Origin of the sequence: Paenibacillus terrae (assembly GCF_000943545.1) — a bacterium.
Lineage (GTDB): Bacteria > Bacillota > Bacilli > Paenibacillales > Paenibacillaceae > Paenibacillus > Paenibacillus terrae_A.
Genome location: NZ_JTHP01000008.1, coordinates 57,672 through 115,342 on the forward strand (window position 1 = coordinate 57,672; position 57,671 = coordinate 115,342).

At 43.9% G+C, this 57,671-nt stretch carries 44 protein-coding genes and 1 pseudogene (2 of these 45 cut by a window edge); 16 read left to right on the plus strand and 29 right to left on the minus strand.

Features of this window, described 5'->3' with window-relative positions:
* Positions 1–900 carry the 3' portion of an MFS transporter gene (locus tag QD47_RS06455; RefSeq protein ID WP_044645346.1) on the plus strand. It extends 621 nt beyond the left edge of the window, so 900 of the gene's 1,521 nt are visible here — the last part of the coding sequence; the start codon falls outside the window, past its left edge; it ends in the stop codon at positions 898–900.
* A gap of 229 nt (positions 901–1,129) precedes the next feature.
* Positions 1,130–1,576 carry a hypothetical protein gene (locus QD47_RS06460; RefSeq protein WP_044645347.1) on the plus strand — a complete coding sequence of 149 codons (447 nt, stop codon included), beginning with the start codon at positions 1,130–1,132 and terminating at the stop codon, positions 1,574–1,576.
* Between the two features lie 103 nt (positions 1,577–1,679).
* On the opposite strand, the gene QD47_RS06465 is transcribed toward QD47_RS06460, so the two are convergent.
* Positions 1,680–2,171 carry a phenolic acid decarboxylase gene (locus QD47_RS06465; protein WP_014279672.1) on the minus strand — a complete coding sequence of 164 codons (492 nt, stop codon included), beginning with the start codon at positions 2,169–2,171 and terminating at the stop codon, positions 1,680–1,682.
* A 166-nt stretch (positions 2,172–2,337) separates the two neighbouring features.
* On the opposite strand from QD47_RS06465, the gene QD47_RS06470 reads away from it, so the two are divergent.
* A complete protein-coding gene (locus QD47_RS06470) occupies positions 2,338–2,886 on the plus strand; it encodes a PadR family transcriptional regulator (protein WP_044645348.1) in 549 nt (182 codons plus the stop codon).
* A 95-nt stretch (positions 2,887–2,981) separates the two neighbouring features.
* Here QD47_RS06470 and QD47_RS06475 read toward each other — a convergent pair whose 3' ends face one another.
* Genes QD47_RS06475 through QD47_RS06485 form a run of 3 tightly spaced genes read right to left on the minus strand, consistent with a single transcriptional unit; the run spans position 2,982 to position 7,009 of the window.
* Positions 2,982–4,184 (minus strand): Ger(x)C family spore germination protein, encoded by a 1,203-nt coding sequence (locus tag QD47_RS06475; RefSeq protein WP_235332200.1) that lies wholly within the window; start codon positions 4,182–4,184, stop codon positions 2,982–2,984.
* Positions 4,181–5,269: a GerAB/ArcD/ProY family transporter gene (locus tag QD47_RS06480; protein WP_044645349.1), complete on the minus strand. Its 1,089-nt coding sequence runs from the start codon at positions 5,267–5,269 to the stop codon at positions 4,181–4,183. The genes QD47_RS06475 and QD47_RS06480 overlap by 4 nt, the downstream gene beginning before the upstream one ends.
* 30 nt (positions 5,270–5,299) lie before the next feature.
* Complete coding sequence (locus QD47_RS06485) at positions 5,300–7,009, minus strand: spore germination protein (RefSeq protein ID WP_044645350.1); 1,710 nt, start codon at positions 7,007–7,009, stop codon at positions 5,300–5,302.
* Between the two features lie 313 nt (positions 7,010–7,322).
* Here QD47_RS06485 and QD47_RS06490 point away from each other — a divergent pair, with 313 nt between their 5' ends.
* The 5 genes from QD47_RS06490 to QD47_RS06505 all read left to right on the plus strand — a co-directional run bounded on the left by QD47_RS06490 (position 7,323) and on the right by QD47_RS06505 (position 13,915).
* Positions 7,323–7,664: a phage tail protein gene (locus tag QD47_RS06490; RefSeq protein ID WP_044645351.1), complete on the plus strand. Its 342-nt coding sequence runs from the start codon at positions 7,323–7,325 to the stop codon at positions 7,662–7,664.
* Positions 7,665–7,711: 47 nt separating this feature from the next.
* Positions 7,712–11,623 (plus strand): immunoglobulin-like domain-containing protein, encoded by a 3,912-nt coding sequence (locus tag QD47_RS06495; RefSeq protein ID WP_044645352.1) that lies wholly within the window; start codon positions 7,712–7,714, stop codon positions 11,621–11,623.
* Between the two features lie 201 nt (positions 11,624–11,824).
* Positions 11,825–11,929, plus strand: coding sequence for a hypothetical protein (locus tag QD47_RS34055; RefSeq protein ID WP_412177960.1), 105 nt, complete (start codon positions 11,825–11,827; stop codon positions 11,927–11,929).
* 22 nt (positions 11,930–11,951) lie between these two features.
* Positions 11,952–12,476: a LysR family transcriptional regulator substrate-binding protein gene (locus QD47_RS06500; RefSeq protein ID WP_052646722.1), complete on the plus strand. Its 525-nt coding sequence runs from the start codon at positions 11,952–11,954 to the stop codon at positions 12,474–12,476.
* Positions 12,477–12,625: 149 nt separating this feature from the next.
* Positions 12,626–13,915 (plus strand): exosporium glycoprotein BclB-related protein, encoded by a 1,290-nt coding sequence (locus tag QD47_RS06505; protein WP_044645353.1) that lies wholly within the window; start codon positions 12,626–12,628, stop codon positions 13,913–13,915.
* 57 nt (positions 13,916–13,972) lie between these two features.
* Here the strand turns inward: QD47_RS06505 and nirD are convergent, their stop codons facing one another.
* Both nirD and nirB read right to left on the minus strand, forming a co-directional pair.
* On the minus strand, positions 13,973–14,293 hold the full coding sequence (nirD, locus tag QD47_RS06510) for a nitrite reductase small subunit NirD (RefSeq protein WP_044645354.1): 321 nt from the start codon (positions 14,291–14,293) through the stop codon (positions 13,973–13,975).
* 42 nt (positions 14,294–14,335) lie between these two features.
* Entirely contained in the window at positions 14,336–16,765 is a 2,430-nt protein-coding gene (nirB, locus tag QD47_RS06515; protein ID WP_044645355.1) for a nitrite reductase large subunit NirB, read from the minus strand.
* A gap of 329 nt (positions 16,766–17,094) precedes the next feature.
* On the opposite strand from nirB, the gene QD47_RS06520 reads away from it, so the two are divergent.
* Positions 17,095–17,664, plus strand: a complete 570-nt coding sequence (locus QD47_RS06520; RefSeq protein ID WP_044645356.1) for a TetR/AcrR family transcriptional regulator — start codon at positions 17,095–17,097, stop codon at positions 17,662–17,664.
* Between the two features lie 48 nt (positions 17,665–17,712).
* Positions 17,713–18,063, plus strand: a complete 351-nt coding sequence (locus tag QD47_RS06525; protein WP_044645357.1) for an Asp23/Gls24 family envelope stress response protein — start codon at positions 17,713–17,715, stop codon at positions 18,061–18,063.
* A gap of 162 nt (positions 18,064–18,225) precedes the next feature.
* Here the strand turns inward: QD47_RS06525 and QD47_RS06530 are convergent, their stop codons facing one another.
* The 6 genes from QD47_RS06530 to QD47_RS06555 all read right to left on the minus strand — a co-directional run bounded on the left by QD47_RS06530 (position 18,226) and on the right by QD47_RS06555 (position 24,437).
* Positions 18,226–18,897, minus strand: coding sequence for a DUF4867 family protein (locus tag QD47_RS06530; RefSeq protein WP_044645358.1), 672 nt, complete (start codon positions 18,895–18,897; stop codon positions 18,226–18,228).
* Positions 18,894–20,753, minus strand: a complete 1,860-nt coding sequence (locus QD47_RS06535; RefSeq protein ID WP_044645359.1) for a beta-glucoside-specific PTS transporter subunit IIABC — start codon at positions 20,751–20,753, stop codon at positions 18,894–18,896. The genes QD47_RS06530 and QD47_RS06535 overlap by 4 nt, the downstream gene beginning before the upstream one ends.
* A 140-nt stretch (positions 20,754–20,893) precedes the next feature.
* Positions 20,894–21,853 carry a DUF7916 family protein gene (locus tag QD47_RS06540; RefSeq protein ID WP_082067115.1) on the minus strand — a complete coding sequence of 320 codons (960 nt, stop codon included), beginning with the start codon at positions 21,851–21,853 and terminating at the stop codon, positions 20,894–20,896.
* 44 nt (positions 21,854–21,897) lie between these two features.
* Entirely contained in the window at positions 21,898–22,347 is a 450-nt protein-coding gene (rpiB, locus tag QD47_RS06545; protein ID WP_044645360.1) for a ribose 5-phosphate isomerase B, read from the minus strand.
* A gap of 19 nt (positions 22,348–22,366) precedes the next feature.
* Positions 22,367–23,023 (minus strand): ribulose-phosphate 3-epimerase, encoded by a 657-nt coding sequence (gene rpe / locus QD47_RS06550; protein WP_044645361.1) that lies wholly within the window; start codon positions 23,021–23,023, stop codon positions 22,367–22,369.
* 403 nt (positions 23,024–23,426) lie between these two features.
* Entirely contained in the window at positions 23,427–24,437 is a 1,011-nt protein-coding gene (locus QD47_RS06555) for a LacI family DNA-binding transcriptional regulator (protein WP_044645362.1), read from the minus strand.
* Between the two features lie 238 nt (positions 24,438–24,675).
* On the opposite strand from QD47_RS06555, the gene QD47_RS06560 reads away from it, so the two are divergent.
* From QD47_RS06560 to QD47_RS06575, 4 genes and pseudogenes are all read left to right on the plus strand, one after another.
* Complete coding sequence (locus tag QD47_RS06560; RefSeq protein ID WP_044645363.1) at positions 24,676–26,337, plus strand: spore germination protein; 1,662 nt, start codon at positions 24,676–24,678, stop codon at positions 26,335–26,337.
* A gap of 24 nt (positions 26,338–26,361) precedes the next feature.
* Positions 26,362–27,465, plus strand: a complete 1,104-nt coding sequence (locus tag QD47_RS06565) for a GerAB/ArcD/ProY family transporter (protein WP_044645400.1) — start codon at positions 26,362–26,364, stop codon at positions 27,463–27,465.
* Positions 27,458–28,651: a Ger(x)C family spore germination protein gene (locus QD47_RS06570; protein ID WP_044645364.1), complete on the plus strand. Its 1,194-nt coding sequence runs from the start codon at positions 27,458–27,460 to the stop codon at positions 28,649–28,651. The genes QD47_RS06565 and QD47_RS06570 overlap by 8 nt, the downstream gene beginning before the upstream one ends.
* A 111-nt stretch (positions 28,652–28,762) precedes the next feature.
* A pseudogene (locus tag QD47_RS06575) lies at positions 28,763–29,691 on the plus strand (glycoside hydrolase family 5 protein).
* Between the two features lie 45 nt (positions 29,692–29,736).
* On the opposite strand, the gene QD47_RS06580 reads toward QD47_RS06575, so the two are convergent.
* The 9 genes from QD47_RS06580 to QD47_RS06620 all read right to left on the minus strand — a co-directional run bounded on the left by QD47_RS06580 (position 29,737) and on the right by QD47_RS06620 (position 45,761).
* A complete protein-coding gene (locus tag QD47_RS06580) occupies positions 29,737–31,776 on the minus strand; it encodes a serine hydrolase domain-containing protein (RefSeq protein ID WP_044645365.1) in 2,040 nt (679 codons plus the stop codon).
* Positions 31,777–31,901: 125 nt separating this feature from the next.
* Positions 31,902–33,206 carry an ATP-binding protein gene (locus tag QD47_RS06585; RefSeq protein WP_044645366.1) on the minus strand — a complete coding sequence of 435 codons (1,305 nt, stop codon included), beginning with the start codon at positions 33,204–33,206 and terminating at the stop codon, positions 31,902–31,904.
* Position 33,207: 1 nt separating this feature from the next.
* A complete protein-coding gene (locus QD47_RS06590) occupies positions 33,208–33,948 on the minus strand; it encodes a LytR/AlgR family response regulator transcription factor (RefSeq protein ID WP_044645367.1) in 741 nt (246 codons plus the stop codon).
* A gap of 179 nt (positions 33,949–34,127) precedes the next feature.
* Positions 34,128–34,931: an alpha/beta fold hydrolase gene (locus tag QD47_RS06595; protein ID WP_152643777.1), complete on the minus strand. Its 804-nt coding sequence runs from the start codon at positions 34,929–34,931 to the stop codon at positions 34,128–34,130.
* A 498-nt stretch (positions 34,932–35,429) separates the two neighbouring features.
* Positions 35,430–37,784, minus strand: coding sequence for a glycoside hydrolase family 2 TIM barrel-domain containing protein (locus QD47_RS06600; RefSeq protein ID WP_044645369.1), 2,355 nt, complete (start codon positions 37,782–37,784; stop codon positions 35,430–35,432).
* Positions 37,785–37,866: 82 nt separating this feature from the next.
* Entirely contained in the window at positions 37,867–38,661 is a 795-nt protein-coding gene (locus QD47_RS06605) for a Nif3-like dinuclear metal center hexameric protein (protein ID WP_044645370.1), read from the minus strand.
* 90 nt (positions 38,662–38,751) lie between these two features.
* Positions 38,752–41,109 (minus strand): beta-galactosidase, encoded by a 2,358-nt coding sequence (locus tag QD47_RS06610; RefSeq protein ID WP_044645371.1) that lies wholly within the window; start codon positions 41,107–41,109, stop codon positions 38,752–38,754.
* A gap of 22 nt (positions 41,110–41,131) precedes the next feature.
* Positions 41,132–42,418 carry a cellulase-like family protein gene (locus tag QD47_RS06615; RefSeq protein WP_044645372.1) on the minus strand — a complete coding sequence of 429 codons (1,287 nt, stop codon included), beginning with the start codon at positions 42,416–42,418 and terminating at the stop codon, positions 41,132–41,134.
* Entirely contained in the window at positions 42,411–45,761 is a 3,351-nt protein-coding gene (locus tag QD47_RS06620) for a tetratricopeptide repeat protein (RefSeq protein WP_044645373.1), read from the minus strand. The genes QD47_RS06615 and QD47_RS06620 overlap by 8 nt, the downstream gene beginning before the upstream one ends.
* 136 nt (positions 45,762–45,897) lie before the next feature.
* Here QD47_RS06620 and QD47_RS06625 point away from each other — a divergent pair, with 136 nt between their 5' ends.
* Complete coding sequence (locus QD47_RS06625; protein WP_044645374.1) at positions 45,898–46,779, plus strand: AraC family transcriptional regulator; 882 nt, start codon at positions 45,898–45,900, stop codon at positions 46,777–46,779.
* A 221-nt stretch (positions 46,780–47,000) separates the two neighbouring features.
* Here the strand turns inward: QD47_RS06625 and QD47_RS06630 are convergent, their stop codons facing one another.
* Together QD47_RS06630 and QD47_RS06635 are read right to left on the minus strand one after the other, a co-directional pair.
* A complete protein-coding gene (locus QD47_RS06630; RefSeq protein ID WP_044645375.1) occupies positions 47,001–48,587 on the minus strand; it encodes a sensor domain-containing diguanylate cyclase in 1,587 nt (528 codons plus the stop codon).
* A 573-nt stretch (positions 48,588–49,160) separates the two neighbouring features.
* Positions 49,161–50,594 carry a glycoside hydrolase family 1 protein gene (locus QD47_RS06635; RefSeq protein ID WP_044645376.1) on the minus strand — a complete coding sequence of 478 codons (1,434 nt, stop codon included), beginning with the start codon at positions 50,592–50,594 and terminating at the stop codon, positions 49,161–49,163.
* 89 nt (positions 50,595–50,683) lie between these two features.
* Here QD47_RS06635 and QD47_RS06640 point away from each other — a divergent pair, with 89 nt between their 5' ends.
* Complete coding sequence (locus QD47_RS06640; protein ID WP_044645377.1) at positions 50,684–51,607, plus strand: helix-turn-helix transcriptional regulator; 924 nt, start codon at positions 50,684–50,686, stop codon at positions 51,605–51,607.
* 240 nt (positions 51,608–51,847) lie between these two features.
* Here the strand turns inward: QD47_RS06640 and QD47_RS06645 are convergent, their stop codons facing one another.
* The 6 genes from QD47_RS06645 to QD47_RS06665 form a co-directional block, all read right to left on the minus strand.
* Positions 51,848–52,888: an NADH:flavin oxidoreductase gene (locus tag QD47_RS06645; RefSeq protein WP_200893393.1), complete on the minus strand. Its 1,041-nt coding sequence runs from the start codon at positions 52,886–52,888 to the stop codon at positions 51,848–51,850.
* 210 nt (positions 52,889–53,098) lie between these two features.
* On the minus strand, positions 53,099–53,674 hold the full coding sequence (locus tag QD47_RS06650) for a TetR/AcrR family transcriptional regulator (protein ID WP_044645378.1): 576 nt from the start codon (positions 53,672–53,674) through the stop codon (positions 53,099–53,101).
* Between the two features lie 638 nt (positions 53,675–54,312).
* On the minus strand, positions 54,313–54,453 hold the full coding sequence (locus tag QD47_RS32080; RefSeq protein ID WP_161797156.1) for a hypothetical protein: 141 nt from the start codon (positions 54,451–54,453) through the stop codon (positions 54,313–54,315).
* A gap of 681 nt (positions 54,454–55,134) precedes the next feature.
* On the minus strand, positions 55,135–55,317 hold the full coding sequence (locus QD47_RS06655; protein ID WP_044645379.1) for a hypothetical protein: 183 nt from the start codon (positions 55,315–55,317) through the stop codon (positions 55,135–55,137).
* A 287-nt stretch (positions 55,318–55,604) separates the two neighbouring features.
* Positions 55,605–57,488 (minus strand): PTS beta-glucoside transporter subunit IIBCA, encoded by a 1,884-nt coding sequence (locus QD47_RS06660; RefSeq protein WP_044645380.1) that lies wholly within the window; start codon positions 57,486–57,488, stop codon positions 55,605–55,607.
* Positions 57,489–57,500: 12 nt separating this feature from the next.
* A protein-coding gene (locus QD47_RS06665; protein WP_044645381.1) for a glycoside hydrolase family 32 protein crosses the window boundary here: on the minus strand, positions 57,501–57,671 show its 3' portion. 1,170 nt of this gene lie beyond the right edge of the window; 171 of the gene's 1,341 nt are visible here — the last part of the coding sequence; its start codon lies off the right edge, out of view — the gene reads right to left on this strand; the stop codon is at positions 57,501–57,503.

The following is a 57,671-nucleotide window of genomic DNA, read 5'->3' on the forward strand; positions in this document are numbered from 1 at the left end:
TTGACAGTTTTTGGCCTTGCATACTTTATCACGCAAGGGCCGGAACTCGGCTTTACCAGCAGAGCATCCATCAGCATCCTTATTGCAGTAGCAATAAGTTTCATTATTTTTCTATTTGCGGAAAAGCTCAGCGCCCATCCGATGTTTGACTTTTCCGTATTCAAGATACGTAATTTCTCTGGCGCTCTCCTTGGCTCCATCGGCATGAACTTCAGTTTCTGGCCGTTCATGATCTATCTGCCGATCTATTTCCAGAGTGGCCTGGGTTACGGAATCGTAGCCGCCGGGCTGTCTCTCTTGGCTTATGCGCTGCCCACCTTGGTAATTCCGCCTCTGGCAGAGCGTTTTTCGCTCCGCTATCAGCCGCGCATAGTCATTCCATCAGGTCTGTTCATCCTCGGTATGGGCTTCATTTTGATGAAATATGGCAGCGGCAGCGATCACGCCAGTTGGTTGACCATGCTCCCTGGCTCCTTGTTGGCTGGTATTGGGCTTGGCTTAACCAATACGCCTGTGACCAACACGACCACCGGCTCTGTTCCGAGTGCCCGTGCAGGCATGGCTTCTGGTATAGATATGAGTGCCAGATTGATCAGTCTAGCCATCAACATCGCTGTGATGGGATTCATCTTGCAGGAAGGTATTCTGTCTTATTTGAAGGGTGCCCTTTCCGGGACTCTCAATGCAGTGCAATTGCGGTCTGTAGCCGAAAAAATAGCCGCCGGAAATACTGTATCTCTCAAGCAGAGTTTGCCAGAACTCTCCTCTCTGGATGCGTCTGGAGCCGTCATCCATGCAGCGCTTGTGCACGGCTTTGGCTTGATAATGCTCTACGGCGGTATTGGTGTCTGGGTTCTAGCCGCGATCAGTTTTATGATTTTTGGATCTAAGAGAGCATAAAGACAATCCCCGGGATAAGGATATCCGGGGTCCTCTTTTTTTCAATATAAAGGACTATCGGCAAGATAATAAAAGAAACGGATGCAAGTATCCGTTTTCATGAGTATTAAAAGTCAGTTTTCGCTACTCATCCTTATTTTAAGCCCTTGTTTGTGATTTACATTACATCCGCTGTGACGTATGATTCTCCCATCCCTATTTATGGAGAATCGAAGGAGGCCATTCTAGCATGAGCGTGACGCTTGCCCAGCCCAAAACGTCCAAAGCAACTCAATTACGCATTGGTTCCATGGCAATCATTCAGTACGACTATCGTCAGTTTCCAGACTCTAAACATGATCAACACCGCTGCTGTGGCTTGCTCACCATGTCGTGTAACGACGCTCAAGGCCGGGCAGAATATGAGCTGCCTGAAATCAAAGGAAGCTTCGACCTCGTCCGATGGGCTTCCGTGTTCACCTTGCTCAAGGGTCTATCCTTTACCGAGGCTCACCAATATATTCAGCACCACGCTGACAACTGGGGACATGTCAAAGCAGAGCTGGCTCTGTCCGCCTTATCCGACCTGACCACCCACGTGAACCTGCAAAGTCTCTCTCCTGCAACGCCCATCGTAAAACCACGGATTAGCCGTTCTTATCTGATCGAGCATGGTCTGGTCTACTATTCATTCTAAATCCCGCTCACAGATTAATCCCTACCCTCTCTCCAATCAGCACAAAAAAGCCTGAGACTGCTTATCACAGACCCAGGCTTTACACCCATCAGCAAATGTTTGATTATGCTTGCAGCTTACCTGCACGAATATCGTCTGTCATTCCTGCGTAGGGCGCTTGAGAAATCAATTTTTCGTTGTTTACACCCGCATTTTCTATGAATGTAATATCTGCAAATTCAGGGACAACATACTTAGGATAGGTTTCGTATTTTTCACGTGATTCTTCCATCAGTGGAATAAAATCGTTCTGATAGCGTACAGTGATTTCGGGATGCTCATGAACCCATTTAGGGAAGAAAATAATGCCGTGCATCCGTTTTTCCTCTGGCATAAAGTTTAGGGAAACGTCAGTGCCTGTTGGTTCGGTCCACGATACTTTGTACACATTCTCCACCAGCTTTACCAGATTCACCTTCTGGTCGCGTACCCAACGTCCGCCTACCATGCCGCTATGAATGCGGTAATCAATCGTATCTTCATTTTTAATATATATTTCGTATTCCCAACCATTCTCGTAGGTGTAAATCATGTGACTGCCGATAAACTTGTCCATCTTGCATCCTTCTTTCTGTATTATGAGTTTTCATGAATTGAACATCATGCTGAAAATAATAAGTATTGAATTTTAAACATGTAAACTTAAACATGTTTTTTATTACATATAAATTGTAGCACTGTGGTATACTAATGTCAAATACTGCATTGCGAGGAGAGCTACGTTGAAACGTACATTAAAATATGCCATTCTGGGCCTAATTCACAAAGAGGAAATGAGCGGCTACGATATTACGAGCCAATTCAAGAAGGAAATCGGGCAATTTTGGAGCGCCAAGCACAGTCAGATCTATCCTGAGCTCAAAAGGCTGACCGAAGAGGAGTTAATCGAATATCGCACCTCGATTACAGGAGCCAAGCTGGAAAAGAAGCTGTACTGCATCACGCCCAAGGGAACCCGGGAGCTGACCGAATGGCTGCTGAGTCCCAAAGATTTACCGGAAACGGAAAAGGATGAATTTATGCTTATGCTGTATTTTTCAGCAGCGATCTCGAAGGAAGAAAACAAACGATTGTTCGAGGACCAGATTGCCAAACGTAAAGAAAAGCTGGAGTATTTATACGAAAGTAAGACCGCACTCCGACTGCTGGACGAAAACCTTCAATCTCCCGGCTCTGAACAATTCGGACATTATCTGGTGCTGAGTCGTGCTATCAATCGGGAGGAAAGCTATATTACCTGGTTGGAAGAAACGCTCCCGTTGTTTGATTAGGCTCCAATATGAAAAAGAGTTATGAAATATAAAAAACCTTTAACACCACGTAGATGGTGTTGAAGGTTTTTTGGTAACCATTCCAAATGATGCTTTTAGTCTGCCGTAGTATTGGAAGACGCATAATCCTCAATTTGAATATCCGTGCTGAAGCGTACTGGAATGGAACTAAAGGTCTTGTCCCAATCTTTTTTGACCTTGCGCCACACTTTGGGATGCTGAATCCGCAGGGCTTCTCCGAAACCTCCAATTTCCACCCGCAGCTTATGCATTTTCGCCAACGTTTTTTCGGCTATTGTATTGGCTTCTTCCTGCAAGATGTTCTCTTCTCGTGAGAGTAGATTTTTTTTTGAAAAATCCTGACCCGGATTGAGGTTTTCCGAAATACGCCCTGTCGCTCTCATGTGAACGTGAAAAGAGATGTCGTTGCCATGAACCGTAGCCTTGGTATGGCTTTTGACAGATTCGATCTCATATACGATAATTTTCCCGACTTTAGGGTCCTTGCTTTTTAGGGTACCTCCATCCACTTCACCTTTCAACCACATCAAACCTTCTACCTCAGACTCGTTTAGAAAGCCGATGTATTTTTGCGTCTTCCCCTGAATGACTCCCGCACCTGCAAGCTTGACTTCTTTCTCCCCGGTAATCACATTGGGTAATAAAAAGCTAGTGTGGGCCTTCATCGGCCCAATGACTTTAACCAGGGACATAGGCTTGATCATACGTGCATTCCGTTTACGGTTGACAAAGACATCTTTCAATATAAAGGCAGGTGTCTCTCCGGGGACTTTTTCCTCAAGCGCATCACCTGCTTTTTCTGTACTAATTAGCAGTTGAACGCTCGGCCTGATATCATTATCCCCTGCAAAAAAGTCCAGCAGCTCGTACATAGGGAGCTTTTGTAGCAGACTGGAACTGATAATGATCGTTTTCAAATGAAATCCGATGGCAGGACGATTGGAGCGTAATGAAACTTCACGCAGCATCTCAAGAAGAGAATCCCCCGTTTCAGTCATGTTGTAAAAGGTTTTACTTTGTGCAGGGGGACCTCCAGAACCTTTACCTCTTTCAGGGAGCAGAAATTGAAAGGTTCCTTTAATTAAATTTTTCTTCCGATAGTATCCTCCTTCCTGTTCAATATACGCTTCCTGCGGGGATACTTGCCCTACATCCAACGCAATGCCCGTCTCCAGATTCAGATCCTCCACAGGTCTACTGCTCCAGCACCCTGTCAGCATACAGCATGTTAGGAGAAAGGCTATTCCGAAAAAAACGATGCGGAAATTCTTCATCATCGGAGTCTCCTCCAGCGTGAAATAAGCAGCAGCAGCAAGGGTAACAATCCATATAAAAGGATAGCCGCGTCACCGATCATCGTGCCTAACGAAAACACCTCGTTAATATTTTTGGGAATCCGGGAGATGACGTAGACAATCGTGAGTACAATAAACAGTATTTTGGTATACGATGTATTAAAAATTTGGGAGAGGCCAAGCACACCACAGTACAAGCCAATGCTGAACGTAGCAAAAATCTGCATGATCCAGATGGACAGCAACAGGGACTCGAAGCGTTCAAATACGAGATAATCCACTTCAAAGCTGCGGGCCAGGTCCAGAAACGGCCACGTCCGAGTCACCACACCTTCCACCGAAAAAGCACCGATACACATGACCACAGCCGTCGTATAAAACAGCACCGTGATCCCGAAGCCCGAACCGATCACCTTCATTGCTTTCTCGGGCTTCTCCATACAACAAATAATGATGAGCAGACACTCACTACCTGTAAACGTAAGGCTTGTAGACTTGATGGCTTTGAGGACTGGCATGACCCCCTCCGACAATACGGGGCGCAAATTGTTCAGTTCAAAAATATTTAAGCTCAGCAGGCAGATGATCAAAAAGATAAACGCTGTAATGGGTAAAATAATCTGGCATACTTTACCTATTGCTCCTATACGGCCCATGCACAAATATAGCGACACCCACATAAACGGTGCTGAAATAGCCCATGCGGGCGTTCCCTCAAGCAGAAAAAACGATGTTACTTCTTCCACAGAGCGAATTTCAAATGCACACAAGGCTACAAAATAAATCACGACTAGCATACCAATGATTTTGCCGATCGCTTTCCCCGTAATCTGCTGTACATACTGGTAAAAGGTTTTTTGGGGAAAGGTCTGACTTAACTTCACGATAATCCAGCCAGCCAGAAAAGCTATGCATCCTCCCAAGATCACGGAGATCCATGCATCAGGAGTCTTGGAAGCCTCAACTGCCACCCGAGGAAGCGTAAGCAGACCTGATGCCATGGTAAAGCCGACAAGAATCCCTGTCGTCTGCAACGTTGTAAGTTTATCCTCCCCCAGTTTTTTCATATCGTTGTGGCTCCCTCCTTTCCTAAATAACTAGCCTTTCCGCTTGGGTTGTTTGGGATTTAGCAGACGGGGTCTGCGTTTCATAAAATGTAACGGCGCCCGAATCATGTAATCCTTCCAGTCCCTCAACGAACGCGGAGATGTCAAACTAAGATAAGACAATCCAAAGCTTTTTAACTTAGCCATATGGATAACCAGCAGCAGGAAAAACAGAATTACACCATACAAACCGAATATGGCTGCAACAAACATCCCCGCAAAGCGAAGCATACGCATCGAAATCCCGGAACTGTACACAGGTGTGGCAAACGAAGAGATCGCTGTAACTGCCACAACAATGACTAAAATGGGACTTACAATTCCGGCATTAACCGCAGCCTGTCCAATAATCAGACCGCCGACAATACCCATAGCAGGCCCTATAGGCTTGGGCAGACGCAATCCTGCTTCACGCAGAATTTCAATGGAGGTTTCCATAATCAGAGCCTCGATCAATGTAGAAAAGGGTACACCTTGTCTTGCGCTGACGATAGAAATAACCAGCTTGGTGGGAATAAGCCCGGGATGAAACGAAATAAAGGAAATGTAGAGGGCCGGTGCGAACAGGGAAATGCCCGTTGCCATAAAACGCAGCAACCGAATCAGGGAACCCGATAGCCATCGCTCATAGTAATCCTCAGGCGACTGGAGCATCATATCGTAGGTTACAGGCATTAGGAGGGCGAAAGGAGTACCATCCAGCAGCACAGCCACACGTCCCTCCAACAGAGCAGCCATCACCCTGTCAGGTCTCTCCGTATTTTGAATTTGCATAAAAGGACTGAGAAAATTGTCCTCAATGAGCTGCTCTACATAGCCTGACTCCATGACTTCATCCACATCAATGGTTTTGATCCGCCGTTTTACCTCCTCTACAAGCTCAGAATTAGCAATGTCCCTGAAATAGACAACCATGAGCTGCTTTTGCACCCTCTTGCCGACTTTGAAGGAATGCATGGCCAGTTCGGTACTTTCTCCGTGTCTGCGCAATAAGGCTGTATTATCGCTGAGTACCTCTGTGAAGCCAATCCGTGGACCTCGCAATACCGATTCTGATAATGGTTCCTCCACTCCGCGAGTTTTACCCTTGGATGAACCCAGAATAAGTACACCTGAAGTACCCTCGATCAAGAGTACGATAGAGCCGAACAAAACCTTCTGCAAAGAATATTTCACATCCTGCGTATGCTCTGTCTCCACTACAAGCATAACTTGACGGATAACCATATCCCGGAGTGCATCGCCTTGCGGTATTTCTTCCTCTTGGTCTGAGCTTCCCCAATCCAGCAGTGGCTTGATTATATTTTGGTCCATGCTGGTCTTGTCCGTTAAGCCATCTACACAAAACAGACTTACCCTGACCTGTAAATGATCCAGAAAAATAGACTTTTGATTAACATCCGCCATATCCATTATGGCTTGTCTCATCTTCGTTACATTCGCCTCATAATCCTCAGAATAGCTTTCGTCCTCATTCTTACTAACATTCGGATCCTTGCTTTCAGAAGGATCGCGAGCATCTTGCTCTGCAAGGTCGCGTTCTTCAAGCAGCTCTATTCGTTCCTTGCGTCTGCTTTCTCTGCCGTCGACCGTTTTAATTTGTCGAACCGCCAACAAGATGAGTAAAGGTACAATGGACAAAAAGATAGCCTGTACTAACACTGTCCATTTGGGCATATGAGTTACAATTGCCTGCCACATGTCCCTTCCCCCTTCGCCTACATCCGATTTGTATATATATTTACCGGGATTAGAAAAAAAATGCATGAGCATTGATCCGCACCTCACCATCAGATGCACATTCGAGACATAACAAAGGGATATTCCTTCAAAGAGATACTTAGTTAGTGCGATAAAATTCTTGCCTAATAAAAGGAATAAAATGGTGTATTTGATAGGTGTCTAGCGATGTAAAAAGCCCAAATTCATGATAGTATCATTTCATTCCATGACTAATGTCACGAATTTGTTGAATTCGTTGTCTATTATTCGAATTTGAAAAGGGGTTGTAGGTATGAAGAATCATCTTTGGAAGAAAGCCGCTGTGTTGAGTTTGTTAGCGGTCATTTTGGTAGGAGGAACTGCAATAAGCCCCAAACAGGCACAAGCAGCAGATATGCCTTACCTCGGAGAAATTACGATGTATCCTTACACTTTCGCTCCCAGGGGATGGTTAAAATGCGAAGGTCAGATCTTGAGTATTCAGCAGAATACAGCGTTGTTTTCTCTGCTGGGAACTAATTTCGGTGGCAATGGAGTAAACACCTTTGCTTTGCCAGATTTGCGCGGGGCTTCCCCGGTGCCGAATGTGGACTACTACATTGCAACTCAAGGTATGTTCCCAACTCGCGAATAATAAGTGTGCAAAGCACTATGCTATTTTTCTGAAGAAGAGGTGATAGCTTGCTCAAAGACAATAACTTCACACGCAACAAAATAAAACCCTATCGTTTGCTGATTCCACTGCTGCCCATTATCGGCGGTGCGGTTCTGCTCATAGGGACGAATGAAGCCCGTGCTGCTGGTATGGAAAATGTAGTGCTTAACAAACCCGTAACATCAAGCGGCTACAGCCAGCCCTATGAACCCGCCAGAGCAGTGGACGGCTCCTATGAGCCGACAAGCCGCTGGTATCAAGCCAGCAACGGCGAAAAATGGATTCAGGTAAATCTGGGAGACTGGTATATCGTGGATCGCTACGGTGTAGCAGGTATGGGAATCATTAATGGATGGCAGGATCAGCGCGATCCTTACAGTTTCCGACTGCAAACGAGCAGTGATGGAGCGAATTGGGTTACTTCCGATACTGTTCAAAATAACGCTGACGCTCATTTTAGCCGAAGTATTTCCCCGGTGACTGCACGATACTTGCGTCTGTATATTGATCAAGGAAATGCAAGAAACAACCAATGGGCTTCTGTCATGGAATTTGAAGCTTATGGGGAGCGCTTACCCGTTCCACAGGCTCCTGGTCATTTTACAGGAACCAAAAATGGAAATACGGTGGAATTAAGCTGGGATGCTGTTCCTTATGCGACTTCATACAAGGTCATCCGAAATGGTGTCACCCTGTTGTATACAGGACCCTTAACCCAATTCACAGATTCTTCGTCATTACCTCCCGGTGCAGCTCTTTACAGCCTTCAGGCTGTGAATGTTAAGGGGGAAAGTGCTCCCGTAGAGGTCACGGTGAATATTCTGACCGATGCCGATTATGTTGCACAGGCCAAAGCTGCACTGGCTCCTGGCTTTGCATCAGGAGATTCGGCTGCTACGGTATCACAACGACTGACACTGCCACTGACTGGATTGAACGATACAACGGTAAGCTGGAGTTCAGATACCCCTGATGTCATCACCAATGAGGGGGCTGTCACACGCCCGCGCTACGATTCGGGTGATCGGAAAGTAAAGCTGACCGCGACGATTACAAAGGGAACCGCTTCGGATACCCAAACTTTTGACGTTACCGTATTGAAGGTAGCTGCACAAAATACACTGGATCAGGCAGCAGATAGCCTGTCACTGGGCGATTTGTCTGCGGTGAAAGAAAATTTGTCTCTTCCTCTGTCCGGCTATGGTGGTGTCCAGATCGAATGGTCCTCTGCCAATCCACTTGTTATCGCACCAGATGGAACACTTAGCAGACCCTCCTATATTGATGGAGATACAGATGTTACCCTGACGGCTGTCCTGCATCTCGAAGGCTTAACGAAAACAAAGAATTTCACTGCACATGTGCTCAGTCTGCCGATGAACGATATTGAAGCTGTAAACGCAGCTTACAAGGCACTTGATGTACCTGTAACCACCGTAACCAGGGACATATATTTGCCGAAAGAAGGCTTGAACGGCGTTCAGGTGTCATGGACTTCGAATCACCCCGAGTTCCTGGATCACAACGGTCAGGTCACGTTCCCGAGCTATGTACAGGGCGATCAAACCATTACACTGGAAGCTGTTCTGACAAGAGGCGGAGTTGAACTTCGAAAAACATTCAGCCTGCTCGTGCCCGCACTGCCCGTAAGTGCTGATGAAGCAGTAAATTTGGCAGCAAATACCCTGAAACTGGAATACCCGCAGGGGATTAAGGATTCAATTACTCTGCCCGATGCAGGAGCATTCGACACACGTATTGATTGGTCTTCGGATCAACCGGATGTTCTCAGCAGTACGGGTCAAGTAAATCGGCCGAGGTTTATAGACGGTGATGTGAATGTACAATTAAAGGCCACTATATCCAAAGGTTCAGCCTCCGTACAAAGATCATTCATGATCACGGTATTGAAGGCGTTGCCGAATACACCCTATGTACGTTTGAACGGCAACAACCCGATCATTCTGGAAGCTGGCAGCAGCTTCACCGATCCGGGAGCCAGCGTGCTGGACAGTGTGTACGGCAATGTTTTGGTACCGGATCTGTCAGGCATCGGCAACGTGGATACGAATGTGCCCGGTGTCTACGTATTGAACTATGCGTATAACGATAACTCAGGTTGGTCGGCTGAGCCAGCCGAACGTCGCATAAACGTGCTGCCCCGTGCTATTGAAGCCGCAGCAGGCAATGACGCTACCGCCTCGGTGATCGTTACAGGCGCTTGGCCAGGCGCACGGCTTGAGCTGTACAATGCCCAGCAGGAGCTTATTGCGGAAGGGACCGCTTCGGGAGAAGGGAAATATATATTTACGCCTGTTCCTGAGGGTATCAGCTACTACGTGCTACAGATCGTGAATGGCATGGAGAGCGCTCCTTCCAGATTGGTGTATGCCCAAGGACTAACTGCCCAACGTGTAGCCGATTCCATCTCAAGCCTAACAACGCCTGCTGCAAATGATACCCTGCTCAAGCTGCCTGCTGTACCTGAGGGCTTCCGCCTGATCCTCAGCAGTAGCAGCCAGCCGGATATTATCCGTACAGATGGAGCTATCTTCCCGGCAGCAACCAAAACGACGGTTGCTGTAATACTGGAGGTCACCAAGGTAAGCGACGGTTCTCACGCCCTGACACAACAAATAGAAGTAACCGTTCCTGCTAAGGTCATTGTAGACACGGGCAATTCTAATAAAAAAGACCGAGACGAGGACTACAACAACTCTCTTATACAACTGCAACCCGGATTTTCTGAACAGGGAAAAGCCATCATCATCTATACTCCTTCTGTGGCATTTCTGGACGGACAAATCACTCAGGCCCGCATGGAAGGCAAGGCTTACGCAGATATTCAACTAGAGCAGGAAAAGGATACCAGCCGTGTTGTTCTTCCCTATTCTTCGCTGAATAAATGGGATAAAGTCGGGGCCGCGGTCATATCCCAATATGGAACACTGATGCTATCCAGTGATGCCTTAACCCGTATGTTCTCGGGTCAGCAGGACGTTGCATTGTCATTCCAGCGGGCAGATGCACAGCGTACACAGCAGATCCGAGATTGGGCCGGACAACAATCCAGCCTGAAGCTGATTGGCACGGCTGTGGAAATCAAGGCTAACGTTACAGGTAGTACATCGCACATCGTTCTGCCGCTGGATGCCGAGTCCATCCGTGAATTGCAGGGCAAGGAACCCCAGTTTTCTATTCTCGTTATTCATGACAATGGAGAGCATGAGATTCTGAAAGGTACGGCTGTGAGGGATTCAAAAGGGAACCTATCGGCTGTGGGTTTCGATACGACCCGGTTTAGTACCTTTGCGATTGCAGTTTCTACCGATACAAAATCTTCATCCGATAATACAAACGTGCAGGACGGCACAACAAATTCAGCGGATTCGCAAGGTGCAGCTACGGTATGGTCGGATATCCAGGGCCATTGGGCGGCGAAATCCTTGCAATCGCTGGCAGACAAAGGCTGGCTACAAGGCTACAAAGATGGCAAGATGCGTCCGGAGCGTGCAGTAAGCCGTGCAGAATTTGTATCCATACTGACCAGAGCGTTGGGGACCAATGGAGATGAGAGTATACCTGCCTCATTTACAGATATGAAAGGGCACTGGGCTGCATCAGCCGTAGATGCCGCTCATCGTAAGGGATGGATCGAAGGGTTAAATGCTCAGACATTCGGCCCCGATGAGAGTCTTACCCGTGAACAGGCAATGGTGATATTCTCACATGCGATGGCGGATAAGGCATCTGCCACAAGCACGGTCACATTGCAATCCTATAAGGATGAGCAGCAGATCGCTTCCTGGGCTTCCACAGCATTCAAAGCAGCTGTATCCTCTGGATGGATCAGCGGCTATCCTGATGGAACGCTCCAACCCAAAGCAGCTATCAGCCGAGGCGAAATGGCTGAACTGCTGGAACGTATTTTCAAATAAGACTGATTAAGTACCCAATGGATTTAGATATATTAGTGGAGTATAAGCAAAACAGCGCGGTTTCCGAGTTATTCGGAGACCGCGCTTTGTTTGTGAATGATATACACACAGCAGCTGGCTCAATAAGGGCTCCTTCCTCAAGAGACACGGAGTCAGGAAGCTTATGCGCCTGATGCGCTTCAATCCGCCATCAGTCAGGCTATAACCGCTCTCGAAAAAGAACTTGGACTCAAGCTGTTCATCCGTTCAAGATCCGGTACAACCTCCACGGAAGAAGGCCAGCTATTCATTAAGAAAGCTTTTTGAAGCAACAAAAATCATTCAAGAAATGCTGCTGGAATCAGAAAACCGCAAGCACGCCTTAAGTGGTTTTCTGCGTTTGGGCACTATACCTGGGGAAATGGCGACACTGGTCAACGTTATTGTCTCGCTAAAAAAGGAGCATCCGGAAGTTCACATTGAGGTCACGCAACAAGACTCTCTAAAGACCCTTCAACTGGTGCGGCAAGGTAAAATTAATCTGGGCATGAACGCTCTTCCCGAGGATTTACTACAGCAGGAGGCTCGGCCCTTCGATACCCTCTACCAAGGCAAAATGATGGTTGTTGCCGGAAGGAACTCTCCACTGGCTTCACAGAAATCTATTACCCCTGAGGAAATGAGAGCCTATTCCTTTGTTTTATATAAGGAGGACTATATAGATATGTTTATCAGAGACTTTACCGAGCAGTTTGGTGACGTGAATATTTTGTTCAAGACGAACTCGGATAGTGCAATTCAGAGCGCTATATTAGAAGGGCTTGCTATTTCAATAGGTGAAGCACGGTTTGGAAATACAGAAAATCGATATTAAAGCTTATGTACAAGCCTCCAATAATAATTCTTGTGTGGTGATTCACCCTTTTCGCTTCAGAAAATATACTGTTATATCTGCGAAACGGGGCGATGATCCACCTGTCACCTCTACAGTAGGGAGAAATGTGAAGGAGGAGATATTTGAACATGAAACACAGAAAACCGTTCAGGTTCAGTGGCGCTTCAAAAAAAGACGAGGACTGCAAACCACCTAAAATTAGTAGAGAAAAGGAAGAACTTCTCAAACTGATTCAGGAATTAGTCGCCATCATCCCGCTCGTTTTCGCAAACCCGTCTGCGGCTAATGTAACTTCATTGCAACAGATTTTACATCGGTTATTAGCTCTCGCAAATAAATTGAGACTTAGAGGCTCGGCTAAGACAGATTTATTAGCGGCGTTGGAACTGGCTATCGTGGCGTCGGAAGCCACTCCTTTCTCCCCGATCGGTGTTGGAACGACACTGCAACAACTGCTGGAAGTCTTATTGTCTATTATTTTGCAGGAACCCCTTGATCCTGCCCTTAAAGACAGTTTGATCAGTGCAATCAGAAGCGCCGAAACGGCTATCAGTATTGCATTGGGAGGCACGTCAGGCACACCCGGGCCACAAGGGCCTGCCGGACCTGTTGGGCCGGGCGGTGCGCCAGGTCCTGTCGGTGGACCAGGACCTGTGGGTGCGGCAGGACCACAAGGAGCTGTGGGTCCTGTTGGACCTGCCGGGCCTGTTGGTGCTGCCGGGCCTGTCGGTGCTGCCGGACCTATCGGCGCCGCTGGACCTATCGGCGCCGCTGGGCCAGTAGGGGCTGCTGGAGCTACTGGCGCGGCAGGACCCGCCGGGGGTGCTACCGGAGCCACAGGCGCTACGGGCGCAGATGGCGCCGTTGGAGCCGTCGGAGCTACCGGGGCCACGGGTTCGGGAGCGATCATTCCGTTTGCTTCTGGCGGACCTGCGACTTTGACAACCATTGCTGGCGGCTTGGTGGGCACTACCAGTCTAATCGGCTTCGGAAGCTCGGCAACAGGCATTAGCCTTGTGGGTGGAACCATAGACCTGACAGGTACGCTTGTCGGTCCACTGATCAACTTTGCTTTCTCCGTTCCACGGGATGGCGTCATTACATCGATTGCCGGATATTTTAGTACAACGGCTGCGCTTGCTCTAGTAAGTTCATCCTCAACGATTACTGCCCAGTTGTTCAGTTCGCCTACACCTAACAATACCTTTACAGCGGTACCTGGAGCCGCAGTTACTCTGGCACCACCACTTACAGGCATCGTTGCCCTGGGTACAATTTCCAGTGGTATCACAACAGGATTAGCAATACCGGTAACTGCACAAACTCGTCTGCTCCTGGTCTTTTCCGCGACTGCTACGGGAATTTCTCTTGTGAATACCGTTGTGGGTTATGCGAGCGCAGGCATTACCATTACCTGATCCAAGACGAAAAGGGCTCAGCAGGACTTGTTCCTGCCGAGCCTTTTCTTATTTGCATTAAAGTGATATTTTCACTTCTTCTCCATCTTCCCGAATGGTGAATGTTTTAATTTGTCCGTGATCAGGCTCTTGAACGATACCCGTCTCCAAATCAATCTTCCAATCACATAGCGGATCATAAATGTAATGACCAGATACCATCGCTTCGGTAAGCGGCCCCCCTTTAGGATGCGGGCTGGAATTTTCAACAGCGTAAAGCTTGTTCTCCGAAGTGCGGAAAACTGCGATTTCGTTATCATCCAACCGGATCGTCCGCCCAATTCTATTTGGGAAATCCTTACTGTTACCGACGATAAGCCACTCAGCATGCTTGATCATTCGCTTGATTGCTCCCTTCTTTAGGCATTATTTAAAAAGCATTCACAGAACAGACGGTGTAACTACTTCAAATAAATTTTTGCGCGAATCGGCATCGTTGATGATCTTTTTCCACGGGTCTTCAACCTGCTGCAGTGCAAATTCGATCCGTTCTACTAAAGCTTTGCGATGATCTACATCGTGAACGACAGCCTTCCGTATCTCTTCAAGGCCGGTCCGTTCGACCCATTCCGAAGTACGTTCCAGATATTGGCCTGTTTCCCGGTACAGTTGCATCACGCTTCCCACAATATCAATTAATTCATCGTCCGTCTTCACTTTACAGAGCGAATCAGCCAACCGCGCTTTTATACCGCCGTTTCCACCGATAAAAATCTCCCAGCCTCCATCATTGCCTACAATCCCGATATCCTTCGTACACGATTCCGCACAGTTGCGGGGACACCCGTTGACCGCTAATTTAAATTTTGCCGGAAAATCCAATCTTTCAAATTTCCGTTCCAGCAACTCTCCCATTCCCATAGAATCCTGTGTGCCAAAACGGCAAAATTGTGATCCAACACAGGTTTTAACTGTACGAAGAGATTTGGCGTAGGCATATCCCGACGGCATATCGAGTTCTTCCCATACTTTAGGCAAATCCTCTTTACGGACACCAATCAAATCTAGCCGCTGTCCTCCTGTTACTTTAACAACTTTAACGTTGTATTTAAGAGAAACATCAGCTATTTTCTTCAAATCCTCTGGAGTTGTTACACCGCCGTACATTCTTGGAACAACTGTAAACGTTCCATCTTTTTGAATGTTCGCGTGCAACCGCTCGTTGACGAAACGGGAATCTTCCTCATTTTCATAGGTATCCGGGTTAATCATACCCAAGTAATAATTCAGCGCCGGGCGGCATTTGGAACATCCTTCATCATTATGCCAACCAAGCACATTCATGACTTCACGCGTCGTTGTAAGACCCTTGGTTTTAATAGCCGCTACAATCTCGTCCCGGCTCAATGTTGTGCAGCCACATATTCCTTGCTTGGCTGTCGTCTTGAAGCTGTCTCCAAGAACATACTGAAGAATTTGTTCAACGACTGGCTTGCACCCCCCACAGGAACGTGTGGCACCGGTACATGCCTTAATTTCGTCGACTGTGGTCAGTCCATTTTCATTGATCGCATCGACAATCGCCTTTTTGGTCACACCGTTGCAGCCACAGACAATTTCATCATCTGCCATGATCTCGGCGGATAAGGTCTTAGCCCCGTCTTTACTGCATCCGGTACCCATGATCTGTCCATATATCTCATCCGTCATCAACGTTTGCTGACGCACATATTTTTGAAGACTAGCAGATTCGCTCACATCGCCAAACAGTACAGTTCCAACAATCTTATTTTCACGAAGCAGCACTTTTTTGTACGTGCGCTTCCACTCATCCTTTGCCACAATCACCGTATGTTCAGGCTGGGTTATGAATTCACCAGCCGAGAAAACATCCACCCCTGAAATTTTGAGCTTGGTGGAAACCACCGATCCCATATAACCTTCAGTATCCGCACCTGCCAAATGTTTGGCAATTACACTCCCCTGTTCAAACAGCGGAGCTACCAAGCCGTAACAGGTTCCGCGGTGTTCAACACATTCCCCTACAGCATATACATCCGGCACAGAGGTTCTCATCAAATCATCGACTACAATACCACGGTTCGTTTCCATACCACTTTGCACAGCTACCTGAATATTAGGCTTGATCCCGACGGCCATAACGACCAAATCCGCTTCCAGCTCGCTTCCGTCTGAAAACCGCAATCCTTGTACCCGATCTTGACCGTACACCTCCGAAGTTTGCATTTGCATAGCAAACTTGATTCCCTGGCGTTCTAGTTCTGCTTTCAGCATCGCAGAGGCTTCCCGGTCCAGCTGACGTTCCATCAGATCCTCCATCAAATGAATGACCGTTACGTCCATGCCGAGATTGACCAAGCCTTTAGCCGCTTCCAGTCCCAACAGCCCTCCACCAATGACTGCTGCCTTTTTATAAGTTTTCGCCGCCTCAAGCATTGCCGAGCAATCGGCGATATCTCGAAAACCGATGACGCCTGGTAATTCTTTTCCCGGAATAGGCAAAATAAACGATTGAGAGCCAGTAGCCACCAAAGCTACATCGTAATCAATTTCAAGTCCGTCCTCAGTGTGAATCCTCTTTCTTTCTCCGTCGATGCTCCGCACCGTTTTCCCTGTATATAAAGAAATCCCTTGATCCTCGTACCATTGCAAATCGTTCAGTATGATGTCCTCAATAGTTTTACTACCTTCCAGAACATAAGAAAGCATGATCCTGTTATAGTTCGGATGTGGCTCATTTCCAAGAACCGTAATTTCATATTTATCCGTTAATTTTAAAATTTGCTCGACCGTATTGATGCCGGCCATACCGTTTCCAATCACAACAAGCTTTTGTTTACCGTTTGTCATGTACCGGTCCTCCATTCATTCGACAAGATTTCCTACGTTCTTATGAATATTGCTTATGCTTCTATTCTAATGCAGCAGATAGAGCTATATGTGATCACAGTCACAATGTAGTTCAAATTATAAATGTTTAGGGATTTCCCTATTCAAATTCAAGGGATAAAGGTAAGAAACTGAAACCGAAATTGAAATTGAAATTGAGTTATAATGACGATTTTTGAAAAGTGGATGCTCCTATTTGACTCTTCTCAATATTTGATTTAAAATTCAATTAAATGATACAAAAAACTATCAATTAATAATATATGATATCAAATAAATAAGGAGTTCCAATGAAGAAAGACATGACAACGATCAAGCAAGTGAGGCTTAACAGCCTTTTGGATGTAGCTACCATGCTACTTATTGAAAAGCCAAACGCCTCCATGAATGAGATTGCCGATTATGCAGGAATTGGTATTGCCACATTGCATCGATATGTTGAAAGCAGAGAGCAACTGATGATTTATCTGGGATTTCGGGCCATCGAAGTCGTAAGTGAAACCATGAAAGGGATTTCCTTGGACGAGGAAAACTATGAAAATTACATTCCAGAGTTGATTGAGGCACTTATTCCGTTAGGAGATAAAATTTATTTTCTTGCTCATGATGCATCCGTCAACTTCAACAAGGAAATTGAAGGAGCGGATCAGAAGCTAAGGGAACCCATCTTACATGTAATTGAAATATTGCAACAAAAAGGTTATTTTCTTCCGCATATCGATAAAAATTGGATCATGAATGTCCTCTACTCGCTGCTATTTCTAACATGGCAGCAAGTAAGGAACGGCAATATTGCGAAAAATTCTGCAGCGGCACTGGTAATAAATACTTTTTACCATGGATTCAAAGCAACTGATTAATGATCACACTGGATTATGAAGAGGCGAACCACGCGAGGAGGAATCTAAATGTTAGTTCAAAACGTACTAGGGAGTATTGCGATTTCCAAAGACGCTATTTCTAAAATCATTGGCAAGACAGCAACGGCAACAATGGGAATTGCATCGATGTCAACAGGAGTCGTCGAAGGAATCACTAATAAGTTAAGTGGGAAAAGCCTGCAAAATGGCATTGAACTTCATGTGACAGAATCAGGACTGGATGTCGATTTAAGCATTGTTGTTCATTACGGAACAAGAATGTACGATGTAGGCAGAGAATTACAGAAGAATGTTCGGGAAGCCATTGAGAAATATACGGGCCTATCCATTGGCATGATAAACGTCAAAGTACAAGGGATATCCCTATCCGTTAATTAATCGCGCAGCAATCCTTTCTACAGAACAGCTTAACTTCTATGGCACTCCACATTATATATTTTATAGATTAATCGACAAAGAAACCGTCCTCTGGAAGAATGGAACTACCATTCAACTTGCTCCAGAAGCGGTTTCTTTGCTTTATGAATTATTGACTTTGACTCAAATTGATGAAATATTCATCAACTTGCCGTGCAGTCCGGGGTGAACCCCGGCTGCAATTTTTTCCGTCTGCGAGCCGTGAACCATGAGAAATTTATTTTTCTTCGTAAGCAATGGGTTTCCCTGATGGTCCCCACTTATTTCAAGCGGCATATTCGTTCCTGCCGGGAGGATCACCATCGTCAAATACCCTTCACTGTCAACCTTGCAAGGAGCATAATGAAGTGTCGTTGAATATAGCTCAACTACTGTGTTTTTAGGCTGGAAAAAAGCTTGAACATTTTCGCTATCATAGGTATTATTTTCAATGTCCTGTACTTTGCCGACAAGGTGGATACAGTCCGTCGCAGCAATCACCACCTCGCTGCCCTGATGATATTCCAGCCCTGTTAGTCCTGTATTCTGCCCTGCACAAAAGCCAGCCTGAATCGGGAGTTGGCCATACACCTCATCTTGAATGCGATGAATTACACCAAAGGCTTCGAGTTCTGCAACCGAGGGTACATAATGATTTCCCTGATTGGGAACGATAGTGGTTTCTTTTGCATACTTGATAAGCTCTATCGTATTGAAATGAGTCATCAGCCTCCCATACGGGCGGAACGCTTCACTCATTACCTCTTGAATGACCTGAGGTGCATTGACTTGATTTAGTCTTTCCATTGTATTCATAGCTTGACCTCCAGCAATGAATCTCCCGTGTACACTCGGTTGTTTCCCAGCACCTTAACATCAGAGTATTCGGCTGTATTGGTCACAATAATCGGTGTAGTCATATCATAGCCCAGAGCTTTAATCTCCTCAATATCGAACTCGACTAGCAGTTGACCTTTGGTAACCCGATCCCCTTCTGAGATATGCGTTTTAAAATGCTGTCCTTTCAATTTGACGGTGTCCATACCGATGTGGACCAGGATCTCCGTTCCTCCATCCGATACAATGCCAATCGCATGGCCTGTGCGGAAGGCATTAGCTATAGTTCCGTTGAATGGCGAAAGCAGCTTGCCGTCCTCTGGCACAATAGCAACGCCTTTACCCATGGCTCCTGTGGAGAATACTTCATCAGATATCTCGGATAAAGGTTTGACAACACCCGTCAGCGGGCTGGAAATGTTCTCATTCGTCAGCGCAGGAGCTGGGGTTTCAACTTCTTTCTTCTCTTCATGGACTGCAATCATCTCTTTTTCCATGGAATCATTAAATCCAAAGAAATACGTGGTAATAGCTGTGAATACATAAGCTACTGTAATGGCAATTACGAATCCGGCGAATCCTATGCCGAAGAAAATCGGCAGGGATGCCAAGCCCGGTATACCTGGAGCAATGGCCACGGAACCCGAAGCACCCGTGATCGCCCCGGCGATAGCACCCCCGATAATAGCCCATACGAACGGTTTTTTGTAGCGGATACTAATCCCGTAGATGATCGGTTCCGTGATGCCGAACAAACCGGTTATTGCCGCAGGGCCTGCAATCGCTTTAACTTTTGGATTTCTAGTTTTAAGGAATACACCCAGTGCCGCACCTGCTTGTGCAAAGTTAGAAGGTGCCATTAATGGTTTCATGGTATCATAACCGTATACCGCAATGTTATTGTACATAATAGGTACAAACGCCCAGTGAAGACCCATAACTACCAGCAGCTGCCACCCAGCACCCAAAATGATTCCTGCTACAATCGGACTCAAATTATATAAGAAAGTGTAACCCTTAGCCAGTCCCAAGCTCGCATATATTCCAATCGGTCCAACCGCGATCAGAGTCAAGGGAACAATGACCATAAGACAGATAAGTGGCGTTATAAAATTTTTCACGCTATCATGAATAACCCTATTCAGGAATTTCTCCAGAATCGATAGTAACCAAACCGCGATAATCACTGGAATAACCGAAGAAGTATAACTCATAAGAACAACAGGAATATTGAAGAAAGTAATATCCGCTTTATCGTTATACAAAGTAATAATATTCGGGTATACCAGAGCTCCCGCTACTGCAAGCGCTACAAACGTATTTGCTCCAAACTTTCTCGAAGAAGTGACTGCAATCGCCAGCGGCAGGAAATAAAAGATACTGTCTGCGGCAGCGAACCAGATCGAATAGACACCACCTGTTTTGGTGAGCCATCCCAACGAGGCAAGCATTAATAAAAGCCCTTTCAAAATCCCGGAAGCCGCCAGTGCTCCCAAAAATGGTGTGAAAATACCCGAAATAATGTCTACCGTTTTGTTAAACCAATTACCTTCAGACGTGGAGGACTGGTCTTGGATAGCATTGTCACCAATACTGCTGATTTGGGAAATTTCTTTAAATACATCACCTACCGTATTCCCAATAACCACTTGATATTGTCCACCGTTTTCAACAACTGTAATCACTCCGGGAATATTTTGTGTTTTGTTCTTGTCGGCCTGATCCCTGTTTTTTAATTTAAATCTCAGCCGAGTGGCACAATGCACCAAGCTAGAGACATTCTCTTCTCCGCCAACGGATGCTAAAATGTCTTTTGCCAGTTTTTCATTGGACATGCTGCTCGCTCCTTTTATCCTCATTTGGCATATTTTTATGAAAGTAAACGTTTACATAAATGATAGTAATCCAAAGACTCTACGCGCACTCTAAGGAGTACGAAAAGGATATAGAGTCTTTAAATTACGCGGGTCAATCGTTACCGACTTCTCCCTACCATTCTCTTGATTGTATGTCTGCGTCCTTTAATGGATAATGCAAGCTGGTACACGTTCTCGGGAAGAGGTGTTCCTGCATAACCACCATCTCCAATAGCATGGATATCTGCACCCGTCTGCTTCATCATGAGTGCGATCCAGGCGATCGTTTGAACATCTGCCCCTTCAACTGAGCTGTTCAGGAAAGAAAGAGCAAGAGTTCCCGGTTTATACGAATGGACAAACTCTACGCACTGTCTAACATGCTCCACTGTAATGCCGTGTCTGGAGCCAGGAGCAGGCAACGTAATAACGTCAGTACCCGAATCGATCAAATCCTTGATAATATCATTGGAAGGTCTCTCGCTCAGCGGATCACCCAGTACTTTCTCGATGGTGCCGTCTTCCCATTTTCCGGCGCAGATCAAGATTTTGTCTCCCAGCGTTTCTTTTGCCAGTTTGGTAGCCTCAATGATCCGTTCAAAGGTTGTACCCGCGGAAGGGTTGCCTCCCAATACGATAAAATCGGCTCCGATCTCCAGGGCGCGCAGGAAGTTCTCTCTGGAAGCGACTCTGCCTTCTTTGGCCTCTACATATTGCTCTCCCGCAACCTGTGCATCAGGGCTTGGACACTCAAAATAAATACCAAGCGGAACACCGGCCCATTCCTTGATTTGCTTCAGGCTGTACGGCTTCTCAGCCAGCTTGCCATGCTTCATTTCACGCAATCCGATATTGGATTCTTCTTTGATCATATCAAAGCCGTTCAGCATAACCATATCTGCGCCGTAGGCAGCCTGGATTTCCGCATTGGTGACACCATCAACCAAACCGGTGTTTATCATTACAAGATGTTGTCCCATAATGACGCGCCCTTCAGAAGCCAGAATGGACTCTTTTAGATCTGCTGCGCTAAATTTCAAAATATCCGTTTTCGTGCTCGCGATTAATCTTTTAGCCAATGTAATCTCCTCCAAATCATTTATGTTTTATGAACCCTTCTATATCAGCACAAATGCTGTTCTTCAATATCTGAAATCATTTTTATGCGGTCGCCATGGCGGCCACCTTCAAATTCAGCCTCCAGCCATGATTTTACAATCATTTTCGCCAATTCACTTCCCACGACACGCGCACCAAATGCAAGAATATTCGTATTATTATGCTGCTTGGACAACTGTGCCGAATAAGGCTCACTGCATACTACGGCACGAATTCCCTTCACTTTGTTGGCCGAGATGGATATGCCCACGCCTGTGTCGCAAATGAGAATACCTGCATCAGCCTGCAACCCAGCAACAGCCTCTGCAACGATTTTTCCATACTTCGGATAATCGGTTCTTTCCGAATTTTCCGGCCCGTAGTCAATGACCTCATGACCCAACTCACGAACGTAAGCCGAAATAATCGCTTTCAGCTCTACAGCCACATGGTCACTCCCGATGGCAATTTTCATGGCTCTATTCCTCCCCAAATTAGATATTTTTTAATCTGTTAATGATGGTTTTGTAGGATTCTTCTTTACCAAACAAAGAGGATGTCCCCAAAACGAATCCTTCAACGCCGTAGTGTGTCAATTCGTTGATCTTCTCTTCGGAGATAGCCCCATCTACCACGATTGTATAATTCAATCCCTTTTCATGTTTAAATGCTTGCAGTGCTTGAATCTTGTCATTCACAAAAGGTAAATATTTCTGACCTGCAAAACCCGGATTTACAGTCATGACCAGCACATAGTCGACCATGCCAAGCAAAGGTTCCACCGCAGCAATAGCCGTTCCCGGATTAAGGGCAATTCCTGCTTTTACCCCTCTTCCAACAATTCGATCAATTGTGCGCGTCGGATGCATATCAGACTCCGGATGAAAGTAAATGATATCTGCACCCTTATCAGCAAATAAATCAATATAGGCAGAAGGGTTGTCAATCATCAAATGTACATCTACTGTTTTTTGGGTTTGCTTACGGATATACTCCAAATCCTGAAGCCCCATTCCAAAGTTGGGGACAAATCTACCATCCATAATATCAATGTGATAAATATCCACATTCGCTTCTTCCAGTGCGTTTACTTCATGTTCCAATGACCTGAAATTGGCGCACATCATAGAAGGACATAATAGCATACTCATTAATAATCACCCTTTTCAAGAAATTGAGTAAACGATTACTCAAACGACATAATATAATTTACAATTCCCACAAAACTCATTAGATTGTTTTTTATGCCCTTTGGCAACGAGAAAAATAGTTGAGATAACGTTTACCCATTAAAAATAATAATAACAGTTATGGATTGAAATCCATCACGTGTTGCTTTCTTTCACGTATTATTGATTTCTGTACTCGTTTGAGTAAACGATTACATTCGACGTAATTAAAGTATCATTTAATGATACTGTTGTCAAACATTTTTTTGTCGGATCTTGCACGGGAAAAGAATAACGTGGTAGAACCATCTTACACTATGTGAGATAGAACATACCTTACGTTACCTCTCCCGTGGCTAATCCAAGATGTTATCTGAACACGAAATCAGGTGGTACTGCGTTGTATCAAGCGTACCGGGACGGAATAATGCTGCTCCTGTTCCAGCCTTTCTCCACTCAGCATACGAAGCAGCGTATTGCAGGCTTTATCTGCAAGTGTTTCTTTATCCTGTTCAATTGTAGTCAACGGTGGATTGCAGTATTTGGAAATTGTATCATTATCAAAACCTACTATTTTGACTTCACCGGGAACCTGTACTCCGTGTTTCTGTAACGCCAGCAATCCGCCCAGAGCTAGCCAGTCATTGGTAGCAAAAATGCCGTCAAAGCGGAGTTTTTTTTCCAAGACGCGCTCAATAGCAGCCTGTGCGGCTTCCAAAGTAGGCCCATCATTACGAACTGCAACCAAGTGGTCCTCAGATGGAGATAGTCCATGCTTTTGCAGAGCATCTTTGTAGCCGTATAGACGCTCATTAACAGAGGAAAGATTGTTTTGCTTGGTCAGCAGTAAAATATCCTTGCAGCCTTTGTTAATCAGCTCCTCTGTCGCCAGAAATCCACCCTCATAATGATTGGACTCGATAAAAGCTACATTCGTATTAATCTTCGGCCGACGGTCAATGCATACAATGGGAATGGGCCGTTTAAGCAATTCTGCGGAAAGCTCCTCCTGTCCCGAAATACAGATCAGGCCATCTACCATTTTCCCATCCAAAGTTTTCAGATATTCTCGTTCCTTCTCCGCATCTTTGGCAGTATTACATATAATGGTAGAGTACCCTTGTTTGAAAAAGAAACTCTCCGTTTTTTGTACAATGACCGAAAAAAATTCATTATTAATATCCGGCACTAAAACGCCAATCGTCTGCGATTTACTCATCCGCAGGCTTTTGGCGATACTATTGGTCTCGTATTGATACTTTTGGATTACTTCATTAACCTTCTGTCGTGTTTCCTCAGAGAAGCGACCATTCTCGTTAATAACACGGGAAACCGTTGCTACAGAAACCCCGCTCAATCTGGCAATGTCTTTTATTGACACCTGATTTTTTTTCATATTATTTCCCTCAAATAGTTATTTTGAGTAATCGTTTTCCTAATTGGAGATTAACATAGTCTTACTATTAATGTCAACTGACGAAGTAGCGTAGAACGAGGTTTCCGCAAAGTATGAGGAGATAGCAAGTCATCAAACAGTTTAATGAGTAAATAAATCCTTTACAAGGAATACTTTATGGACAACCTGCTATTGCACGGGGAAATAAAATGAATTGAATCATTTGGGGGTTATCATCATGTGGTCTAAAATAGTACCTTATATTCCAAGCTGGGTTACATTATTTCAGGCCGGCCTCGCGTTGATTTTTCCGTTATTGGTTTATTATATAAACACCTCGATATATTCACTTGTAGGCAGTAAGGGAGCGCATTCCAAACAACCTGCTGACTGTCCTAAGGATGACAAAGACCACGCTGATCAGCAGCAGGAAACAGGCTCCAAAATTACGGGGGACTATGATGCCGACTTGAAATCCATCCAAGAGGCGATAGGCGAGAATAGTGATGTGCATTTTCGTGAGTTTATGGTGAAGAAATTTCATGCACGGTCCGTGTTAATCTTCATAGAAGGTATGCAGGATGAGGAGCTTATAAACAAGCAGGTATTGCAGGTATTGATGTTTGAGGGCCAACAGGAGCAGTCGGAACGTATAAGTAAATCTTTTATAAAAGAAAGCTTGATGCCACTTACGCAAATTAGTGAAGTTGCAGATATGGAGAATCTGCACGAGTTAACCCTTTTAGGCCATACCGTATTAATAATTGAAGGAATGAAGGAAGCACTCCTGGTCGGGTCCCCTAACGGTTCTGTTCGATCAGTGAATGAACCGACCTCTGAAGCATTACTTCGGGGTCCCAGAATCGGCTTTACGGAAGTATTAAGTGAAAACACTTCGATGCTTAGACGTCAAGGCTTAAATAAAAGTCTGGAAATAAAGAAATTCCAGGTTGGAAGCAGAATCAAAAAAGATCTGGTTATCGCGTACATCAAGGATATTGTGAATCCGGAGCTCCTTCAAGAAGTGAACCACAGAATTTCAAAAATAGACATGGATTTTTTACCTGAATCCGGTTATGTGGAACAACTTATTGAAGACAATTATTTAAGTCCATTCCAGCAGGCTCACAACACTGAGCGCCCCGACCGTGTCATGAGTGCTTTGTTGGAAGGAAGAGTAGCTATTCTGCTTGATGGTACCCCCTTTGCGCTCATTGTTCCGGTAACCTTCAGTATGCTGCTTCAATCTCCCGAGGACTATTATGAGCGCTGGATTCCAGGGACACTTTTACGCGTGTTACGATTTTTCGGAGCCTTTATAGCGCTTATGGGTCCTGCTTTATATATCTCTTTTATATCTTTTCATCCCGGTTTGATTCCGACCAAGCTGGTCATTAGTATCATTGAAACCCGTCAAGGTGTCCCTTTTCCATCTGTCATAGAAGTTATGATTCTGGAAATCTCTATCGAAATCCTGCGGGAAGCCGGCATACGATTGCCTAAACCCATTGGCCCTGCGATGGGCATTGTGGGAGGCTTGGTCATCGGCGACGCTGCTGTAAATGCGGGCATTGTTAGCCCATTCCTTGTGATTGTGGTTTCGGTCACTGCCATTTCTTCGTTTTCGATACCGTCTTATAGTGCGGGTATTACCTTGCGTCTTTTGCGTTTCGCCGGAATGTTCTTTGCAGCCATTCTGGGCATGTTCGGTACGGTTTTATTCTTTCTGCTAATTTGTATCCATATGACGAAACTGAAGAGCTTTGGGGTACCGTATATTACTCCCTTCTCCCCTATTCGTCTAAGCGACTGGAAGGATCTGTTTATTCGAGCTCCTTTGACTCTGATGAAGCGAAGACCCGTGATGATGAAAACTCAGCAAAACAAGCGCAGATCATAGTATCCGGAGGAAGGAGGAATTATGGTGTTTAGACGCTCTGATGATAAGATCACATCCAAACAGGCGTCAGTATTCCTGACCAATACGGTATTGGGCGCAGGGATTTTGACACTACCGAGAGGTGTAAGTGAAACAGTAAAGACTCCTGATGCATGGCTCTCTGTCCTGATCGGCGGATGTATTGTCATATTGGTGGTCTTGCTAATGGTGAAATTAAGCCAGCAGTTTCCCGGAAACACCGTGTATCAATACTCCAGAAAAATCGTGGGTATCATTCCGGGAGGATTTTTAAGTCTGTTATTAATTATATATTATCTAATCATCGCCGGCTTTGAGATTCGCGTTTTAGCTGAAGTGACGATATATTTTCTGCTTGAAGGGACACCCATATGGGCGATTGTGATTCCATTCATCTGGGTGGGAAGTTATCTGGTTTTTGGAGGCATTAATGCCATCGCGCGATTATACCAGATTGTACTCCCGATCAGTCTCTTCTTTCTGCTCCTCTGTTTTGTCCTTAGCCTAAGGGTCTTTGAAATTGACCATCTGCGTCCCGTTTTAAGTGAAGGTATGCTTCCAGTAATTAAGGGGCTAAAGTCGACTGTCCTTGTTTTCACTGGTTGTGAGGTGATCATGACACTGGTCGCGTTCCTGCAGCACCCTGAAAAAGCAGTCAAGGCCATGGTAGTGGGAATCAGTGTCCCTTGGGTTTTGTACTTTTTGACAGTCGTTATGGTGGTCGGCGGGTTATCTGTGGACTCTACTGTGACAAGTACCTGGCCCACCTTTAATTTAATGCGCAGTTTTGAAATCCCGGGATTTCTTTTTGAACGCCTTGAATTTCCGCTGCTGGTGATCTGGATGATGCAAATGTTTTGTAATTTTTGCAGTTTTTTCTTCAATGCATCCTTAGGTATCTCACAGGTGTTTGGCCTTAAATATCGTTATGCAATATTTGGCCTAATCCCGGTTATCTTTATCTCCACAATGACTCCTGTACGTATGACTGAAGTGTTTAGTCTCGGCGATGCAATCGGGTACATGGGAATCATTTTATTTTTTCTGGTTCCGGTACTTCTTTCAATCGTATTTATGATCAGGAAGAAGGGAATGAAGCAAAATGTATAGACGACATATCCTATCTTTGCTGCTTGCCTTCATTCTTTTGGCAACTCAAGCCGGTTGTTGGAGCAGCAAAGAAGTAGAGGAACTAAGCATATATACAGGACTGGCTCTGGACAAGGGTGAACTCAGTCCATTGGAACAGGACCTGGAGAAGGAAGGCAGCAGTTACTTCAAGAAAAATAAAATTACTGCCAGCGTGCAAATCGTCCCTAAAAAAACTTTTGGGGGCGCAGGTAAACAAGGCGGTGGACAAGGACCAAACTATATAAATATCGCTGGCACCGGGGATTCTGTACTTGAAATCTTCCGGCAATTCTCCCTCCGCTTGGATCGTCCGATTATTGGTCAACATCTAAAGGTCATCGTGGTTTCCACCGAACTGGCGAAACAACAGACGATGCAGCAATTGATGGATTTTGTGCTTCGTGATAATGATATTCGTCCAAGCTGCATGGTCTTCTTAAGTAAGGAACGAGCAGCTAACACATTAGTTACAAAATATAAGGAGGAGGTGCCATCCTTTCATCTTTTGTATATGCTTCGTAGCCATTTTAGAACCAGCAAGATGATGAGAGGAACTAATTTATCTGAACTGGATGGGTTGATGCATTCCAAAAAAAGCTATATTTTGCAAAATATTTTAGAATCCCAGGGAGAATTTGAATTTTCAGGTGCTGGCATTATTAAGGGAGACACCGGCCACTGGATCGGCAATTTGGGGCAACAAGACGTGGAAAGTATTGCATGGATTAAAGATGATGTTGAGGGTGGAGCTATCAAAATATACGATGAGCGGAATCAACCTATAACTTATGAGATCAAATCGGTAAATAGCAAAATAACGACTAAGGTGACCGAGGGAAACGACATCTCCTTTCATGTCAAGATTGAATCCAAAGGGCGTTTAATTGAAGACTGGGATGAGAAAATGGACCCGACCAAGACACAAAACATAAAAAAGGCTGAGAAAGAGTTTGAAAAAGAAGTAACAAGAAGGCTTAAAACTCTTATGCACAAGCTACAATCGGAATATAAAGTGGATGTTGCCGGTTTTGGCGAGCGCTTATATATTGAGCAACCTCAAGCGTGGAAAAAAGTAAAGAATGATTGGGATTATAAATTCAGTCAAATACCCGTAACTTTCGATGTTAAGTTATCCATTACGGATTTAGGTTCATCTGCTGAATAAATCGCCTAAACAAACTAACAAATAAATAACAATGTTAGTATTATATCTAATAAACATTATAAAATCACTTAATTAGACGCTTTAATTAGAGGGCTAGTCGGTCTACTCATCATGATAGGATTAGAGGGTTCTTCTCGAAGGCACAAGCTGCTTCAGGATTTTATGTAAGCGGTACCAAATTGTATGACTCTACAGGTAAGCCATTTGTCATGAGAGGCGTCAATCATGGTCACTCTTGGTTCAAAAACGACCTTTCTACAGCCATCCCTGCAATTGCCAATACAGGAGCCAATACAGTTCGGATTGTACTTTCTAACGGAAGCCAATATACCAAGGATGATATTAATTCCGTCAAAAATATGATCTCTCTTATCTCAAATCATAAAATGATTGCTGTACTTGAAGTTCATGACGCTACGGGCAAAGACGATTATGCGTCTTTGGATGCGGCTGTGAATTACTGGATTAGCATAAAAGATGCTTTGATCGGCAAGGAAGACAGAGTTATCGTAAACATTGCTAACGAATGGTATGGAACTTGGAATGGAAGCGGTTGGGCTGACGGGTACAAACAAGCCATTCCCAAGCTCAGAAACGCAGGAATCAAAAATACGCTAATCGTCGATTGTGCCGGTTGGGGACAATATCCTCAGTCTATCACGGACTATGGTACATCTGTTTTTGCAGCTGATACATTGAAGAATACAGTATTCTCCATCCATATGTATGAGTTCGCTGGTAAAGATGCTCAAACTGTACGCACCAATATTGATAACGTTCTGAATAAAGGACTTCCACTGATTATTGGTGAATTTGGCGGTTACCATCAGGGAGTGGATGTCGATGAGACAGAAATCATAAGATACGGCCAATCCAAAGGTATAGGCTGGTTAGCCTGGTCCTGGTATGGTAACAATTCCGACCTTTCCTATCTTGATCTTGTAACAGGACCTAATGGCAGTCTGACTGATTGGGGTAAAACTGTAGTTAACAGAGCCAATGGGATCAAAGAAACATCGAAAAAAGCGGGTATCTTCTAGACAATCAATAGCCGCTCCTGAATTTTTTCAGAAGCGGCTACACGCTTAATTCAAATTGATTTTAAATACATCCCCTGCATTACCACCCAAAACGATTAAGCCACCTTTGGGCAATACAACCGAATTGTGATTGCTGGCAGTTGAAAAATCCACAACCGCTCCGTTTTCATCATAGACAGCCAAGCCTCCGCTTGTTGGAAAATCAACGGTCATCGTTTTATTGGCTGATCTTTTATCTATTTTAAACCATGTGGCTTGGCCATTCGATGGTATGGTGTACACTGATTTCCCCCCCAGGATAGGTTTAACAGCATCTTCACGGATATAGGACTGTCCATCTATGGTTAAATACTCTGAACCATCCTTCGTATAGAAATTCAGATCAAATGCATCTCTTCCACTCATGACAGGAATCTCAACTGCATTAACTGCTTTATTCTCATCCACAATTTTAGTACCACTTGCGTATCCATCATGATCAACGGATATTTTTTTCGTTATAAATGATGGGGCCAAATAAAAAATAGAAGATATCTTTTCATCCAAAGCATAATAATTTTTCCCGTTTCTGTTTTCCCATGCCTTTTTAACTGCAGGATTTAGAGGATTGGCATCAAGCTTTTGATATTCATAAGTCACCATAACCATTTGACCTAATCCCGGAAAGTTTAAATATAGGTTAGCCTTAATATACGTTTTCCCGTTTTTTTGTTTGTCAAAGCTTACGACTACACTGCCATCACTGCTTTTGAATTGTCCATCGCCTGTATACACATATTTTTGCGCCGGGACGAATCCCTCCAGAGCAGGTAAATCAAACTCACCGTTTTTAATCTCTACATTGATGGTTGTACCCACAGAACCGTATAATCCCGAATAAGAAAGTAAATCAGATGTCATTTCCACTTTTACAGGAGGCTCAAATGTTTTATCTGGTATGATGTCTTTTATGATGCCCTTATCTTTTAAAACTTCAAATAAAACGTTAGAAGCAAAAATACTATCTAAGATGGAAGACCCTCCAGATGAAAGCACAGCCATAGAGATATGATGCTCTGGTAGGGTGATCAAAGTAGAGTGATACAAAACAGTATCCCCACCCTTGGATAGCGCAGTTATTCCGTAATCACTAAACGGTGCCAACTGAACCGCATCCCAACCAAGCCCATAATTAAAGCTGTTTGTCTCTTCAGGTACCCATATTCCTTTTCGATATTCATGACTTTGCATGGACTTCGCCGATTGTGCAGATAAAATATCGGGTCTATTCCCTGTTAATACTTCTGAAAACATAGCCACCTCTTCTGCGGTGGAGTATAAGCCTCCTGTCCCGATGATATTGGCATTTTCAACCGGTAAGGCCCCCTCAATCCCAGGAAAATAAGTTTTGGACAGCTTTTGTCTATCAAATTGGCCGAGAGGTGTTTTGGTAGATTTCAAACCCAAAGGGGTATTAATATGCGTTGCCAGAAAGTCAGTGTAACTTAGACCGCTCACCCGCTCAACCAATATTTCAAGCAATTGAAATCCATCATTGGTATATACGGAATATTCGCCAGGGTTTGATTTTAAAGTTTCTGATTGCAACCTTAGCAAGAGCTCATCATGATTTTCTGTATCATTGTCATTAAATAACATACTATTTTTTAAGTGGGCACCGTAAAGGCCTGACGAATGATTTAACAGCATACGCGGTGTAATTTTTTTGTACCTTTCATCGGCCATTTTAAAGTCCTGAATGTATGTTGTTAGCGGCTGATCAATATCGACTTTATGGGCATCCACCAGCATCATCGTTGCAGCAGACACGTACATTTTGCTGATAGAGCCTATACCGAACATGGTATCTTTGGTGATCGGCTCGTTGGTTGCTTTATTCTTTACACCCACGCTATCCGATAATACGATGTTTCCATGGTCCATAATGGCATATTGCACACCGCTAACACCGTATTTGGATACCAACTCGGAGGCCAGATTGTGAGCCTTTTCCTTGATGGGTTCAGGACTACCTTGAGCAAAAGCATTCGTCATCGGCAGTACAAAAAGCATAGCCGAAATGAACACAGCTATTATTTTCTTCATTCCATATTTCCTCCTCTTATGGCTTCACCAGATTTTATTACTGGAACTGATCATACAATGAACGAGGATTCGATATAGAAAAGTCACCCTTAAACGAAAAAAACAATCCCTAAACAACATATTGTCTAAGGATTGTCCTTATAAAATGGCAACAAAACCATATTATTAAATATTTTATTTTTCATTTCAATGGTCATATTCCCACCATACTTGTCACATATTCTGGATATATTGGTTAAGCCAATACCATGAATATCCGGGTTTGATTTTTGACTATGCAAATGGGCAACTTCATTCTCCACATGATTCAGGATGTGAATGAAAAGCGCAGATTCATTGGAATGTATTTTAATAAGAATGTACCTATCGTCCGCAATCTTGACCTTTTTAGATGCTTCTATGGCATTATCCAGCATATTGCCCAGAGCGACACACAAGTCATAACGTTCAATATTTACTTTCTGTGAGTATAAGTTGAGCTGGGTATCCACCTTGATGCCATTGGCCTGAGCAATATTAAGACTATTTGTGACAAGCGCATCTATAACCAGATTACCAGTGTTAACCCTTTGATAGGCTCCTTCGATTTTATTTAATGTGACCTTAATATGTTCACTCGCCTCAGCCAATTCATTTCTCTTGATACATTCTTCAATATACAAAAACTGTTGGTGTGTATCATGAATGATTCTTTTCATATTTTTGAAGCTGTGAACCGTTTTTTCGTAGTTAGCATCTTGGTAGTCCATCTGATGTTGTAATTGAGCATTTTCATGCATTAATTGAAATTTTTCAATGATATTATCGAAAATATATATGATAAAAACATTTAAGAGAATAAAGCTAATAATAGAACCAAAATAATACAGGTTCTTTTCACTATAAACATATAAAACATTGACCTGGTATATACTTATGATGGGAACGATTAAAAATAAAATGTAGTAACGAGTATGCAAAGGGAAGGTTCTGCGTTTGGCAAATAATCGTATAATCTGAATGACAGCAAACATGATAATACAGCTGAGTAACATAACCTTAGAAAATATCAAGTGATCTTGTCCGCTCAAATGACTGAAGTTGCTAATCTTGACGGAGTCTACAGCATATAAAATATACAGGGATATAAAATTAACAATGGTGAACAATACAGCATAAAGTATGGAAAAAATGATCTTTGTCTTGATTTCCACTGTATAAGATTGCGCTAAACTAAATATGACGATTAATGCCAAAATAGAGGATAGCGTCGGGGACAAATAAACATTTAAGTATAAGATGTTCAGTGATCCAAAAATGATGAAATACATGAATCTTCTATTTGGCTTTCGATTGGATTTATCAAAAACGGAGTTAAAGTAAAAATTCACCTGAAAGCACATCACCAGTACAACACATAGATTAAGAAGCAGGTAGTTATATTCCATCATATTAATGCATCTTCATGATCATAAATTTGGTATACAAATCTTTAACTTCTTTTACTTTAGAACGTCCAATAGGCAGCTTCACACCATTTGACATCAAAACATCACCGCCAGCAAATTTTTTGACATGAATTAAGTTTATAATAATCGAACGATGAATTTGCAGAAAATTATACTCCTTTAATGCTGATGCATAATCTGAAAGAATCCCTTTGCTATCATAAGTTTGTGTAGAGGTTACAAAATGCAGCTTGTTTTTTATGGTTAAGCTTTTGGCCACTTCAATACTAATGATATCATCATATTTTAAAAGCACCTCTTCATAAGCTGACTTGATGATAACGAATTTTTTATCGAGAGATTGAAAGTACTGACACAGCTTTATCATTTTTTCCTCAAGGATATGGGAAGCAATCGGTTTTATTAAATACTGAAATGTGACCACGTCAAAGCTTTCCAGCATATACTCGGGATAGCTCGTTAAAAAAACAATCTGTTCATCAAGGTGACGCAAACTCCTTATTTTTTGGGCTGTTTGAATTCCGTTCATGCCGTTCATTTCAATATCCAATATTAAGATATGGAATGGCGATTCATGGTTTAGATAATGAGATACCAGTTGTTCTCCTGAGTCGAATAACTCCACTTTAAATTCTATATTTGTTTTGATTGATAAAGCGATCAGCATATTTTTAACAAGCTCTCTTTGCTTGTACTCATCATCGCAGATAGCCACTCTATACATAAATGCCATACCTCTCATTCCCATGGCATGTAGCATGGAATTATAGTCTGAACAGTATACAATTTTTTAAATATTCTATACATAGCTTTTGGATAAAACGCAAATTCAAATCCCTCAAATGCACTTCAACTCCAGTTCACATGGCTATAGTAGCAAAAGTGTCTGCTTTTGATACAGGTCTAGACTCCGTTCTCTTCACTCTTTACATCATGGCCTAAGCGGCTTGCAAACTGGCTAATTAATTGGTTTAATGGTTTGGCTGCTTTCGTAGGAATTCGATGATCCATATCTTCGATAAAAATCAGCTCGTTTTGGGGCAATCGTTCATGCAACAACCGAGCATATGGATAAAAGAGTTTGTCTTTCTCTCCGTAAATCAACAGGACGCGATGATTTATTTCCTGCAAATGTGCTGTACAGTTATAGTGCAGACTATAATTGTAATATTGCTCCACGTTTTTGGCGTTTCCTTTTCTGGCATCGTTAAACAACGTCCAGAACAAGGATAAATTTTTATGAGCTTGACTCCAAGCAGTGGAGAAAGCAATCGGACTGATCAATCCCAGTTTGGAGAACATATGTCCAAGTGATATTTTATTTTTTAATTCCCTACCGCCAACTTCCGACATGCCACCGATGATAATGCCGCCCAGGGAACGATCAGGATAGGCTAACAGAAAGTCAAGCACAATGGAGCCACCTATCGAATAACCGCATAAAAATGCCCTCTCTATCTTCAACTCGTCCATGAGCTGCTTCATATCCTCGGCAATTAACGGATAGGTAATCGCTTTCTTGGAAGGCTCACTTTGACCATGACCCCGAATATCAAAAGCGACTGTACGAAAACGACCGGACAATTCCTGAATTTGATATTGAAAATTCGAACTTGTCAACACTGGAGGATGAACGAACAGGATCGCCGTCCCTTTTCCACGATCCGTGTAATGCATACTATATCCGTTTATATTGGTTTTGGGCAATGCGAAACACATCCTCACTGCTTATATTTGAGCATTTTGCATAAATCCCAAGAGAGATTTCAAATCAGCAATATATAGATCGAAACGGTTTAATTCGTCTATCTATTGTACTTTCGAGCGTTGGAAATCGAATTATGCAAAATGCTGATTTAGAAAAAAACAAAGCGTAAAAAAACGCAAAGACCTTTCACAATGCGTTTTTCAAAAGCTCTTAACAAAAGCTGGCTCACCATAAAGGAGTTATCATAATTATTTCCAAAAATATTGTGAGTTACACAACATTTTCAATTTTAAACTCGACTGTTTTTCAAAGGACAAAGACGAGTGAAAAAACGCCAAGCTCCAAAATGAATCATCAGGCCTATCATGAACGCTCGATCACAAGCTCGGACGTTACCGTATCCGTAAGGCTACGCCGAACTGGCGGCACTGCTGCCGTACCAATACGGCTACATCCGCTTCACGTGTCAGATCGACCGCTTCCTCAACCTTGAACTGTCATTTGTATTCATGCTCAATATTTAGTCTGGTTTCTCCCTGCAACCCTCCATCTGCTGAAGCTTGAAGCAACAGCTCACCTGCCAGATACCCGGATTGCACAATAACGAGACACCTGCCTCTGTGTGTTCGTATCTGGTTTCCCTGGAAGGGTTCATCACTGGTGAGATCGCCGTTATCTATTCCAAGGATACGACCATCACCATGTAGTTTAAAGGTTAAATCAAATTCCTGATTAGGTACAATAATTCCATCTTGGTCTGTAACAGTTACCTCTACATGAGATATTTCATGACCATCAGCAGGTAGAACCGTCCGATCAGCCTGCAACTTTAGACCATAGGGAAGTCCGGCAGTGGTTAATTCATGCTCACAGACCTTCTGATTTCCATTACTGCCAATAGCCCGGATTTTGCCCGGTGAATAGGGGAGTTCCCATTTGATTAAATGATCAGGATAATCGGCAAGCTTTCTCTCACCGTAAGATTCATCGTTCACGATCAATTCCACGCTCTCACAATTGGTAAAGGTAACTAACCGTATCAATTTTCCGCCGTATTCAGGAAATGTCCAATGATCCTCCATACCCGGAGATTTCCAGTGCATCGTCCACGATGGATTGTGTTCCGGCTTCATACGTTCGTGAAGTACAGCAATGTGCACAACAGGCTGATTTGACCATAGACTTTGTTGAAGATAGGATACAGGTTTGCGGAACCCGCAAGTATCAATCAGACCCGAGGACCACCCTTTGGAGGGATAGCTTGTTTCTCCCAGATAGTCAATCCCGCTCCAAACAAATTGACCCATCACATAATCATGATTAACGACATCAAACCAAGGATTCATGGGCAAATAACCTTTAACCCGGTTATCCTTACCACGATAGTATGGGAAAGTCTCCGTTCCAATGATTAGCGTATCCGGCATGGCGCTTCTGTAGTGCTCATACCACTGCTCCTGATAGTTTAACCCCAGAACGTCCACTCGTTGTGCCAGCAGCTTGGTATGCTCTACCTTGGCTTCAATCGAACCATCATGCAAGCTGATCGGTGTATTATGCGGCTCAAGCGCACATGTAACAAGCCGGGTGGGGTCATTTTCATGGCAAAAGGCGACGAGTTGCTCCAACATTTTGAGCATGGACGGTTGGCCCTGGTTCTCTACTTCATTCCCAACACTCCACATGAAAACGCTGGGATGGTTCCTGTCTCTTACGAGCATCGCCTCCAGGTCCTTTTCCCACCATTCATCATATAAATGCTCATAAGAAAGAGATTTCCATTTGTCAAAAGCTTCGTCAATTACCAGGAACCCCATCTGATCACAAAGATCCAACAATTCAGGTGCCATCGGATTATGGGCAAAACGAATCGAGTTACAGCCCATTTCCTTCAGCTTCTGTAGTCTTCTTTTCATGGCCGTATCATGGTAAGCAGCTCCCAGACAGCCTAAATCATGGTGAATGCAAACTCCCTTTAACTTCAAGCTGCTTCCATTCAGAAATAAACCCTTTTGAGCGTCCAGTTTCACTTCTCTTATGCCAAAAGGGGTTCGATAACAATCTACCTCTTTATTGTCGCAATAAATGATGGTTTGGGCTTCATAGAGCACTGGGTTCTCCGGTGACCATAATTCTGGCTCTAAAACCCGCGTTTTTTGCTCCATTTCGCCCGTTTCAAAGCCCGAAAGAGTCACTCGGTTTTCAATTTTTCCTTTTACTTGTCCCTGTGAGTCCAGAATTTCAGTCACAATATTACACTCTATGGCATGCTTATGATGATTAGTAACTTGGATTTTGGCACTCACCTTGGCTTCATCTGGCGAAATTTCAGGTGTGGTGATGTAAGTCCCCCATTCGGTTACATGAATATAATCCGTACAAATCAGCCAGACATTACGATAAATACCGGATCCCGAATACCATCTGTCAGGCGGAAGAGTCGTATTGTCCACTTTGACAGCAATCACGTTATCCTCACCCCACCGAATATATGGGGTCAAATCATATTGAAAACTAACATATCCATAAGGCCGCTTGCCCACAAAATGCCCATTGATCCAAACCTCACTGTTATTGTGAATACCATCAAATTGTATGTATACGCGCTGTTTTGGAGAAGAGGGCTTCACATTAAAATGCTTTCGGTACCATCCGACAGACCATCTGGGCAAATAAGCTTGATTCCCGCCATACAGCATATGTGGATCAAAGGATTGTTCTATACTCCAGTCATGAGGGACTTGAAGGAGCCGCCATTGCTCATCGTTATAATCCATCTTCTCGGCACCCGTGTAATTACCTCCCATAAATCTCCATTTTGTGTTGAATGGCGTAATCACTCTGCTTCCCATCATTTTGCCTCCATTTCATAAAAATTGATGAACGGATATAACAACAGTACAGGCTTTATCATCACAATAGACGTGTTCTCAATTACAATATTTGAAACACCGGGCGATCTTCAACAAAGTGTACGGGGATCATTGGAAATTGGGCGGAAAGTACATCAGCAAGATATTTCATACCAGGTGCTTCGCTTTCAGCATGTCCCAGCATAATAAGGGCTTTACTTCTGCCCTGATAGACAGCGTCTTTCACATATTCTGGCGTTTCCCATTCTGGGCCCTCACCGGCAATGACTAAATCTACATTTTCATTTAGAAATAATGGAATGGCTAGATCACCACCTCCCCTGTATCCTACTAAGATTCCCACTCGTTCACATGGCATGGAAAGCTCGCCAGCTACCCGTACATAACGAATATGAAGCTTGGCTTTGATATATTCAGCGACCTCCTTAACTTCCATAGCTGGAATAGTCAAAATGGCGGACGTCGGCTGCTGTTTCACAACATAGGTGTGCCAATCAAGTGCCTGGAGAAGTCCAACCATCACTCCATCCGGCTGATAACGGTGTATGGTGTCATGAAAACGATAAATACCTAGACCCGAGTCGGCAATCAGGCGAGATTTTTGCAAAAAAACGGGGTCATGTCGTAAACATTCCTGCATCCCCTGATGGCTATAAAAAATGCCTTCATGCGTAATGATAAAATTTGCGCCTAGAGAAATAGCTTGTTCTATCACATACTGCGACGCTGAGAAAGCGGTTACAATTCCTTGCACCTCAGTATCCAAATACCCTGGATTAAGCAGATCTACGGTCGTGTTAGGTGTGCTTATTCCCTTGGCCAGATGGTTCACAATCTGCCCCATAGTCATGGTCATACAAGTATCCCCTCCTCATGGAGAATGTACATCAATTGTACCATTTTATTTCAGTCATAGGAGCTATTCCTTTTAGTAAAACAGCCCGGGTTACATGGTGATTTTGATCTCATACACAGGTACAATGCTGACCGAGCCGATGTCCACGATTCGTTCCTCTGTCGTCTCTTTCCAGCCAGCCATGGTAGTGTTGCTGTTGAGAACCTTACCTTTTCGAATGGGGGAAACATACACATACATTCCTTGCTCGATAAGCCGATGTTCAAATGGTTTCAAACCTATTTCCCAGGTCGTATGGTTGCAGAAGTTATCGTGAATCAATTCGCCATCAATGAAAGCATAACCGATGTCTCCAGTATAATCGATACGCAGTAGAGCCTCCTTGATTCCGTCAAACGCATTTACATTGAAATCAAGAGTGAATTTATCGTTATTAACCCTTTTCAAATTGAAATGGATTTCTTTCTTGGGAGCCTTTAAACGATACGTTTTAAATAATTCACTTTCTGCTATTTCAAGTAGCTCTCCGCCGGAAATGGATGTGATTGAGGCGTCAAAATCCGGGAATACACTCAGGCTTACCATTTCCTGGTCCGTTGACTCCAGCTTTATCTCAGCTCCAGATACAAGTACATTGGCACTTGTCACTATGACTCTGTCCCGACCTTGCAGGTTTACCTTCCAAAATTTCAGACTTTGCTCATCAGTCATCGTGTAGATGGAGACTTTTTTGCCACTTTCAGATACCAGGTGGATGAGACTATCTTCCTCTTCAGCAAGCTTAATGATCGTGTTCCCATCCATTTGCTCTATCGAACCTTTGTCGATGGTGGCACTGATCATATCTTTTGACTCCATTGCATAGGTTCCTGTCATGCCCTCCGGTACAAAGCAAAAATAATATACTTCTCCAGCCTCTTCTATCCTTGTTATCAGCTGTGCCGTTGCATATTTGAGCTTTATTCCATCCAGATTGAAATTAAATGGCAATATGGCGAAACAATCACGTCCTAACGTCAGCTCCCCTTGACTAGGTATGACAATCGTTTCCTCGGGCAGTTCAATGCTTACCTTAAAATCGCACAGGTCGTCATTTACGACATGGTCTTGGAAATTATTTAGAAACAGGTACCCCGATCCGGCACTGGAGCGCACTGCATATCGTAAGGTATCCACATCATAAGGGTCCATTTGGGACGTATCCCTTGGCAGAATAGTCTTCGTCAGGGAGAATTGCTTTTGGAACGTTGAAAAAAAATAATGCTGCAGCTTTGTTCTTTGGTATGATTCTCTTACTTGACCGAATTCACCGATCATGGCATTGAAATCATAGGATATTTTAGGTGTGGCCAGATCGTTTGTGAACGGGTTAACCTCACCACGAGGATTCGAACCCCCATGATACATGTAGTACCCGATCAGGTTACAGCCTTCTGCAACCTTCATGACAGTCATCGCTGGAACACTACGATAGGGAAATGCAAACCGGTATTTATAAAACTGAACCATGCCGCCACCCATCTCGCAGCAAGCGTACGGATAATCTTCGGGGGCGTATTGGGGCTCAAAATTGTAGCTCTTTGGAATCTTGTTATTATGCTTGTCTCGGAAAATGTATTCCGGTGTCGCAGGATGCTCGTCCTTCCCCTCCAGACGTCCCTCTTCGTAATAGATCCATGGCCAGTAGGCATACCCGCCCCATAAAGGCAGCATATCAGGTACAGGCGTTGTGGCTCCTCCCCATCCTGTGCACGTATAGATCGGAGTATCAATCCCTGCTTCCAAGGCTATTTCTTTAAGTTTTAACATATGCGAATTACCATCACTTCCGCAGTTTAACCACATATCATTAATCCCTACAGTCAATCCCCACTGGGCAGATGAATGATTATGCTCGTTTTCGATTTGGGTACCGATGATCGGTCCCCCCTCCTTATATAACAATCCTTTAACCTGGGTACCGATTACGTTATACATTCTTCTCGTATAGAACAGGTACCCCTCATCATTAGAACGAACCTCAAATGGCCGACCGAATAACCAATCCGGCATACCGCCGTTTCGAATTTCCCCATGATTGAAGGGTCCGATCCGAATCATGACGTATAGCTGATGTTTCCCGCACAACTCTATGAAACGGCGAAGATTTTTGTTCCCACTCCAATTAAAAACACCTTCAACTTCTTCATGTAGGTTCCAAAAAATATAAGTTGCAATGATGTTTACGCCGCCCATTTTTATTTTAATCATTTCATCTTCCCAATAGCGTTCATCATAACGGGCATAATGGAATTCACCACAAATGCCGAAAAAGGGCTCTCCATCCTTCTCCATAAAATAGTTGGTGAATCCGATCTCCTCTCCTTTAGGATGGGTGCCGCCAAGCTTGATATGTCCTTTAACAATATGCTTGTGATCGTCTGTGACCGTAATTCGATAGTTTCTCATGAAGTTCACTCACCTCACTCGTTCATATTGAATTCAGGATAAATTGATTCCACTTGCGCTGCCAAGCTACATCATTCCAGAATGGATGATGCGGAGCACAGTTGGAGCAGAGGGTCATTCCCCAGAATCCAAGTGCCATTCCTTTTCGCAGCACATATTCAGCGATAAATTTACCGACTGGGCCTTCTTCAAATTGGGCATACAGCGGCGTGTAGCCTACATAGCCTTCTCCTATGACAATTGGAATGCCCGAATGACGGGTCCATTCATGAATTTCTTCCAATCGGGAGTCCGCCTTCTGCAACATGGCCATTTTATGATCTCCATACCGATCGTACAAAAACAAATCCCATTGATCGGGATCCACCCAGTCGTGCAAATAAATAAGCCTCATGCCAACCGGATTGCCTTCCATCCGCCAATTTTGCTCCGGAGGCAGGGTCCACTCTGCAAATGGAGGTGCGTCTTCTCTTAATAGGGATTGTACAAAGGGATTGGGGAATGGCGACAGCTCATCATCAAGCCCTGCCGCTTCCATAAGCTCATTGAGCATCCCTTTAATATAAAGATGAAAATGGGCAACCTGCATATTGCGCGCGACGTAAGCTTTAGGGTAGGCTTCATTTAACGTATAGCTGGCCGTCATCATCATATCGGGATGACATTGGCGAAGATATCCAACAGCTTCCTCTACGTAGGGCTGCATGGCTTCAATAAGCGCTGGTACATTCGTTTTTGCTATACCTTCAGACGTTCCAACGGCGTTTAACTGCCCAAACTCCACTTCGTTATGCAACTCCGTATAGATAATCTGGTTCCTATAGCCTTCTGCTGTAACGAAACGAATCAACTGATCCATCGACCTTGCGATGGCCATAAATCTTTCCTTAGGAGGAATTGCAGCTAATTCATCTCTAAGCTCAGCATGAGCCAGGAAGCTGGGACTCTGCTGATATTCCCAAGAGGATAACATAATGTAACAGTTATGAGCCTTTGCTTGTCTAAACAGTTCAAGCAAATGAGCATGCCCATCCAGCACTGCGCCGCCGCAACAGTTATACCAGCGCGTACGCTGGCCTACTTCCCCAAGGTTCGCAAACTCCAAGGGTCCGGGGCGTTTGCCATCCGCCGTAAACAACATGAATGGCATAGCACATATTCGGATCGTATTGTAGCCTCTTTCGACCGCTTCTCTAAAACGGGCTTCAAGATCGCTGTAAGGCTCACCTTCCTGTGTCATTGTATACCAAGAGAAGTCCCACATTGTGATCGTCAATTTGCGCGGTACATTTCTCAAGAGATTACTCATTTGAGCTCCCCTCCCAGTTCATATGATTCAATGCTCCTTGGTGGTTAGCTTCCAGCTTAAGCACCGATTCAAAATGCAGGATAGCTTCGTCCTGTCGCCCTAATCCAAGCAAGCCAAGTGCTTTCATATAAGTACAATGGATCTGATTACGAATATTCAGGTCATCTTCAAAGATGAGAAAGTCGGGTAACGAGACCGCGAAATAATCCATTTTCACGGGTTCAAACAAGTGCCTTTCGGCGTAATCAATCAGCTTGTTGAATCGGCGATTGCCTTCCTTTACATGACCAAGTTTCTTCCAGGCTAATCCTTGGTAAAATATCATATCCGGCTGTTGATCGTTGTAATACATGGCGTTGATGGGTTCCTCCAGTCCTTGAGAGGCCGTGGAAAAGGCCAGCGTTGCCTCATCTGTTAATTTGAATCGCTCATACGCGCAGCCCAAATAATAGTAGATATCGTTATCCTGGGAACCTTTTAGCTTACCTTCCCCAAGATTCTCCGGATAAACTAAAGCCTCCCGCAGCCCTCTTACAGCCTGTTCAATCCGTCCAGACCTCAGGTCGGACTTGGCAAGCTCTATTTTGGCAAGCCTATACTGTCCGGTTACCTTACCCTCTCCGCCTTCCCATGGATGAAATGTTCTCCCTGCCAGCAAGGACAACGCTATCTTATGCTGCTTCATCGTATTGTGAACGGTTACATATTCCAAAAACAGATCATCACGAAGCTTTACGATCCCCGGATAACTCTCCAGCAGGTTCAATCTTTCGTCGGGCTTGATGTTCAGCTTCTTATAAAGCTGGTCAAGCTCATAAAGAACACGCGCGTCTGAAGTATTGCACGCAAAGGCCTGCTCTAACGAATGGCGAGCCTTCTCTATTTGGCCTAGTTTGTTAAAATATCCAAGAGCAAGATTACGGTGAACGACGGGGAAGGTATCATCAATGGAACGAGATGCTTCCCAGCTAGCAATGGCATCCAAATGCCGTTTCTTATCATAGAGTAAATTGCCTAAGTAATAATGTGCCTTTCCATCCCCCGGTTTCGTTCGAACTGTAAATTGCAACACATCCAACTCAAACAGACTGTTAGGAAAGCAGTAATCGGGTGCCGCTTCGGCTGCATGAACGAGAGTCCTGTTCGCCTGCTCAAGCTTGCCGATTTTAGCATAGCAGAAGGCCTGAACGTAATGAAGCATAGGGTAGGTTTGCGCCTGCTCTGGAGCTCCTTCCAGCACGAATGCGGCATCCTCATAGAGTCCTGCCGCCGCATAGTCCGAGGCTATGGCTATATAGTTGTGCACATCTCCACGCATCCATTTTTTCAACTCTTCGAAGACCGTTCTAGCATTAGATCGTAAACCGAGAGCCTCTAATGATAATGCTTGCTCACGGTAAGCTCCAAAATCGGCGATATCGAGCGTAATCGTTTCCCTGGAAAAAGCTATTGCCGCTTCGTAGTTGCCAAGCTTACGAAAAATGGCCGACTTAAGGTTGCGTGCTTTGTAATTACGATCATTTCGGATGATCGAACGCTCCACGAGCTCCAATGCTTCTTCATAGTTCCCTTTTTCTGTCGCAATCTGCGCAAGTGAGAAATACCCGCTGTCTTGCCATGCCGCACTCCATACTGATTTATAAAATGCAGAGAACGCTTCATCCATCCGTCCTTGGTGTTTTAGTGACAAACCAAGCTGATAGTAGGCCTCACCGTCATAGGGGTTAGAGTTGCACCAGGTTATCCGCGAAATGGCTTTACGGAAGCACGCTTCGCTTGCTGAATACAACCCTCTACGGAGAAGCAACGTACCATACGCTACATTTATGCGGCTGTCTTTCTCATCTCTTTTCAAACCCTCAAGATAATACGCCTCGGGTTCGAAGGTGGCATGACGGTATTGCTCCAAGTGTTGTCCTGCTAAATACAACTCTTCGTTATTTCTTAATTCCTCCGGTTCCGGCAGGGGGGCTGCCGCAGCAGGCATCTGTTCAACTTCCTTTTTCTTCGGCTGGTAGCTAATCAGCTCCCTCTCTGTCGCGTCTTTGACGGTTAAGCATAGTTCATCTTCATCATCCTCAGCCAAGAGATCGATTTTCTGTACAAAGGCCATACTAGGTTCCAAATCTACAGATTCTTTAATATAGTTTCTCCGCTGGCTGCTTAATTCCACGACGGCTTTACGAAATGGAGAAGTCACATAGACTCCAATCTGTGCTATCCCTTCGCTGCGATCAATGTCCAAACTTACAGCTGCATCAATTGAAGCATTTTTGACCATACCAATATGTTTATAAGGCATAAAATACTGCGAGAACGATTTTTCTTCATACGGCTGAAGCCAAGTAAAATCCGGTTGGTTATCGGTATATACACCCGTCATCAACTCGATGTAAGGACCGTCTTCGTCAGTCAGATTCCGGTCCCATGCCTGGCCGAATTCGCCATTGCCCCATGTCCATTGCTTTTTTCCGGGAGAGATATGATGGTTGGCCACATGCAAAAGCCCGGCTTGCTTCCTATGGTCGTAACCACCTATGAAATTGTAGTCCGATTTATAGGCCATATATGAAGTGGGGACAGGAATATTTTTGTATCGAGAAATATCTACGCCTTCAGAATAATCCATTTTATAATAAATGCCCGTAGCGATGGGGAAACGGGATACATCTCGCTTTCCATGATCGAACACGGCTGATACGTCCGGAGGAAAAACAGATTGAGTGTGATCATGTACCGCTACGGCTGGATTTGCCCACCATAGAAACGTTTGAGGCTCGGCAGTCCGGTTGTATAGCTGGGCCCCAATTTTAAGGTATGCTTTATCCGGTTGAAGTGTAAAACCAGCGGTTACTTTAGTGCCGAACATTCGATCAATTTCGCTCACCCATACTGTCGCGCTTCCGTCCTCATGTTCTTCCAACTTATATTCGACGGGTCCGTAAGTGTTGGGACGGTGATGCTGCGGCCAGTTGAACTCAATGCCTCCAGATATCCACGGCCCCAATAAGCCAACAAGCGCTGGTTTGATGACCCTGTTATAATAAACAAAATCGTAACCGTTGGTCTTGTCGACCGCACGATATATGCGACCTCCCAGCTCTGGCATGATCTCAATACGCAAATATTTATTTTCCAGAAAAACCAATTGATAATTTTCGAGCTTCTTATCATCCTCAATTTTATCAATTACCGGATGCGGATACACTCGACCGGAACTTCCTTGGTAGACACGTTTCTCCAGAAACATTGGATTTTTGTCGGGTTTGCCAATTCCGTACGTAGGGATCTGCACGGTCTCCTCCCACACGCGTGCCTTAGCATCGAAGTTGCTCAAATCCATCACTCCTTTGTAGTCGCTCTTATATTCAGAGCTTACAAGTAAGCGACATTACAGACAATTGACAATCCACTGTTTATGATGGATTATATACGTATTTCTTCATTAGAGCTGCACCCGGCTGGGAGATGACTAGATTATGAATAAGAAAGCTGATGGATTTGAGGGTGAAAAGTTATATGTCCTTCCACCCTATATGTTGAATGAATTAAAATTGAATCCGCTTACAAACAATCTATATATTACGGATATAGGCTGCTTTAGCCATGCCCGCCATCATTTTCGTGAAAGAACGCATGGCTGTGACTCTCATATATTCATTTATTGTGCCAGCGGAAAAGGTTGGGTACGAACGGAGGATAACATAACCATTTGCATGACGGAGCGAAGCTTTGCTTACATTCCCAGGAACATGCCGCATGCTTATGGGGCTAACAATGAAGATCCTTGGACGATTTACTGGTTTCATCTCCAAGGGGACCAAATTGACGATTTCATGGTATTGTTTGACTCTTTTAAAACGTATGTTACGATGGCTGCCAGTGATGAAGTCAAACTACTGGAGCTATTTCATCAGTGTTACGACCTTTTATTGAACAAATCATACTCCATTATACATTTAGTTCAAGTGTCGCAAACTGTTCGTTATCTGCTGAGTTTTGTTTTATCTGTTGCATTTCGCAAGGAAGACAGTACGTACCAGAGTCATGTTGATAAGGCAACACGTTATATGAGCGAACAATTGGAATCCACCGTTTCGTTGGAGGAGCTTAGTCGGCATGTTCAGGTATCCAAGCAGCATTTGAACTTGATATTCAAGCAATCAACCGGCTACTCTCCTGTCGATTACTATTTAAGAATGAAGATACAGAGGGCCAGTCAGCTTTTGGACTTAACGAATGCTTCTATTAAAGAAATTAGCATACAACTCGGTTTTAGGGACCCTTATTACTTCTCCAGACTGTTCAAAAAAATAATGGGCTGCTCTCCTTTGGAATACCGAAATAATCTGAAGGGTTGACCATAGATGAGCCCCCCGTTCACTGCATGCACCATTCTCATGGATGATCCCTTACGACCGGCAGTATACCTAATTAAAAGATGATAATTGGTTGGTCCACCAACCAATTAATTTATTATCAATAAAATTATAACAAGAAGAGGCGGCGGCTGAGAGGTCAGAAATAGATTACAGTCCATTTCGCGCAAATTTGCTGGTTGTAAGCATTTTGAGGAGTTACTCTAACCCTCAGAGACTATCGTTCTGTTTCTTCCTCTGCTCTTGGCCAGGTACAATGCCTGATCCGCCTTCTCTATCAGCTCCTCCCGCTCTGACGCATGCAAAGGATAATGGGCGATGCCCAGAGAGACCGTAACTCGTGTCGGAATGGGAGCCCTGCTTTGTTCCAAAGCCCGACGGACTCTTTCCGCTACGTTGAAGGCTTCCTCAGGTCGGTTCAGCAGAATGACGAACTCTTCGCCGCCGTAGCGATAGCAGACATCATCCGGGCGAAGCGAGGTAACTATAACTTCGGCAACATGTTTCAAAACTTCGTCACCGATGAGATGGCCGTAGGTGTCGTTTACGAATTTAAATTTGTCTACATCCAGCATAATGAGCGAAAACGGCAGACCAGAGGCCATCCATTGACTCATCGTATTTTCAAGCGATCTTCGGTTCATTAATCCGGTCAGAACATCCGTCACAGCTACCTGGGTCAATTGATCCGTCTGCTTCTGAATATTCAACACGGCAAGCAATACGGCCTTGGTGAGCAAATCGGCCTCCTGGCTCCAATGTGGCTTCGCTTCCGGCATCACAATCTTTTCCTTGCCCATCTTGCTCACCAGATTTGCCAAATGGACAAAAGGCCGGGCCAACCTGTACGCTACAAGCATGACTCCTATCAGCAGTATGATGAACGGAAACAACGAATACCAGAGAATTGTCCGAATGTGGCCCATCAGTTGATGATGGATTAGACTAATCGGCGAAACGACCACAATTCCCCATCCGTTGGTCGGGACACTGGAGTACCCGGCAAGCATCTCGACGCCACTGGTGTTGCGAACTTGCTGTTCCCCGCTTTCCCCCTTCATCAACTTCTGCACTACCTTGTTGCTGCTGACATCCTCCCCGAGGAGCTGCTTGTCTGGGTGATACAGCAGGCGTCCGTTGGAATCCACAATATAATAATAAGAACCGGAATCGTCCACATTACTGTTGCCAAAAATATCAGACAGGATATTGTTCTCCTGAAGATAAAGCGTGCCACTCAAAATACCGAGATATTTATCGGAGCTGCTGAAAATCGGTTGACTCATAAATACGATTAGTCTCTTAGTGTTTGAAGTCATGTATGGGGAAGAAATATACGGTTTTTGGAGTGCCAAAGCCTCCAGACTGGCCTTAGACGTGATACGCCGACCTGCCATTCCCACTCTAGCCGGCGCTACATTGCGGATCAGCCCGTTGGCTTCGACCACTGTGATGGAATTGAAGAAATTGCTGCTGTTGCGCATCAGATCTAAATAATCATCCACTTGGTTCGAAGTCATGGCATCAACATCGGAAAGTTTATCGGCACTGTATTCCAAGCTGCCGCGCATGGATCTAAATAAAGAATCCATCGTCTTGGAAATGCGATCAGCGTTGGAGTAATTCAGATGGAGCGTCGTCTCCGTCAATGATTTCTTTTGGGACTCATAAGAACCAACCAGAAGAATGCTTGAGGTTAGCAGAACCACCAGCGTCACCAAGCCCGTAAGCAACGATATGAGACTTAGCTTTTTACTTTGACGATGTTCGGCTCTTCTCGGTGTAGACAAACTATGACCCTCCCTGGTTCCTGAAAACTTATTAAATCCATAATACATCAAATTCTGAGGTTATTCGACAATTAGTCGGTGAACTCCATCTTCTCATAATATAAATGAGGAAGACTGGCAAAATGCCGCCGCCATAGGCGAATTCCAGCTTACCGATGAATACGGTGTTCACCGACAACCAGTTCCTTTTATAGACATATACTTGTCGACAATTGCAAAATGCAAGGGCCTAGGGAACTCGAACATGTTTCACTCGGGCACTTCAGGCAACATGATATCTAGCAAGTCATTTCCATCAACTTGGCAATGAAAAGGTCATCTTGGGCATCTCCACGAACACGCTGTAGCGTTGTAGCCGAACACAACCAAGATGGGAAACAGGCTTTTCTCATGAGAACCTTTTAAACCAGCAGTTTGTTGCGGGGGCCCCAAACGAGGTTCTGTTTATTGTCCTTTTGCAGCTAGCCATAAAATTTGCTGTCTGAATAACCCCTATAGAGAAAACAAAAAAAACCGCAATTATCACGGTTTCTTAAGCATGCTATTCTTGTGCTTGGGCAAAAACAAATTTGGCTACAATTCTTCGCCATTGGATTCAATGACTTTTTTGTACCAGTAGAAGCTCTTCTTCGGCGTTCTGCTCAGATCACCATTGCCATCGTTGTCTTTGTTGACATGGATGAAGCCGTAGCGTTTTTTCATTTCGCCTGTTGAAGCACTAACCAGGTCGATACAACCCCACATCGTATAAGCAATGAGCTCCACGCCGTCTGCTACCGCTTCCTTCATTTGTTCAATGTGACCTCTCAAATATTGAATGCGATAATCATCCTGAATTGAACCATCTTCCTCCACCACATCTACAGCACCCAGGCCGTTCTCTACCACCATCAGTGGAATCTGGTAACGGTCATACAGGTGATTCAGCGTGTAACGCAAACCTTTTGGATCGATCTGCCATCCCCAGTCGGACGACTCCAGATATGGATTTTTGATGCCGCCCAGCAGATTACCGCCTGTTTTCTCCAGCGAATCATCCGCACTTTCGACCATGGACATGTAATAGCTGAAGGAGTAGAAATCCACGCACCCTTCCCGCAGTGTCTGTTCATCTTCCGGTTGCATCTCGATACGGATTCCCTGCTCGGCAAAGAAGCGTTTGGCAAACCCGGGATACGCCCCTCTGACCTGCACATCACCACAGATCATATTCGAAATTTGGTCCTTTTGCTGTGCAAGCAAAATATCGTCCGGATTGCATGTGTTCGGGTACGTTGTCATGAAAGCGACCATACAGCCGATTTGGAAATCGGGGTTGATCTCATGCCCTAGCTTGACCGCCTTCGCACTTGCCACAAATTGATGGTGCAGCGCCTGGAAGCGGGTCTGCGGATCATCGACCCCATCTGTCAGCGTCTCTTTGCCTTCGAACAGAATACCTGCGGCCATATAAGCCCCCAACGGCATCGTCAGACAGTTGATCTCGTTGAAGGTCAGCCAGTATTTAACCTGATCCTTGTATCTGTTGAAGAGGGTTGTACAATATCGGATGTAACAATCGATAACTTCCCGTGATGCCCAGCCGTTATACTTCTCGGTCAGACCGAATGGCGTTTCATAATGGGAAATGGTCACCAGCGGCTCAATGTTGTACTTTTTCAACTCGGCAAAAACGTTACCGTAGAACTGCAATCCCTCTTCGTTCGGCTCCAGATCGTAACCGTTCGGATAGATTCTTGACCAGTTGATCGACATGCGGAACATTTTAAATCCCATTTGGGCCATCAAGGCAATATCCTCTTTGTAATGTCCATAAAAATCAACCGCTTCATGGCTCGGATAATACGTTCCCTCTTCAAGTACAGGCGTGATCCGCCGCGGTGTCGTGTGGGTTCCGCCTGTCATCATATCGGAAGTGCTCGGGCCTTTGCCGCCCTTGTTCCATCCACCTTCAAATTGATTGGCAGCCGTTGCTCCACCCCAGAAAAATCCATCTTTCATTGTCATAACCAGTTCCTCCTCCAATGTCTCATCAAGACTTCAAAACTAGTGTAACATCCATACCCTGACACCTTCTGTCATGGTATAATCATGGCATGGAAAATAACCGATTATTCAGAATGATGCTGCTGTTATTGGAGAAAAAGAAAGCGACCGCCCCGGAACTGGCCCGTTTGTTCGAAATATCCGTGCGCACGGTGTACCGTGATATCGACAGGCTGAGTGCAGCAGGCATTCCTGTGTACACCACAACCGGAAAACATGGCGGCATTCATCTTATGGACAACTTTGTCATGGACAAGTCTCTCTTGTCCGAAGACGATCAAAATGAAATTTTGCTTGGACTATACAGCGTCAGTGCCATCCCTCATCTCAACAGTGCCCATATGCTGAAACGGTTGACCGCGATGTTTGATCACAAGCTGGAATGGATCGAATTCGATTTCTTCCCCTGGCGCAGCATTTCACTGCAGGAGAGAGAACTGTTCAATCAGGTGAAGCAGGCCATACTCACGAAACAGCTTATGACGTTTCATTATATCGACTCCAATGGTGAACCAAGTTTAGAGACCGTCGAACCTGTCAAATTAATATTCAAAAATAACACCTGGTACTTCAAAGGTAACGAACAGAGCACGCCGAGCATTACAGAAGCACAGACTTTCAAGATGAAAAGGGTCTCTGAGCTCAAACTGCTGTCAAAGCCCCTCGATCAGAGCATGACAGCGGGATTAAGGGTCTCCGAAAAACACGTTACCAGTCCTCCAGTTTCCATGAAACTGATATTCTCTAGTACCATTGCGTACAGAGTGCATGATTTTTTTGAACCCTCCCGGATTGAAAAGCAACCTGATGGCAGGCTGCACGTCTCTCTGGAAGTACATGAGGGGGAACAATTGTATTCGTTCCTGATGTCATTTGGAGCGGAGTTGACCGTGGTTAAACCTCCCCATATTCGGCAGGAACTGCTCAGGCGACATATCGATGCGGTAGAACATTTGCAAATGATCACCTTTTGATTTCATATTTAACATTTGGATTAACCTTGTACTTAAATCGTCGCTTCCTAGTGTAATTAGGTGATCATCAAAACGGGCATGATACCAAAGTTCTCGTCCTCCGACAGCAGACTAATTCATAAATCATGAAGCCAAAAATAAACTGAAGAGCCTCCGTTGCAGTTTTGGAGCGTTTAACCCCTCCTGCAAGCTCGGCGTTGACTTTGTCGCCAAACCGATCCATAGAGCTATGGTGTATTCTTAAGTAAGTACTTTAGTCGCTTCTGAAGTAAAAGGAATTAGTTCGTCTATACGTCCTTTACGAATTTTCTTAGCCCATGCAGGATCGACCATTAGCGAACGTCCAACTGCCACCAAGTCAAATTCTTCATTCTCAAGTCGTTGAACCAGTCCATCGATACCGACGTTATTGGCTCCTTTTCCTTCGGTGAAAAGACTCGTGAACTCACCGTCAAGGCCAACAGATCCAACCGTAATTGTTGGTTTGCCAGTCAACTTTTTGGTCCATCCGGCAAAGTTCAGATCAGAGCCCTCGAATTCCGGCTCCCAGAAACGTCGTGTGGAACAGTGGAAAATATCGACGCCCGCATTAACAAGTGGCGTCAGGAATTGCTCCAGCAATTCCGGAGTTTCTGCCAATTTAGCTTGGAAATCATCAGTCTTCCATTGTGATAAACGCAGAACAATCGGGAATTCCGGTCCAACTACCTCACGGCAAGCCTCAATGACTTCAACTGCAAAGCGTGTGCGTGCAAGCATATCCCCACCATAACGATCTGTACGCGGATTGGTTTTCTCATAGAAGAATTGATCAATCAGATAGCTGTGCGCACCGTGTAACTCAATACCATCGAACCCAAGACGCTTCGCCTCAGAAGCTGCCTGTGCAAATGCCTGAACGATTTCAGTAATTTCAGCTTCCGAATAATCGCCAACATGACCTTTAGCTCCCATATGCCAGATCTGTGGAATGATCCGTCCACCGGCCTCATGTACCTCTGACACTACGTTCGCCCAGCCATTTAGTGCAGCTCCGCCATAAAAGTGCGGCACGTTAACTTGATTGGATGCATCCCGATGATTGATTACCGTTCCTTCTGTCACAATAAGACCCACACCGTTCTCCGCTCTGCGGCGGTAATAGGAAGCGACATTTGTACCTGGTATACCGTCCGGAGAAAATTGACGAGTCATCGGTGCCATCACGATCCGATTGGATAATTTTAAGTTGCCTAATTCTATAGGTTGAAACAGCGGTTCTACTGATTGAGAATAATTCATAATAGCCTCCAAAAATTTAGTTTTTTTATAAAATGCTTAGATCGCTTCACCGACCATGACCCATGTTAATATCAGCTTGACTTACAGATGAATCGTTCAAAGAACTTTATCGAAAAGCCCCACCTCCTCAAATTTCATTGTTAAACCCTCCTTCACTACAACAAAGCATCAGTTCTTGACTACAAAGTCAAGAATGAGACAAAAAAAAGATCAAGGCAACATCATGGCAAAAGACGTACGCAAGACCGCCTCGATCTGTTCACGCGATGAACCGGATTTCTCCATAATTTTTACACCCAGCATGGTGTTATTTAGATAAGCTGCAAGCTCTTTGCTAGAAAAACGGTTCGAAATTAACTGCTGTTCCTGACCGTTACGGATGATCTTCTCTAAAATCTGTTGAACCTCTTCTAACATTAGCTCATTTTCTAGCGTGACCTGCTCGTCATCTGTTCCGAATTCCAGTGAGGAATTCACCATTAGACATCCTTGGCAGCCGGATTCGTCGTCTAAAAGTGAATGGCGCAAAGAATCCAGTTTATCAAGCGGAGATGAGGCTTGTGCTTCGATCTCCTTCAATTTCCCTACGCTCTGTTCGCGATAGAGTGCCAGCGCTTTGAGGAACAATGAGCGTTTGTCATTAAATACACAATACAAACTTTGCTTCTTGACCCCTGTCGTACGAGTAAGATCCTCATAAGAGGTTGACTTGAATCCTTGATTCCAGAACACTTCCATAGACTGCTGCAATGCACGATCGACATCAAATTCTCTTGGTCTGCTCATAGGGTAAAACTATCACTTCCTGACCATGTAGTCAACAATAAAATATCTCTTCATCTATTTGGTGATTATTCTCAATAAACCCACAAAAGTTGAAGCCTGATAAGTGTGTGTTGTCATAATTAGTGAGAAAAAGCGCAAAATCATTTTGTATCTTTATGCATGAAAATGGATACAGATTTTTAGCGATATTTTTATCTTAATTATACACAGCAAAAAGACCACTATCTAATATTAGATAACAGTCTCAGTTAAAATGCTATATTCATTTAAATTAAATTGCTAATCTTTTCGCCTTCTATACTTCTACAGAAACATAATCCTTGATCCATATTTTGTAGTATTAAATACACTCCAACAATTTGGCTGTTAATACTTACTTATACCACTTTGACTCTTTTATTGAATTCTTTTAGATATTCAAATATTGCTAAACTTAAACTTAGTAAATTCAATTTTCTTAAAACTATCAATTATCAGGAGTTTAAATTTAATATTACGAAGTATCTCCTCTAAACAGTAAATTAATTCAATGATGTTCTGGCGAACACAGGAACATTAAATTCCTGAAGCATACTTCGAAGCATATCTTAGGAAATTTGAAATCTATCATAGATGGTCTCATATAATATGTATTTGCATTATCTTGACAATATTTCTTCAATTAATAAATTTGTTCTTTCTGAACCCGATAAAGCTGAACTAAAGAAAAAGTCTTTATTTTCATCTTGAACAGAGTCTAAAATTAGAGACTGTGCTTTCTCATAATTTTCGTTATTCATATTCTTGGCTCCTAATACTATCTTTAATATTATGAAGTATGGTCATAAATAATAAATTTTATACGTATATCGTGTATAAATTACTTTGCTATGCCCGATCTTATTATTAGTCTTCTTTGATTCATGACTGAGGACAAAAACTTAGTTCTAAAATTTTTCTCCCTCATCAAACAGGCGTCCAGAAGTGCTGGAGCTCGAAGAAATCACTCGTTCCTTCCCAGAAAAGGGAGAAGTATTAATTCATGCAACTGGTAACACAGGCCTATGGCATGAACAAGAAAACTATAATCAGTTTATGGTTTAATACAGTAATTGAATCATAAACTTAAGCGGTAACAAACATACTAATACCAAAATTAGATTAAGTTCGAATGCTACAGGTACAATTTTCGCTCATAATATATGTAAAATCCGCCAGCATCGCTCCTTTGCAGTTCAACGCTGTTCTATTCTTTGGCTCCATACTATCCCCCTTAAGATCCAGTGATACAAGCTGCTCGAGCTAACTCTTTACGCCCTTTTTCATATCATCCGATTGCAAGTTCCATAGCTTCAAACTTTTCTTTCAACTCTAGAATTTCTTTTTCTAATTGCTGAATTATCCTGGCTGCATCTCCGGGATCCTCTGCATGTAATTCTTGCCCAGACTGAGGAGCTATGTTTGTTATCCAATCCAGTATTTCAGATCGAACTATGGGCATTGGAGGTTACTCTAGCATACGTGATCAGTGCAGCTAATGCAGCTTGGTCTTCAACCGGGTTAATTACGATAACGTTACCATCTAGTTCCTCTCCCGTAGATGTATTGAACACCTGATACTGATTGAACTTATCGCTAATGTTGTTTCTGTTTACGTTACCCATCAAATCTCCTCCAAATATGTACTGAGTCACTTCCCACCTATCCTAACATGCCATAAAGAGATGACAACTTTGTCGACATACTTTTGAGAGACTAAGCAAAAACCGATGTGCTTATTATAAACACATCGGCCGGCGATTCTGTAAACGTTGATTTTTTAAATTAGAATAAGGACATACCTAATCCAATTTCTATCTTAGGTCATCGTTGCATCAAGATGATAAAAAAAGGTTAACCAGAATATTCTGGTAACCCAAGCATCAAAAAATGCTTATTCAAAAACGTATCATTAATTGGACTGTACGGAAATACGCAAGATCGGTCCATCGATACTACTTTCATTGGAGACTAGAGATTCGACTTTTTGAATGTTCTCTTGACCATCTGGAATAATGATCGGACTGATCACCGAGTAACCCGCGTCTTGAATGGCAGGAATATCAAATTCCAGCATCAACTGTCCCACCTGAACCATATCGCCTGATTGTACATAACTCTGGAATCCATTCCCCTTCAGGGAAACCGTATCTATACCTACATGAATGAGTAACTGGACACCTGAAGCATGCTCTATAATAACAGCGTGCTTGCTCTTTTCCATTATGTGCATGACCTTACCTGTAAATGGTGCAGTCACTTTTCCTCCAGATGGCATTATTGCAATGCCATCCCCCATTGCTTTACTTGAGAAGGCTTCATCCGGTACAGACTCGAGAGATACTGCATGTCCTTTTATTGGGGAAGCGATCTCAATTACTTCGATATTCGACTTCTTTTTACCTTTGGCTACGGGATCTGTGTCATCGCCTGAGTTTCGATAGCCTATCGTGTAAGTCAGACTAAATGAAACTGCAAAAGCAACCGCATTGACCAGGATATACAGAGGCAATTGATTATTCAAATAGAGCAACATCCCCGGAATACCTGTTAGCGACATACCTGTAGCTTTTAATTGTAAAATAGAGGCTAGAAATCCACCGACTCCTCCACCGATCATCGACATAATGAAAGGCTTCACTAGAGGTAACGTTACACCAAATACTGCAGGTTCCGTTATCCCCAGAGCTGCTGAAAAACTAGAAGGATATGCAATTTGTTTTAACTTTTGTGATCTTGTTTTGATCGCTACTGCCAATACAGCTCCTGCTTGCGCAACATTCCCTGGTGAAATGGGATTCAACATATTCCAACCAGTTTGAGTGAGCATGTTAATTTCCAGAAAACTTATAATATGATGAATTCCAAAAATACCCAACAGCTGACTAAAGCTACCATAGAGAAGACCTCCCAATCCAAACGGTAATCTGAGTAAGAATTCAACTCCATGCAAAACAAATATTTCAATCTCATGGAAAATTGGACCAATCATAAATAGTGCGAGTACAATGGAAATAAGCAGTGTTAAGAACGGTGTTAAAATGAGGTCAAGTGAATTTGGAATTTTCGTTCGTAGGAATTTTTCTATTTTAGAACCCACGATACCTATAATAAATGCTGGCAATACGGAACCCTGATATCCCAACACTTTAATAAAATCGAAAAATACCAAGGGTTCTGCCAGGTTCTGTCCTACAGCGTAAGCATTAGGCAAGGCCGGATTAACAAGCATCAACCCGAGCACGATCCCCAGAACCGGACTGCCACCAAACACCCTAAATGTGGACCAACAGATTAAGGCTGGCAGAAAGGCAAATGCAGTATCTGTGAGAATCTGTGTGAAAAGCAACAATTCCTCTGGAACATTCTCAGGTGTTAAACCAATTAAACCTAATACGGCGGCCTGAGTCAGCAAACTTCTTAATCCCATAAATAATCCTGTCGCTACGAGAACGGGTATAATTGGAACAAAAATATCCCCGAATATCCGAACTGCACGCTGAAAGCGATTCCCCTCTTTTTTCACGGGAGCCTCTGCTGGTACTGTACCATCCATTAACTTCATCACTTCTGCATAAATTTTATTAACTAAGCCAGTTCCAAGAATGATTTGATATTGACCCGAATTAAAAAAACTTCCCTTTACCCCTTGAAGATTTCCCATTTCTTCATCATTAATTTTATCCTTGTCCGCTATCATGATTCGCAACCGTGTAGCACAGTGTTCAACAGAATGAATATTCTCTTTGCCACCTACTGATTCCAAAATCCTTTTGGCTAATTCCTGATCTTTCATATGAGTTTCTCCTTAGATTGAGTAATATTTAAGTTTGCCATTATGCTGCAACCCCTGATATTCAACACGTAACTGATGTTCCTCGGTAAAATACCTCGATGAGAAAACGCATTCACCATTATTCACGAAAACCTCAATGGTCGAGCTATCGCTATAAAGGCTCATTTGTGATAAGTTCTGAAT

Coding starts and splice junctions, on each gene's coding strand:
- QD47_RS06460 (WP_044645347.1), top strand. CDS start 1,130: ATGAGCGTGACGCTTGCCCAGCCCAAAACGTCCAAAGCAACTCAATTA.
- QD47_RS06465 (WP_014279672.1), bottom strand. CDS start 2,171: ATGGACAAGTTTATCGGCAGTCACATGATTTACACCTACGAGAATGGT.
- QD47_RS06475 (WP_235332200.1), bottom strand. CDS start 4,184: ATGATGAAGAATTTCCGCATCGTTTTTTTCGGAATAGCCTTTCTCCTA.
- QD47_RS06480 (WP_044645349.1), bottom strand. CDS start 5,269: ATGAAAAAACTGGGGGAGGATAAACTTACAACGTTGCAGACGACAGGG.
- QD47_RS06485 (WP_044645350.1), bottom strand. CDS start 7,009: ATGTGGCAGGCAATTGTAACTCATATGCCCAAATGGACAGTGTTAGTA.
- QD47_RS06490 (WP_044645351.1), top strand. CDS start 7,323: ATGAAGAATCATCTTTGGAAGAAAGCCGCTGTGTTGAGTTTGTTAGCG.
- QD47_RS06500 (WP_052646722.1), top strand. CDS start 11,952: ATGCTGCTGGAATCAGAAAACCGCAAGCACGCCTTAAGTGGTTTTCTG.
- QD47_RS06505 (WP_044645353.1), top strand. CDS start 12,626: ATGAAACACAGAAAACCGTTCAGGTTCAGTGGCGCTTCAAAAAAAGAC.
- nirD (WP_044645354.1), bottom strand. CDS start 14,293: ATGATCAAGCATGCTGAGTGGCTTATCGTCGGTAACAGTAAGGATTTC.
- nirB (WP_044645355.1), bottom strand. CDS start 16,765: ATGACAAACGGTAAACAAAAGCTTGTTGTGATTGGAAACGGTATGGCC.
- QD47_RS06520 (WP_044645356.1), top strand. CDS start 17,095: ATGAAGAAAGACATGACAACGATCAAGCAAGTGAGGCTTAACAGCCTT.
- QD47_RS06525 (WP_044645357.1), top strand. CDS start 17,713: ATGTTAGTTCAAAACGTACTAGGGAGTATTGCGATTTCCAAAGACGCT.
- QD47_RS06530 (WP_044645358.1), bottom strand. CDS start 18,897: ATGAATACAATGGAAAGACTAAATCAAGTCAATGCACCTCAGGTCATT.
- QD47_RS06535 (WP_044645359.1), bottom strand. CDS start 20,753: ATGTCCAATGAAAAACTGGCAAAAGACATTTTAGCATCCGTTGGCGGA.
- rpiB (WP_044645360.1), bottom strand. CDS start 22,347: ATGAAAATTGCCATCGGGAGTGACCATGTGGCTGTAGAGCTGAAAGCG.
- rpe (WP_044645361.1), bottom strand. CDS start 23,023: ATGAGTATGCTATTATGTCCTTCTATGATGTGCGCCAATTTCAGGTCA.
- QD47_RS06555 (WP_044645362.1), bottom strand. CDS start 24,437: ATGAAAAAAAATCAGGTGTCAATAAAAGACATTGCCAGATTGAGCGGG.
- QD47_RS06560 (WP_044645363.1), top strand. CDS start 24,676: ATGTGGTCTAAAATAGTACCTTATATTCCAAGCTGGGTTACATTATTT.
- QD47_RS06570 (WP_044645364.1), top strand. CDS start 27,458: ATGTATAGACGACATATCCTATCTTTGCTGCTTGCCTTCATTCTTTTG.
- QD47_RS06580 (WP_044645365.1), bottom strand. CDS start 31,776: ATGAAGAAAATAATAGCTGTGTTCATTTCGGCTATGCTTTTTGTACTG.
- QD47_RS06585 (WP_044645366.1), bottom strand. CDS start 33,206: ATGATGGAATATAACTACCTGCTTCTTAATCTATGTGTTGTACTGGTG.
- QD47_RS06590 (WP_044645367.1), bottom strand. CDS start 33,948: ATGTATAGAGTGGCTATCTGCGATGATGAGTACAAGCAAAGAGAGCTT.
- QD47_RS06600 (WP_044645369.1), bottom strand. CDS start 37,784: ATGGGAAGCAGAGTGATTACGCCATTCAACACAAAATGGAGATTTATG.
- QD47_RS06605 (WP_044645370.1), bottom strand. CDS start 38,661: ATGACCATGACTATGGGGCAGATTGTGAACCATCTGGCCAAGGGAATA.
- QD47_RS06610 (WP_044645371.1), bottom strand. CDS start 41,109: ATGAGAAACTATCGAATTACGGTCACAGACGATCACAAGCATATTGTT.
- QD47_RS06615 (WP_044645372.1), bottom strand. CDS start 42,418: ATGAGTAATCTCTTGAGAAATGTACCGCGCAAATTGACGATCACAATG.
- QD47_RS06620 (WP_044645373.1), bottom strand. CDS start 45,761: ATGGATTTGAGCAACTTCGATGCTAAGGCACGCGTGTGGGAGGAGACC.
- QD47_RS06625 (WP_044645374.1), top strand. CDS start 45,898: ATGAATAAGAAAGCTGATGGATTTGAGGGTGAAAAGTTATATGTCCTT.
- QD47_RS06635 (WP_044645376.1), bottom strand. CDS start 50,594: ATGACAATGAAAGATGGATTTTTCTGGGGTGGAGCAACGGCTGCCAAT.
- QD47_RS06640 (WP_044645377.1), top strand. CDS start 50,684: ATGGAAAATAACCGATTATTCAGAATGATGCTGCTGTTATTGGAGAAA.
- QD47_RS06645 (WP_200893393.1), bottom strand. CDS start 52,888: ATGAATTATTCTCAATCAGTAGAACCGCTGTTTCAACCTATAGAATTA.
- QD47_RS06650 (WP_044645378.1), bottom strand. CDS start 53,674: ATGAGCAGACCAAGAGAATTTGATGTCGATCGTGCATTGCAGCAGTCT.
- QD47_RS32080 (WP_161797156.1), bottom strand. CDS start 54,453: ATGAATAACGAAAATTATGAGAAAGCACAGTCTCTAATTTTAGACTCT.
- QD47_RS06655 (WP_044645379.1), bottom strand. CDS start 55,317: ATGGGTAACGTAAACAGAAACAACATTAGCGATAAGTTCAATCAGTAT.
- QD47_RS06660 (WP_044645380.1), bottom strand. CDS start 57,488: ATGAAAGATCAGGAATTAGCCAAAAGGATTTTGGAATCAGTAGGTGGC.